Consider the following 54752-nt stretch of genomic DNA (forward strand, 5'->3'; position numbering starts at 1 on the left):
GTGCTCTCCAGCGACGGCATGTCCATCGAGATGCGCGACACCGACGAGGACGTCTTCCGCGCGGCGGAGGAACTCGGTATCGATCTGTCCCGGCGTGAGCCGAGCAGCGTGGAAGAAGTCTGAGGGGGAGATCGCACACAATGCTAGACGTCAACTTCTTCGACGAGCTCAGGATCGGTCTTGCGACCGCCGACGACATCCGTCAGTGGTCGCACGGCGAGGTCAAGAAGCCCGAGACCATCAACTACCGGACTCTCAAGCCGGAAAAGGACGGACTCTTCTGCGAGAAGATCTTCGGTCCGACCCGCGACTGGGAGTGCTACTGCGGCAAGTACAAGCGCGTCCGGTTCAAGGGCATCATCTGTGAGCGCTGCGGCGTCGAGGTGACCCGGGCCAAGGTGCGTCGTGAGCGGATGGGCCACATCGAGCTGGCCGCGCCCGTCACGCACATCTGGTACTTCAAGGGCGTGCCGTCGCGCCTCGGCTACCTGCTCGACCTGGCCCCGAAGGACCTGGAGAAGGTCATCTACTTCGCGGCCTACATGATCACGCATGTCGACACCGACATGCGTGAGCGTGACCTGCCCTCGCTGGAGGCGAAGATCTCCGTCGAGCGGCAGCACATCGAGCAGCGCCGTGACGCCGACGTCGAGTCCAGGCAGAAGAAGCTCGAGTCCGACCTGGCCGAGCTGGAGGCCGCCGGCGCCAAGGGCGACCAGCGGCGCAAGGTCCGCGAGGGCGCCGAGCGCGAGATGCGCCAGCTCCGCGACCGTGCCCAGCGCGAGCTGGACCGGCTCGACGAGGTCTGGAGCCGCTTCAAGAACCTCAAGGTCCAGGACCTTGAGGGCGACGAGCTGCTCTACCGCGAGATGCGCGACCGCTTCGGCCGCTACTTCAAGGGCGGCATGGGCGCGCAGGCGATCCAGGACCGCCTGATCAGCTTCGACCTCGACGCCGAGGCCGAGAACCTGCGCGAGACCATCCGCAGCGGCAAGGGCCAGAAGAAGGCCCGCGCCCTCAAGCGGCTCAAGGTCGTGTCGGCGTTCCTGAACACGACCAACTCGCCGCGCGGCATGGTGCTCGACTGCATCCCGGTCATCCCGCCGGACCTGCGCCCGATGGTGCAGCTCGACGGTGGCCGGTTCGCGACCTCCGACCTCAACGACCTGTACCGCCGGGTCATCAACCGGAACAACCGCCTCAAGCGTCTGCTCGACCTCGGCGCCCCCGAGATCATCGTGAACAACGAGAAGCGGATGCTCCAGGAGGCCGTCGACGCGCTGTTCGACAACGGCCGTCGCGGTCGTCCGGTGACCGGCCCCGGCAACCGGCCGCTGAAGTCCCTCAGCGACATGCTGAAGGGCAAGCAGGGTCGTTTCCGCCAGAACCTGCTGGGCAAGCGAGTCGACTACTCCGGCCGTTCGGTCATCGTCGTCGGCCCGCAGCTCAAGCTGCACCAGTGCGGTCTGCCCAAGCAGATGGCGCTGGAGCTGTTCAAGCCGTTCGTGATGAAGCGGCTCGTGGACCTCAACCACGCGCAGAACATCAAGTCGGCCAAGCGGATGGTCGAGCGCGCCCGCCCCGTCGTGTGGGACGTGCTCGAAGAGGTCATCACCGAGCACCCGGTGCTGCTCAACCGCGCTCCGACGCTCCACCGTCTGGGCATCCAGGCGTTCGAGCCGCAGCTGGTCGAGGGCAAGGCCATCCAGATCCACCCGCTCGTCTGCACCGCCTTCAACGCGGACTTCGACGGCGACCAGATGGCCGTGCACCTGCCGCTGTCGGCTGAGGCCCAGGCCGAGGCACGCATCCTGATGCTCTCGACCAACAACATCCTCAAGCCGGCCGACGGCAAGCCCGTGACGATGCCCACCCAGGACATGGTCATCGGCCTCTACTGGCTGACCACCCAGAAGGAAGGCGCGACCGGCGAGGGCCGCGTGTTCGGCTCGATCGCCGAGGCGCAGATGGCCTTCGACCGCCGCGAGCTGGAGATCCAGGCGAAGATCCAGATCCGGGTCAAGGACGTCCTGCCGCCGCGCGACTGGGTCGCTCCGGAGGGCTGGGAGCAGGGTGACCCGATCCGGCTGGAGACGACGTTCGGGCGGTGCCTGTTCAACCAGACGCTCCCCGAGAGCTACCCGTTCGTCAACTTCCAGGTGGGCAAGAAGCAGCTGTCCACGATCGTGAACGAGCTGGCCGACACCTACCCCAAGGTCGAGGTCGCCAACTCGCTCGACGCGCTCAAGGACGCGGGCTTCCGCTGGGCGACCCGCTCCGGCGTCACGATCTCGATCGAGGACGTCGTCGCGCCGCCGAACAAGACCGACATCATGGAGAACTACGAGCGCCGGGCCGACAAGGTCCAGCGCGAGTACGAGCGTGGTCTGATCACCGACGAGGAGCGCCGCCAGGAGCTCATCGAGATCTGGACCCACGCCACGGCCGACGTCGAGACCGACATGGTCAACGCCTTCCCGGCGACCAACCCGGTCTGGATGATGGTCAACTCGGGCGCCCGTGGTAACAAGATGCAGGTCCGGCAGATCGCCGGCATCCGTGGCCTGGTGTCCAACACCAAGGGCGAGACGATCCCGCGGCCGATCAAGGCCTCCTTCCGCGAGGGCCTGTCGGTGCTGGAGTACTTCATCTCCACCCACGGTCAGCGGAAGGGTCTTGCCGACACCGCCCTGCGTACCGCCGACTCGGGTTACCTGACCCGTCGTCTGGTGGACGTCGCCCAGGACGTCATCGTGCGGGAGATCGACTGCGGCACCGACCGCGCGGTCCCGCTGCACGTCGGCGAGCGCGACGCGTCGGGCAACCTGGTCAAGGCGGAGAACGCCGAGTCCAACGTGCACGGCCGCATCATGGCCGAGGACGTCGAGGTCGACGGCAAGGTCATCGTCCCGGCGGGTGTCGACATCAACGACATCCACGTGACGAAGCTGGTCGAGGCCGGCGTCGAGACCGTCCGTACCCGCAGCGCGCTCGTCTGCGAGGCCAAGATCGGTGTCTGCGCGACCTGCTACGGCCGCTCGCTGGCCACCGGCAAGCTCGTGGACGTCGGCGAGGCGGTCGGCATCATCGCCGCCCAGTCGATCGGTGAGCCCGGCACGCAGCTGACGATGCGTACGTTCCACACCGGTGGTGTGGCCGGCGCCGACATCACCCACGGTCTGCCCCGTGTCACGGAGCTGTTCGAGGCGCGCATCCCCAAGGGTGTCGCCCCGATCTCCGAGGCCGAGGGCCGGGCCAGGATCGACGAGACGGACAAGACCAGGAAGATCGTCATCACCCCCGACGACGGGTCGGAGGAGATCGCCTACCCGGTCTCGATGCGGTCGCGCCTGCTCGTCCAGGACGGTCAGCGCGTGACGGTCGGCCAGCAGCTGATCGCCGGTGCGGTCAACCCCAACGAGGTGCTGCGCATCCTCGGCCCGCGGGCCGTGCAGCTGCACCTGGTGGCCGAGGTCCAGCAGGTCTACCGGTCGCAGGGTGTGTCGATCCACGACAAGCACATCGAGATCATCGTGCGGCAGATGCTCAAGCGCGTGAACGTGCTGGAGTCCGGTGACACCGACCTGCTGCCCGGTGAGCTGGTGGAGCGTCCGCGCTTCGAGCAGATGAACCGCGAGACGGTGGCCGAGAGCGGCTCGCCGGCCGCGGGCCGTCCGGTGCTCATGGGCATCACGAAGGCGTCGCTGGCCACCGAGTCGTGGCTGTCGGCGGCCTCCTTCCAGGAGACGACCAGGGTCCTGACGGACGCGGCGATCCACGCCAAGTCCGACTCGCTGCTGGGCCTGAAGGAGAACGTCATCATCGGTAAGCTCATCCCGGCCGGTACGGGCATGCCCCAGTACCGCAACATCCGGGTCGAGCCGACCGAGGAGGCCAAGGCCGCCATGTACACCGTCGGCGGTTACGACGGTTCCGCGGCCGACTACACCTTCGGCACGGGCAGCGGCGAGGCCGTCCCGCTGGAGGAGTACGACTTCGGTCAGTACAACCGCTAGCAGTTCGCAGGCGCCGCGCCCGGGTCTCTCTCCGCAGAGGCCCGGGCGCGGCGCTTTTGCGGCCGTACGCGCTGCCGTAGACGGTCCCAGACGCCCTGTGGGGGCGGCACGGGCCCGGGGGGACGGTCCGCCGGCCTGACGGCCTGTGGGCCGGTTGCGGGGTTCCCCGGCGAATCGGCACACGTCGGTCCCCAGGCCAGGTATCATTGCCGCGGCGCTTCGGATGGGCTGGATGAGACAGGCCCCGGTGGCACGGAGCGGTGAGGCCGACAGGCGTTGCCGTGCCGTTTTGACGTGTCGGCTGGGCCTGGGTAGTCTTGAGCATCGTGCCCGTCTCTAGCGGGCTTTCGGCTGTGCGCTCATATCCATAGGGAGAGCGTCGGCTGGACTCTCAGGCTCGCAAGTCTCCGTGGCTGTGTCTGTGTGAATAGCGCGACACGCCCGACCGCGGGGGCACCGGGACGAGGAAAACCAGCAGGTCATGACACCGGCAGAACCTGCGAAATGCAAGACCCAATGACGTAACACCGGCCAAGGCACGAAACGGAGTGGCAGTGCCCACTATTCAGCAGTTGGTCCGCAAGGGCCGGCAGGACAAGGTCTCCAAGACCAAGACTCCTGCCCTCAAGGGGAGCCCGCAGCGGCGCGGCGTGTGCCAGCGCGTCTACACCACGACCCCGAAGAAGCCCAACTCGGCACTGCGCAAGGTGGCCCGCGTTCGGCTCACGAACGGCATCGAGGTCACGGCTTACATCCCCGGTGTGGGCCACAACCTGCAGGAGCACTCCATCGTGCTCGTGCGTGGCGGTCGTGTGAAGGACCTGCCTGGTGTTCGCTACAAGATCATCCGCGGTTCGCTCGACACCCAGGGTGTCCGCAACCGCAAGCAGGCCCGCAGCCGCTACGGCGCGAAGAAGGAGAAGAGCTAACAATGCCTCGTAAGGGTTCTCCTGGCCGTCGTCAGCTCATGTCTGACCCGGTTTACAGCTCGCCGCTGGTGACCGCCCTGATCAACAAGGTGCTCCTCGACGGCAAGCGTTCCATCGCGCAGTCGATCGTCTACGGCGCCCTCGAAGGCTGCAGGGAGAAGACGGGCAACGACCCGGTCGTCACCCTCAAGCGCGCGCTTGACAACGTCAAGCCCACCCTCGAGGTTCGCAGCCGCCGTGTCGGTGGCGCGACGTACCAGGTGCCGGTCGAGGTGCGCGCCGCGCGCAGCACCACCCTGGCCCTGCGCTGGCTGGTGCAGTACTCCCGCGCCCGCCGCGAGAAGACCATGACCGAGCGCCTCATGAACGAGCTCCTCGACGCCAGCAACGGCCTCGGGGCGAGTGTCAAGAAGCGCGAGGACACCCACAAGATGGCCGAGTCCAACAAGGCCTTCGCCCACTACCGCTGGTAACCCGGCGGGTTCGACGAGACGACGAGGACGCGAGTTAAAGTGGCCGCTACGACCGCTCTTGACCTGGCCAAGGTCCGCAACATCGGGATCATGGCCCACATCGACGCGGGCAAGACCACCACGACCGAGCGCATCCTGTTCTACACCGGCATCAACTACAAGATCGGTGAAGTCCATGAGGGCGCTGCCACCATGGACTGGATGGAGCAGGAGCAGGAGCGCGGCATCACGATCACGTCTGCCGCGACGACCTGTGAGTGGATCGGTCACACCATCAACATCATCGACACTCCGGGTCACGTCGACTTCACCATCGAAGTGGAGCGCTCGCTCCGCGTCCTCGACGGTGCCGTCGCCGTGTTCGACGGTGTCGCCGGTGTCGAGCCGCAGTCGGAGACGGTGTGGCGGCAGGCTGACCGGTACGAGGTCCCGCGCATCTGCTTCGTGAACAAGATGGACCGTGTCGGCGCGGAGTTCCACCGCTGCGTCGAGATGATGGTCAGCCGCCTGGGCGCGACCCCCGCTGTGATCCAGCTTCCGTGGGGTGTCGAGGCCGACTTCAAGGGCGTCATCGACCTCATCAAGATGAAGGGGCTCATCTGGAGCGCCGACGCGGCCAAGGGCGAGATGTACGACACCGTCGACATCCCGGCCGACCACGCCGACGCCGCCCGCGAGTGGCGTGACCGCCTCATCGAGACGGTCGCCGAGAACGACGACGAGCTGATGGAGCTCTTCCTGGAGGGCACCGAGCCCACCGAGGAGCAGCTGGTCGCGGCCATCCGCCGCGCCACGCTGAGCAGCGCCATCAACCCGGTGCTGTGCGGCACCGCGTTCAAGAACAAGGGCGTTCAGCCCCTGCTCGACGCGATCGTCGCCTACCTCCCCGCCCCGACCGACATCCCGGCGTTCAAGGGTTACGCGGTCGGCAACGAGGAGAAGGTGATCGAGCGTCACGCGGACCCGGCCGAGCCGTTCTCCGCGCTGGCCTTCAAGATCGCCAGCGACCCGCACCTGGGCAAGCTCACCTACATCCGCATCTACTCCGGCACCCTCGACACCGGTTCACAGGTCGTGAACTCGGTGAAGGGCAAGAAGGAGCGGATCGGCAAGATCTACCAGATGCACGCCAACAAGCGCGAAGAGCGCCCGCAGGCGATCGCCGGTCAGATCGTCGCCGTCATGGGTCTGAAGGACACCACGACCGGCGACACCCTTGCCGACCCGGCCAACCCGGTCGTGCTCGAGTCGATGACGTTCCCGGCTCCGGTCATCAACGTCGCCATCGAGCCCAAGACCAAGGGCGACCAGGAGAAGCTGTCCACCGCCATCCAGCGGCTGGCCGAGGAGGACCCGTCCTTCCAGGTCCGTCGTGACGAGGAGACCGGTCAGACGGTCATCTGGGGCATGGGCGAGCTTCACCTGGAGATCCTCGTCGACCGTATGCGTCGTGAGTTCAAGGTCGAGGCCAACGTGGGCCGCCCGCAGGTGGCCTACCGCGAGACCATCCGCCGCAAGGTGGAGAAGGTCGACTACACCCACAAGAAGCAGACCGGTGGTTCGGGTCAGTTCGCGCGGGTGATCATCGACCTGGAGCCGCTGGGCGAGGGCAACGACGGTTACGAGTTCCAGAACAAGGTCTCCGGTGGCCGCGTCCCGAGGGAGTACATCCCCTCGGTCGACGCCGGCGCGCAGGAGGCCGCCGAGTTCGGCGTGCTGGCCGGTTACCCGATGGTGGGCGTGAAGGTTACGCTGACCGACGGTGCCGCGCACGACGTCGACTCCTCGGAAATGGCGTTCAAGATCGCCGGCTCGATGGCCTTCAAGGAGGCCGCGCGCAAGGCGGACGCCGTTCTTCTCGAGCCGATGATGGCCGTCGAGGTCACCACGCCCGAGGACTACATGGGTGATGTCATCGGTGACCTCAACGGTCGCCGCGGGCAGATCCAGGCGATGGACGAGCGGGCCGGCGCCCGTGTCGTCCAGGCGCTCGTGCCGCTGTCTGAGATGTTCGGCTACGTGGGTGACCTGCGGAGCAAGACGCAGGGGCGCGCGAGCTACAGCATGCAGTTCGACTCCTACGCGGAGGTGCCCCCGGGCATCGCCAAGGAGATCGTCGCGAAGGCCCGGGGCGAATAGTTCCGGTCCCTGGTGGGGTGGTGCGAGCCACCCCACCGCCTAGGGGTCTGGGATCTCCCGGGCCCGAGTGTGTAGACGAAAGTCAGTCAGATTCTCAAGGAGAGAACCAGTGGGCAAGGCCAAGTTCGAGCGGACTAAGCCGCACATGAACATCGGCACCATTGGACACATCGACCACGGCAAGACCACGCTGACCGCGGCGATCACCAAGGTGCTTCACGACCGTTTCCCCGAGCTCAACAAGGCGACCCCGTTCGACAAGATCGACAAGGCGCCCGAGGAGAAGGCTCGCGGTATTACGATCTCCATCGCGCACGTCGAGTACCAGACCGAGAAGCGTCACTACGCTCACGTTGACTGCCCCGGTCACGCCGACTACGTGAAGAACATGATCACCGGTGCCGCTCAGATGGACGGCGCGATCCTCGTGGTCGCCGCCACCGACGGCCCGATGCCGCAGACGAAGGAGCACGTCCTCCTGGCCCGCCAGGTCGGCGTCCCCTACATCGTCGTGGCGCTGAACAAGGCCGACATGGTCGACGACGAGGAGATCCTCGAGCTCGTCGAGCTGGAGGTCCGTGAGCTCCTGTCCGCGCAGGAGTTCCCCGGCGACGACCTGCCCGTCGTCCGCGTCTCCGCCCTCAAGGCTCTCGAGGGTGACGAGAAGTGGGCCGACAGCATCATCGAGCTGATGAACGCGGTGGACGAGAACGTCCCCGAGCCTCCCCGTGACACGGAGAAGCCGTTCCTCATGCCCGTCGAGGACGTCTTCTCGATCACCGGTCGCGGCACCGTCGTCACCGGTCGTATCGAGCGCGGCATCGTCAAGGTCAACGAGCAGGTCGACATCATCGGCATCAAGCCGGAGAAGACGACGACCACCGTCACCAGCATCGAGATGTTCAACAAGATGCTCGACGAGGGTCACGCGGGCGACAACGCCGCTCTGCTGCTCCGCGGCATCAAGCGCGACGACGTCGAGCGCGGCCAGTGCATCATCAAGCCGGGCACGACGACCCCGCACACCGAGTTCACCGGCCAGGTCTACATCCTGTCCAAGGACGAGGGCGGCCGCCACACGCCGTTCTTCAACAACTACCGCCCGCAGTTCTACTTCCGTACGACTGACGTGACCGGTGTTGTGAACCTCCCCGAGGGCACCGAGATGGTCATGCCGGGCGACAACACCGAGATGCGCGTTGAGCTGATCCAGCCCATCGCCATGGAGGAAGGCCTCAAGTTCGCGATCCGTGAGGGTGGCCGCACCGTCGGCGCCGGCCGGGTCGTGAAGATCATCAAGTAGCTCGACCGTCGGGGCGGCGGTCGGCCCCACATTCAGGGCCGACCGCCGTACCGCGTCAAGGGCCTCGCGTAAAGCGCCGTGATCCAGCAGTCGCTTCGGCCATAGTGACCGAAGTAACTGCCGGATCACGGAAGAAAAGACAGATCAACAGTGTCTGTCTCGTGGGGTCACGCAGGGTCAGACCTGCACCAGCACAGCGGCACAAGGCCGCACGATACTTTTTCAGACGACAGCGAAGGACACCGAGGCCACTATGGCGGGACAGAAGATCCGCATCCGGCTTAAGGCCTATGACCACGAGGTCATCGACAGCTCGGCCAAGAAGATCGTCGAGACGGTGACGCGGACTGGCGCGAAGGTCGCGGGCCCGGTGCCGCTGCCGACCGAGAAGAACGTGTACTGCGTCATCCGCTCGCCGCACAAGTACAAGGACAGCCGCGAGCACTTCGAGATGCGCACGCACAAGCGGCTGATTGACATCATCGACCCGACCCCCAAGACGGTTGACTCGCTCATGCGGCTCGACCTCCCCGCGGGTGTCGACATTTCGATCAAGCTCTGAGGGAACGCACTGACATGGCTAAGACGATCAAGGGCGTCCTGGGCAAGAAGCTCGGCATGACCCAGGTCTTCGACGCGGACAACCGGATGGTTCCGGTGACCGTGGTCGAGGCCGGTCCGTGCGTGGTGACCCGGGTCCGCACCGCAGAGAAGGACGGCTACTCCGCCGTTCAGCTCGGCTTCGGGCAGGTCGACCCCCGGAAGGTCAACAAGCCGCTCGGCGACTACCTGCGTAAGCACGACATCACCCCGCGCCGTTACTTCGCGGAGATCCGCACCGACGACGCGAGCGACTACACCCTGGGCCAGGAGCTGCTGGCCGACACCTTCGAGGCCGGCCAGTTCGTCGACGTGACGGGCAAGAGCAAGGGCAAGGGCTTCGCCGGTGTCATGAAGCGGCACGGCTTCGGTGGTCTGGGCGCGTCGCACGGTACGCAGCGCAAGCACCGCTCGCCGGGTTCCATCGGTGGCTGCGCCACCCCGGGCCGCGTATTCAAGGGCCTGCGCATGGCCGGTCGGATGGGTAACGTCCGCACCACTGTGCAGAGCCTCAAGGTTCACTCCGTCGACGCCGAGAACGGTCTCATCCTGATCAAGGGTGCGATCCCCGGCGCGAACGGCAGCCTGGTCCTCGTCCGCACCGCTGCCAAGAAGGGGGCTGCCAAGTGAGCACCACTATTGACGTCCTCGACGCCAGCGGCGCCAAGGCCGGCACCGTCGAACTGCCCGAAGACGTCTTCGGCACGACGGTCAACGTTCCGCTGATCCACCAGGTGGTCGTGGCCCAGCTCGCCGCTCGCCGGCAGGGCACCCACAAGGCCAAGACCCGTGGCGAGGTCAGCGGTGGCGGCAAGAAGCCGTACCGCCAGAAGGGCACCGGCCGCGCCCGTCAGGGCTCGACCCGCGCGCCGCAGTTCACCGGCGGTGGCACCGTCCACGGGCCCGTGCCGCGTGACTACTCGCAGCGCACGCCCAAGAAGATGAAGGCCGCCGCGCTCCGCGGCGCCCTGTCCGACAGGGCCGGCGGCGGTCGCGTCCACGTGGTCAGCACGCTGGTGACGGGGGAGACCCCCAAGACCAAGGCTGCCCTGGAGGCCCTGCGCAAGATCACTCAGGCTCCCCGCGTGCTCGTCGTCGTCGACGAGGCCGACGAGCTGACCTGGATGAGCCTGCGTAACGCTCCCGAGGTCCACCTGCTGGACGCCGGGCAGCTCAACACCTACGACGTGCTCGTGCACGACGACGTGGTCTTCACCCAGGAGGCGTACGACCAGGTCGTCGCGCGGCTGAGCCAGGGCGGGAAGGAAGACGCCTGATGGAGAAGATCGCCGACCCGCGCGACATCATCATCAAGCCGGTCGTCTCTGAGAAGAGCTACGGCCTGATCGATGAGAACAACAAGTACACGTTCCTGGTGAAGAAGACCGCGAACAAGACCCAGGTCAAGATCGCCGTTGAGCAGATCTTCGGGGTCAAGGTCACCAGCGTGAACACCATCAACCGGACGGGCAAGCGCAAGCGCACCCGCACCGGTTTCGGCAAGCGTCCCGATACCAAGCGCGCGATCGTGAGCCTGGTCGAGGGCGATCGGATCGACATCTTCGGTCAGATCGGCTAGCAGCGCCATAGATAGGAAGCGGGCCGAAAGGTCTGCGAGGGACGAGACCGTCGTGCTTCGGTGCGGCGGGCTCGCCCATGTAACCGACGAAGGATGAACGAAAAAGATGGGCATCCGTAAGTACAAGCCGACGACTCCGGGTCGCCGCGGGTCGAGTGTCTCGGACTTCTCCGAGATCACCCGCAGCACTCCCGAGAAGTCGCTGCTTGCGCCCCTTCACAGCAAGGGCGGCCGGAACGTACACGGCCGGGTGACCGCGCGCCACCAGGGCGGCGGACACAAGCGCGCCTACCGGATCATCGACTTCCGTAGGCATGACAAGGACGGCATCCCGGCGAAGGTCGCTCACATCGAGTACGACCCCAACCGCACCGCCAACATCGCTCTGCTCCACTACGCCGACGGTGAGAAGCGCTACATCATCGCGCCGACCGGCCTCAAGCAGGGCGACCGAATCGAGAACGGCCCCGCTGCCGACATCAAGCCGGGCAACTGCCTGCCGCTGCGCAACATCCCGACCGGTACCTTCATCCACGCGGTGGAGCTCCGTCCGGGCGGCGGCGCGAAGCTCGGTCGTTCCGCGGGCGCCCAGATCCAGCTGCTCGCCAAGGAAGGCCAGTACGCCACCCTGCGTATGCCGTCCGGTGAAATGCGCATGGTCGACGTGCGCTGCCGGGCGTCGGTCGGCCAGGTCGGCAACGCCGAGCAGGCCAACATCAACTGGGGCAAGGCCGGCCGTATGCGGTGGAAGGGCAAGCGCCCGACCGTCCGCGGTGTCGCCATGAACCCCGTTGACCACCCGCACGGTGGTGGTGAGGGCAAGACGTCCGGCGGTCGCCACCCGGTGAACCCCAAGGGCAAGCCCGAGGGCCGCACCCGCCAGGCCAACAAGTCCAGCGACCGGCTGATCATCCGTCGTCGGAGCAAGAGGAAGAAGCGGTAGGAGCAGCCGAAATGCCACGTAGCCTTAAGAAGGGTCCCTTCGTGGACGACCACCTTCAGAAGAAGGTGGACGCCCAGAACGAGAAGGGCACCAAGAACGTCATCAAGACGTGGTCGCGGCGCTCCATGATCGTTCCCGACATGCTCGGGCACACGATCGCCGTGCACGACGGCCGCAAGCACGTCCCGGTGTTCGTCACCGAGTCGATGATCGGCCACAAGCTCGGAGAGTTCGCCCCCACGCGGACGTTCCGCAGCCACGTCAAGGAAGACCGGCGCAGCCGGCGATAGACGCCTTCAGAAGCATTTAGAGGAGTAAGCGATGGAAGCCAGGGCTCAGGCGCGGTTCGTCCGTGTCACGCCCCTCAAGGCCCGCCGCGTGGTGGACCTTATTCGCGGGCTGCCCGCTTCGGAGGCGCAGGCCGTGCTGCAGTTCGCTCCCCAGTCGGCGAGCGAGCCGATCTACAAGGTGCTCAGCAGCGCCATGGCGAATGCCGAGCACAACTTCAACCTCGACCCCAGCACGCTCGTCGTGAGCCGCGCCTGGGTCGACGAGGGCCCGACGCTGAAGCGGTTCCGCCCGCGTGCACAGGGTCGCGCCTATCGGATCAACAAGCGGACGAGCCACATCACCGTGATCGTGGAATCCCGCGAGCCGAAGGGAAGGACCCGATAGTGGGCCAGAAGGTTAACCCGCACGGGTTCCGCCTCGGCATCACGACCGACTTCAAGAGCCGGTGGTACGCCGACAAGCTGTACAAGTCGTACGTCGCCGAGGACGTGGCGATCCGCCGCATGCTGCAGAAGGGCATGGAGCGGGCCGGCATCTCCAAGGTCGAGATCGAGCGCACCACGGACCGAGTGCAGGTGGACATCCACACCGCGCGTCCGGGCATCGTGATCGGCCGCCGCGGCGCCGAGGCGGACCGTATCCGCGGCGACCTCGAGAAGCTGACCAAGAAGCAGGTCCAGCTCAACATCCTCGAGGTCAAGAACCCGGAGATCGACGCTCAGCTCGTCGCTCAGGGCGTCGCCGAGCAGCTGTCCAGCCGTGTCTCGTTCCGCCGCGCCATGCGCAAGGCGATGCAGTCGGCCATGAAGTCCGGCGCCAAGGGCATCCGTGTCCAGTGCGCGGGTCGTCTGGGCGGCGCCGAGATGTCGCGGTCGGAGTTCTACCGTGAGGGTCGCGTGCCGCTGCACACCCTTCGCGCGGACATCGACTACGGCTTCTACGAGGCCCGTACCACCTTCGGCCGCATCGGCGTGAAGGTCTGGATCTACAAGGGTGAGGCTCCGACCAGCCGCGCCGAGCGTGAGGCGGCTGCCGCCGGCGCTCGTGCCGGTCAGCGTCGCGAGCGTGACGACCGTCGTGGTGGCGGCGGCGACCGTCCGCGTCGTGGCGGCGGTGACCGTCCGCGTCGTGGCGGCGGCCGTGGCGACCGCGCCCCCCGTACCGAATCGGCCGCGCCCGCGGGCGCTGCCCCCGAGACCGGCCCGGCTGCGCAGCCGGGTGCTGAAGGGAGCTGACCATGCTGATCCCGCGCAGGGTCAAGCACCGCAAGCAGCACCGGCCTGACCGCAGCGGAGCCGCCAAGGGCGGCACCAGGGTCGTGTTCGGCGAGTTCGGCATTCAGGCTGTTGAGCACTCCTACGTGACCAACCGCCAGATCGAGTCCGCTCGTATCGCCATGACCCGTCACATCCGCCGTGGCGGCAAGGTGTGGATCAACATCTACCCCGACCGTCCGCTCACCAAGAAGCCGGCCGAGACCCGCATGGGTTCCGGTAAGGGTTCGCCGGAGTGGTGGATCGCCAACGTCAAGCCCGGACGCGTGATGTTCGAGCTGTCCGGCGTGGCGGAGTCGGTCGCGCGTGAGGCCCTCACCAGGGCGATCCACAAGCTGCCGATGAAGTGCAAGATCGTTAAGCGTGAAGTGGGTGAGGCGTGATGGCTAAGGGCCTGACCGCCGGCGAGCTGCGAGTGGAGGACCAGGACACCCTGGTGCAGAAGCTCAAGGAAGCCAAGGAGGAGCTGTTCAACCTCCGCTTCCAGGCAGCGACCGGTCAGTTGGAGAGCCACGGGCGGCTGCGCGCCGTCCGCCGCGAGATCGCCCGCATCTACACCGTGATGCGCGAGCGTGAGCTCGGCATCGTCACGGTCGAGAAGGAGTCGAGCGATGGCTGAGACCGAGACCACCGAAACCACCGAGGCGAACGACGCGCGGAACTTCCGCAAGGTCCGTGAGGGCCTGGTCGTCAGCGACAAGATGGACAAGACCGTCGTCGTCGCCGTCGAGGACCGCGTCAAGCACCGTCTGTACGGCAAGGTCATCCGCCGTACGACCAAGTACAAGGCACACGACGAGGCCAACGCCTGCGGCGTCGGCGACCGCGTGCTGCTCATGGAGACCCGCCCCCTCTCCGCCACCAAGCGGTGGAGGGTCGTGGAGATCCTCGAGAAGGCCAAGTAAGGCCCTCTCGGATATACCGCGCCTCGTGGGGGCCTCAGGGCCCCCATGACGGCGTCCAAGGACGCGAGGTCCTCCCGGACCTCGCGTCGCCTGCGGTGCGGCCCCTTCGCGGACTGTGGCCGTGGGAACAAGACAACGACAGGTTCCGCCAGGCTCAGCGATGAGAACCGGCGCGACTAACAGGAGTTCAAGTGATCCAGCAGGAGTCGCGGCTCAAGGTCGCCGACAACACTGGTGCGAAGGAGATCCTTTGCATCCGTGTTCTCGGTGGCTCGGGCCGACGCTACGCCGGTATCGGCGACATCATCGTCGCCACTGTCAAGGACGCGCTGCCGGGCAGCACGGGCGTCAAGAAGGGCGACGTGGTCAAGGCCGTCGTCGTCCGCACGGTCAAGGAGCGCCGCCGGCCCGACGGCTCCTACATCCGCTTCGACGAGAACGCCGCCGTCATCATCAAGGACAGCGGTGACCCTCGTGGCACTCGTATCTTCGGCCCGGTCGGCCGCGAGCTGCGCGACAAGAAGTTCATGCGCATCATCTCGCTCGCCCCGGAGGTGCTGTAATGCCGAAGCTGCATGTGAAGAAGGGTGACCTGGTTCAGGTCATCGCCGGCAAGGACAAGGGTGCCAAGGGTCACGTCATCGCCACGTACCCGCGCGAGGACCGCGTGGTGATCGAGGGCGTCAACATGATCAAGAAGCACACCAAGGAGTCTCTCCAGGGTCCGCGTGGCGCCAAGACCGGCGGCGTGCAGACGATGGAGGGCCCCATCCACGTGTCCAACGTGAAGAAGCTCAAGGACGAGAAGCCCGCCGACAAGAAGGCCGACAAGGCCGAGGAGACGGGTGAGGACAGCTGATGACCGCCACGACCACTGAGACCGAGCGCCCGACGCCGCGACTCAAGACGAAGTACCGCGAGGAGATCGCGGCCCAGCTTCGCGAGCAGTTCGGCATCGAGAACGTCATGCAGATCCCGGCCCTGACCAAGATCAAGGTCAACATGGGTGTCGGTGAGGCGGCTCGCGACTCCAAGCTCATCGAAGGCGCCGTACGCGACCTCACCGCGATCACCGGCCAGAAGCCGGCCGTCGTCCGGGCGCGCAAGTCCATCGCGCAGTTCAAGCTGCGTGAGGGCATGCCGATCGGCGCGCACGTCACGCTGCGCGGCGACCGCATGTGGGAGTTCCTCGACCGCCTGCTGGCGCTGGCGCTGCCCCGTATCCGGGACTTCCGCGGCCTGTCGCCGAAGCAGTTCGACGGCAACGGCAACTACACGTTCGGTCTGACCGAGCAGGTCATGTTCCACGAGGTCGACCAGGACAAGGTCGACCGCCCGCGGGGCATGGACATCACGGTCGTGACCACCGCGACGAACGACGACCAGGGCCGGGCGCTGCTGAAGCTCCTCGGCTTCCCGTTCAAGGAGGCCTGATCCAATGGCGAAGAAGTCGCTGATCGCCAAGGCGGGGCGCAAGCAGAAGTTCGAGGTCCGGGCCTACACCCGGTGCTCGCGTTGCGGTCGTCCGCGCGCGGTGTACCGCAAGTTCGGCCTGTGCCGCGTGTGCTTCCGCGAGATGGCGCACCGGGGCGAGCTGCCCGGCATCACCAAGTCGAGCTGGTAGATACTCTGGGGGGCGGCTCCGCGTCGTCCCCCGGGGTCCATGTTCAGAAGAAGACAGGACGCTTTGCGTCCATGACCGCGCCGAAGGTCCACCGGCAGAGCGCTGCTTGGCCGACTGGAAACCGCGGCGAGGAAGGCCACTGGCCATGACGATGACCGACCCGATCGCAGACATGCTGACGCGTCTGCGCAACGCGAACTCGGCGTACCACGAGAGCGTGTCGATGCCGTATTCGAAGATCAAGGCGCACATCGCCGAGATCCTCCAGCAGGAGGGTTACATCCAGTCCTGGGCCGTCGAAGACGCCAAGGTCGGAAAGAACCTCGTGGTGGAGCTCAAGTTCGGGCCTACCCGTGAGCGTTCGCTCGCGGGCCTGCGCCGGGTTTCCAAGCCCGGTCTGCGGGTTTATGCGAAGAAGGACAACCTGCCTCGAGTTCTGGGCGGGCTGGGCGTCGCGATCATCTCGACGTCCGCCGGACTCATGACCGACAAGCAGGCCGGCAAGCGTGGCGTGGGCGGCGAAGTCCTCGCCTACGTCTGGTAGAGGGGAGGAACACAGCATGTCGAGAATCGGACGGCTGCCCATCCCTGTGCCCAGTGGCGTAGACATCACGATCACCGGCCAGGATGTCCAGGTCAAGGGCCCGAAGGGCACGCTTTCTCACACGGTCGCGGACCCGATTACGGTCGGTCGTGACGACGACGGCGCCATCGCCGTCTCCCGGCCCAACGACGAGAACAAGGTCCGTGCGCTGCACGGCCTGTCCCGGACGCTGATCGCCAACATGGTGCAGGGCGTCACCCAGGGCTACACCAAGTCCCTGGAGATCGTCGGCGTCGGTTACCGCGTCCAGGCCAAGGGCCCGACGCAGCTGGAGTTCTCGCTGGGCTTCAGCCACCCGGTCATCGTCGACGCCCCCGAGGGTGTCTCCTTCCGCGTCGAGAAGCCGACCCTGTTCCACGTGGACGGCATCGACAAGCAGAAGGTCGGCGAGGTCGCGGCCAACATCCGCAAGTTGCGCAAGCCTGACCCGTACAAGGGCAAGGGCGTGCGTTACCAGGGCGAACAGATCCGCCGCAAGGTCGGAAAGGCTGGTAAGTAGGCATGGCTCCGAAGACTGCGTTCAGCAAGCACACGGCTGCCCGCACCGTCTCGCGGGCTCGCCGTCACCGCCGCGTCCGCAAGTTCGTCGTCGGTACGGCCGAGCGTCCGCGCCTGGTCGTCAACCGCTCGACCCGTCACATGTTCGTCCAGATCGTGGACGACTCCGTCGGCCACACGCTGGTGAGCGCCTCCACCATGGACGCCTCGCTGCGCACGCTCGAGGCCGACAAGACGGAGAAGGCCAAGAAGGTCGGCGAGCTCCTCGCTCAGCGGGCCAAGGAAGCCGGGATCACCAAGGTCGTCTTCGACCGCGGTGGCAACCGCTACGCCGGTCGCATCGCGGCCCTGGCGGACAGCGCCCGCGAAGGCGGGCTGGAATTCTGATGGCAACTGAGAAGAGGAACCACTGATGGCTGCAGCTCCGCGTCGCGGTGGCGGCACCGGTGGCGAGCGGCGGGACCGTCGTGACGATCGCCGCGGTGGCGCCGCCGACAAGGGCGTCTCGTACATCGAGCGCGTAGTGAAGATCAACCGAGTGGCCAAGGTCGTGAAGGGTGGTCGTCGCTTCAGCTTCACCGCCCTCGTCGTCGTCGGTGACGGCAACGGCCTGGTCGGCGTCGGTTACGGCAAGGCCAAGGAAGTCCCCGCGGCCATCGCCAAGGGCGTCGAAGAGGCCAAGAAGCACTTCTTCAAGGTGCCCCGCATCCAGGGCACCATCCCGCACACCGTGCAGGGCGAGGAGGCGGCCGGTGTCGTCTTCCTGCGTCCGGCGTCGGCCGGTACCGGCGTCATCGCCGGTGGCCCGGTGCGCGCGGTCCTGGAGTGCGCCGGCATCCATGACGTGCTGTCCAAGTCGCTCGGCTCGGACAACCCGATCAACATCGTGCACGCCACCGTGGCGGCTCTGAAGGGCCTTTCCCGCCCCGAGGAGATCGCCGCCCGCCGTGGCCTGCCGATCGAGGACGTGGCTCCGGCCCGCATGCTCAAGGCTCAGCGCGAGGGCATCGCCGAGGCCGCGGCCGCGAAGGCGGTGAGCTAGTCATGGCACGCCTGAAGATCACTCAGGTTCGCTCGAAGATCGGTGGCAAGCAGAACCAGCGTGACTCGCTGCGTTCGCTTGGCCTGAAGCGAATCGGCGATGTCGTCGTCAAGGAGGACCGTCCCGAGATTCGCGGGATGGTGTCCGTGGTGACGCACCTCGTCGAGGTGGAAGAGGTCGACTAGTCATGACTGACAAGGCTCCGCTCAAGATTCACGACCTGCGTCCTGCCCCGGGTGCCAACAAGTCCAAGATCCGCAAGGGTCGCGGCGAGGCGTCCAAGGGCAAGACGGCCGGTCGCGGCACCAAGGGCAGCCACGCCCGTACCACGGTTCCCCTCGGCTTCGAGGGTGGCCAGGTGCCGCTGCAGAGGCGTCTGCCGAAGCTCAAGGGCTTCTCCAACGCCCTGTTCAAGACGACCTACCAGGTCGTCAACCTGGACAGGCTCGGCGAGCTGTTCCCCGAGGGTGGCGACGTCACCGTCGAGGCCCTGGTGGCCAAGGGCGCCGTTCGCAAGAACCAGCTCGTGAAGGTGCTCGGCACCGGCGAGATCTCCGTCGCTGTGAACGTTACGGCTCACGCCTTCTCGTCCGCCGCGAAGGAGAAGATCGCCGCCGCCGGTGGTTCCGTTACCGAGCTGTAGCTCCGCTATGACGAGGCGTGGGGGTTCCGACAATGGGCCCCCACGCCCTTAGTGCGTTAGAGTTCGGCGAGACGGCAGGATTCTGTCCGGCTCGTTTGACTTGAGACTTGACATGGCAGATCCCCGCACCACCGCATACTCACATCGCCATAAAGGCGCGCAGGAGGGACCGTGCTGACCGCGTTTACCCGGGCGTTCCGGACACCGGACCTGCGCAAGAAGTTGCTCTTCACCCTGGGCATCATCGCGCTGTTCCGTCTCGGCTCGGTTCTTCCGACTCCGGGAGTTCACGTCCAGAACCTCGCGGCCTGTTTCGACCAGGCCCGTAACGGAGCCACCGGCAACATCTACGGGATGGTGCAGCTGTTCAGTGGTGGTGCGCTCCTGAAGCTGTCGGTGTTCGCGCTGGGCATTATGCCGTATATCACCGCGAGCATCATTCTCCAGCTGCTCGTCGTGGTGATTCCACGTCTTGAGGCTCTCAAGAAGGAGGGCCAGGCGGGTCAGGCCAAGATCACGCAGTATACGCGTTATCTGACCATCGGCCTCGGCGTCCTCCAGTCGACCGCCTTCATCGCGCTCGCGCGGTCCGGCCAGCTGTTCCCCAACTGCCAGCAGGACGTCCTGCTCGACCCCGACAACATCTTCGGCATCGTCACGATGGTCATCATCATGACGGCCGGCACGTCGGTGATCATGTGGCTCGGTGAGCTCATCACCGACCGCGGCGTCGGCAACGGCATGTCCATCCTGATCTTCACCCAGGTCGTCGCGGTCTTCCCGTCCGAGCTGACCAACATCTTCCAGGCGAACAAGTTCACCTTCGCGGTCGTCATGGTCGTCGGTGTCTTCATGATCGCGGCCGTGGTCTTCGTCGAGCAGGCGCAGCGCCGCATCCCGGTCCAGTACGCCAAGCGCATGGTGGGCCGCAGGATGTACGGCGGCACCTCGACGTACATCCCGCTGAAGGTCAACCAGGCCGGCATCATCCCGGTCATCTTCGCCTCGTCGCTGCTCTACCTGCCGCAGCTGCTGACCTCGCTCTTCCCGACGTCGAACAACGCGGTCGTGCAGTGGATCTCCCAGTACCTGGTCAGGGGTGACCACCCGGTCTACATGATCACGTTCTTCGTGCTGATCGTCTTCTTCACGTACTTCTACGTGTCGATTACGTTCAACCCCGCTGAAGTCGCCGACAACATGAAGAAGTACGGTGGGTTCATTCCGGGCATCCGTCCCGGCCGTCCGACGGCTGAATACCTGAACTTCGTGCTCACCCGTCTGACCGCGCCCGGCGCGCTCTATCTGGGTCTGATCTCCATGATCCCGATCGTCGCGCTGGCGGTGGCCGGGGCTAGCCAGAACTTCCCGTTCGGAGGGACGAGCATTCTGATCATGGTTGGTGTCGGCCTGGACACGGTGAAGCAGATCGAGAGCCAGCTCCAGCAGCGTAACTACGAAGGTTTCCTGCGGTAGTGCGTCTCGTTCTCGTCGGGCCCCCCGGAGCGGGTAAGGGGACACAGGCCCAGTACATCGCATCGAACCTGTCCATCCCGAAGATCTCGACAGGTGACATCTTCCGTGCCAACGTCTCGGGCGGCACGGACCTCGGCAAGCTGGCCAAAACCTACATGGACCGTGGCGATCTCGTGCCCGACGAGGTCACCATCGCCATGGTCCGCGACCGACTGTCCGAGGACGACGCGCAGGACGGCTTCCTGCTCGACGGCTTCCCGAGGAACGTCGCGCAGGCGGAGATCCTGCGCGACATGCTCAAGGACTGGGGTCTGGAGCTCGACCTGGTGCTGGAGCTGGTCGTGGACGACGACGAGGTCGTCCGGCGGCTGGCGGGGCGGCGCACGTGCAGTCAGTGCGGCCGTATCTGGCACGTGGAGTTCGACGACAAGAAGGACGACAAGTGCGACGCCTGCGGCGGCGCGCTGTTCCAGCGGGACGACGACAAGGAAGAGACCGTCAGGCACCGCCTGGAGGTCTACCAGGAGCAGACCGCGCCGCTGGTCTCGTACTACGTCGACGAGGGCATCCTCGTGGGCGTCGACGCGACCGGGCCGGTCGAAGAGGTGACGCAGCGGGCCATGGAGGCGATCCGCCCGTACCTGGGATGACGCCGGACACGATCTCCTGCGAAGGTGGCACGGATATCCGTGCCACCTTGCTTTTTTGTGTGCGGCTATTGTGGGGGAATTAGGGCTCCCACGAGGCCCGTCAGAAACCCCGGGGGGTGCCGAACAATGTTCAAGAGAAACCGACACGGAATCCAGATCAAGTCGCCCGAGCAGCTGGAGAAGATGCGGGCCGCCGGCCTGGTGGTCGGGCGCACGCTCGATCTGCTGAGGCGCTCCGTCGAGCCCGGCATGACGCCGCTCGACCTCGACTCCATCGCCGAGAAGGCGATCAGGGACGAGGGCGCGATCCCGTCGTTCAAGGGCTACCAGGGCTTCCCCGCGACGATCTGCGCGTCCGTCAACGACGAGGTGGTCCACGGCATCCCCACGGACGCCCGCAAGCTGCGCGAGGGCGACGTCATCTCCATCGACTGCGGCGCGATCCTGGAGGGCTGGCACGGCGACTCCGCCGTCACGGTGCCGGTCGGCGAGGTCGACCCGAAGCTGACCGAGCTGATGCGGGTCACCGAGGAGGCCATGTGGCGCGGCATCGCCGCGCTGAAGGTCGGCCGCCACCTGTCCGACATCGGCTACGAGATCGAGCGCTACGTCAAGTCCCAGGGCCGCTTCGGCATCCCCCAGGAGTACGGCGGCCACGGCATCGGCACCGAGATGCACATGGACCCGTGGATCGCCAACCACGGCAAGCCGGGCCGGGGCCCGCTGCTGGAGGAGGGCATGTGCCTGGCCATCGAGCCCATGGTGAACCTCGGCACCGAGCGCACCCGCGTGCTGTCCGACGACTGGACGGTCGTGACGATCGACGGGAAGGCCTCTGCGCACTTCGAACACAGCGTCGCGGTGACACATAATGGACCTTGGGTGCTTACCGCCCTGGACGGTGGCGAAGAGCGCCTGAGTCACCTTCAGCCCTGACCCCCGGGAGTGGTGGAATGGCGAACAGCCCCGAGATGCGTGCCTCGGACGTCGACCGCGACCGGGTCGCCGCCATCCTCCGGGAGCACACCGCGCAGGGCCGCATCACGATGGACGAGTTCAACGAGCGGCTCGAGGAGCTCTACAAGAGCAAGACCTACGGTGACCTGGCCAAGCTGACGGCCGACCTGCCCGACGTCGACCTGCGCCACCGGCCGGCCAAGCCCGAGGCGGTGCCCGCGACGCGCGGCAACCTGCATCCGGGCATGCGGGCGGCCTGGGGCGCCTGGGCCGCGGCCAGCGCCGTCAACTGGGTGATCTGGCTGATCGTGAGCGTCTCGTCCGGCCACATGATCTATCCGTGGCCGCTGTGGGTCATGGGGCCCTGGGGCGCGATCCTGCTGATGAGCACCATCTTCGGGAACGGGCCGAAGCGCAGTTAGCCCGGAGCCTTATGTGGCGTAATGCACTGTGTGTATTCCTCCGCAGTGCGTGACGGCGCCGGTTCCTAGCGTGTGCCGTGTCAGGAACACGACTCACGGAGGAATCAGATGCGCAAGGTCCTCGCAGCCGCCGCCCTCGCCGGCTCGATCGCCGTCACCGGTCTCGCCGTCGCCCCGGCCGCCCAGGCGGCCTCGTCCGGAGGGTGGGGCACGTTCTACTCGGGCAACCACAAGGCGTCCACGCACGGGAGCACGTACCGGTCGCACGGCAAGGTCTACACCCACTGGTACGGCAAGGAGTCCACGCCGAGGTTGGGCTACGTGTGGTTCCGGTACCACGCGAACGGAAGCTGGCACCAGTTCTCCACGAAGTGGGACGGGAGCCACGACGAGACCTGGTCCGGCCGGGGGATCAAGAAGATCTACACCTGGACGTGCTGGGGCGGCCCGGCTACGTACTGCGGTGACCGGCACCGCGTCTACTAGCGGCACCCCGCGAAGGGCTCGCCGGTCCGCCCGGCGGGCTCTTCGGCGTGTGGACGAAGGAGTGCGGGCCGTGGGGTAGACTCTTACATGGTTGTGTCAGGACACCTGGCACGCGTTTCGCGTTTTGGGCTCAGGTGTCGTACACTCCTTAGTCGGCTCACTATGACTTACACGCGTCGGCGGTCTTTGCCGATCGCCGCTCTCTTCGAAGCGTGAGGTCGCGGCTGCTTAGTGAACCGGAGCCTCAGACGACCGATCAGTGAAACGCGAGGGATTTTGGCCAAGAAAGACGGCGCCATCGAGATCGAGGGCACTGTGGTTGAGTCGCTCCCGAACGCCATGTTCCGGGTGCAGCTCGACAACGGCCATAAGGTCCTGGCCCACATCAGCGGACGGATGCGGATGCACTACATCCGAATTCTGCCGGACGACAGGGTAGTCGTTGAACTGAGCCCCTACGACCTGAGTCGCGGGCGGATCGTCTACCGATACAAGTAAGACGTCTGAGGAACACGAAGGACAATGAAGGTAAAGCCGAGCGTCAAGAAGATCTGCGACAAGTGCAAGGTGATTCGCCGGCACGGTCGCGTCATGGTGATCTGCGACAACCTGCGCCACAAGCAGCGTCAGGGTTAGTCGTACGCAAGGTTTCTCCGAGTCCGCCCCGAATTAGGGAGCGGGCTCGACGCATGAGGAGCCCGCGACAGTAATCGCGTCTCACACCTGGGCAGGCGGAGCGATCCGGACCACTCAGGAGACCCCCGGTCGGAGGCCGGGGCCCTCACCCCGGGCATGGGGAGGGGTAGTGCGGCGCAAGACCTCCGCCCAAAAGAAGGAGAATGCCCGACCATGGCTCGCCTGGTTGGCGTCGACCTCCCCCGCGAGAAGCGGCTGGAGATCGCTCTCACCTACATCTACGGAATCGGCCGCACCCGCGCCCAGGAGATCCTCCAGGCGACCGGTGTCAGCGGCGACCTCCGCGTGCACCAGCTCTCCGACACCGAGCTCGTCCCGATGCGTGACTACATCGAGGCGAACTTCAAGATCGAGGGTGACCTGCGCCGCGAGGTCCAGGCCGACATCCGTCGCAAGATCGAAATCGGTTGCTACCAGGGCATCCGGCACCGCAAGGGCCTTCCGGTCCACGGTCAGCGCACGCAGACCAACGCGCGTACCCGTAAGGGCAAGAAGAAGACCGTCGCCGGTAAGAAGAAGCCCGGTAAGAAGTAGTCCACAGCCGCGGACCGAAGATCTCAGGAGTAATGGCAAACAATGCCTCCTAAGAGCCGTCAGGGTGCCCCGAAGAAGGTGCGCCGCAAGGAAAAGAAGAACGTCGCTCACGGGCACGCCCACATCAAGAGCACGTTCAACAACACGATCGTCTCGATCACCGACCCCAACGGGAACGTGATCTCCTGGGCCAGCGCCGGCCACGTGGGTTTCAAGGGCTCCCGTAAGTCCACCCCGTTCGCCGCTCAGATGGCCGCCGAGAACGCCGCCCGCCGCGCCATGGAGCACGGCATGCGCAAGGTCGACGTGTTCGTCAAGGGTCCCGGCTCCGGCCGTGAGACCGCGATCCGCTCCCTCCAGGCCACCGGCCTCGAGGTGGGTTCGATCCAGGACGTCACGCCGGTTCCGCACAACGGCTGCCGTCCGCCGAAGCGCCGCCGCGTCTGAATTTCCCCAGGAGATATTGAGAAATGGCTCGTTACACGGGCGCGGACTGCAAGCTCTGCCGTCGCGAGAAGACCAAGCTCTTCCTCAAGGGCAGCAAGTGCGAGTCCGCCAAGTGCCCCATCGAGATCCGTCCTTACCCGCCGGGTGAGCACGGCCGCGGACGCCCCAAGGAGTCCGAGTACCAGCTTCAGCTTCGCGAGAAGCAGAAGACCCGTCGCATCTACGGCGTCCTCGAGAAGCAGTTCCGCAACTACTACGAAGAGGCCGCGGGCAAGAGCGGCAAGTCGGGTGAGGTGCTGCTCCAGATCCTGGAGAGCCGTCTCGACAACGTCGTCTACCGCGCCGGCTTCGCCCAGTCGCGTGACGCCGCCCGCCAGCAGGTGCGCCACGGCCACATCCTGGTGAACGGCAAGAAGGTCGACATCCCGTCGTACCGCGTTCGCGAGCACGACATCATCGAGGTCCGCGAGAACAAGCGCAACCTGCTGCCCTACGAGGTCGCTCGGGCGACCGCGGGCGAGCGCACCGTTCCCGCGTGGCTCGGCGTCGTGCCGGAGAAGCTCCGCGTCCTGGTCCACCAGCTGCCGGTTCGCCAGCAGATCGACACCCAGGTCCAAGAGCAGCTCATCGTCGAGTACTACTCCAAGTAGTCACTGACGTCCTAGTTCGGGCACGGAAGACTGCTATACGCGGTTTTCCGTGCCCGAACTAGACTGTTTATCGGAGTGGCGTCATATAGCGGGCGTCACACGACAAGGGGAGAACCCACACCATGCTGATCGCTCAGCGCCCGACTCTTCTCGAAGAGTCGATCGACGAGACCCGGTCGCGGTTCGTCATCGAGCCGCTGGAGCCGGGCTTCGGCTACACCATCGGCAACTCGCTGCGTCGCACGCTGCTGTCGTCCATTCCGGGCGCGGCCGTGACGAGCATCCGCATCGAGGGCGTGCTGCACGAGTTCTCGACCGTTCCCGGGGTCAAGGAAGACGTCACCGACATCATCCTGAACCTCAAGGAGCTGGTCGTCTCCTCCGAGCACGACGAGCCGGTCGTGATGTACCTGCGCAAGCAGGGCCCGGGTGAGGTCACCGCCGCCGACATCGCGCCTCCGGCCGGTGTCGAGGTGCACAACCCCGAGCTGCGCATCGCCACGCTCAACGGCAAGGCGAAGCTGGAGATGGAGCTGACCGTCGAGCGCGGTCGCGGCTACGTCTCCGCCGCCCAGAACAAGCAGCCGGGCCAGGAGATCGGTCGCATCCCGATCGACTCGATCTACTCCCCGGTGCTCAAGGTCACCTACAAGGTCGAGGCGACCCGAGTCGAGCAGCGCACCGACTTCGACCGTCTCATCCTCGACGTCGAGACCAAGCCCGCCATGAAGCCCCGCGACGCGGTGGCCTCGGCCGGCAAGACCCTCGTCGAGCTCTTCGGCCTGGCCCGTGAGCTCAACGTCGAGGCCGAGGGCATCGACATCGGCCCGTCGCCGACCGACGCCGCCTTGGCCGCCGACCTGGCGCTGCCGATCGAGGAGCTGAACCTGACCGTTCGCTCCTACAACTGCCTCAAGCGCGAGGGCATCCACACCGTGGGTGAGCTCGTCGCCCGCAGCGAGCAGGACCTTCTCGACATAAGGAACTTCGGGGCCAAGTCGATCGAAGAGGTCAAGCAGAAGCTGCACGAGATGTCGCTGGCGCTCAAGGACTCCCCGCCCGGGTTCGACCCGAGCGCGGTGGCCGGCGGCGGCTACGACGACGACGACAGCGCGTACGTCGAGACCGAGCAGTACTGAGCCTCGTGCGGAGACCCGTCTCCGCACGTGCCCCGCACGCGCCGAGTGGCCCAGCCGCTCGGCGCGTGACGAACGTAACGGCCCAGTCGTGGTGACTGCGGCCGGCCCGACTCCGGTACCTGGTACGGCCGGGGCGGGTTAACCCAAGAGGAGAAAGCAATGCCCAAGCCCACCAAGGGTGCACGTCTTGGCGGCAGCCCGGCGCACGAGCGGCTGATCCTGGCGAACCTCGCCACGGACCTGTTCCGCCACGGCAAGATCCGTACGACGGTTGCCAAGGCCAAGCGCCTTCGCCCGCTGGCGGAGCGCCTGATCACCAAGGCGAAGAAGGGCGACATCCACAACCGTCGCCAGGTCCTGACCGTGGTCAAGGACAAGGGCGTGGTTCACCACCTGTTCACCGAGATCGCGGTGACGTTCGCCGAGCGTCCGGGTGGTTACACCCGGATCACCAAGGTCGGCGCGCGTAAGGGCGACAACGCTCCGATGGCCGTCATCGAGCTGGTGTCCGAGCCGCTGAACGGTGTCACCACCCGCCGTACCGAGGCTCCGGCCGCCGCTGCCGCTCCGGCTCCGGCCGCCGAGGAGACCGAGGCCGCCGAGACCGAGGCGCCCGAGGCCCCCGAGGCCGCCGCCGAGGAGACCCCGGCTGCCGCCGAGGAGGCTCCGGCCGCCGAGGCCGAGGCGAAGAAGGACGAGGCCTGATCTCTCAGGCTGGTTGAATCGGGCCCGGATCCCCTTCGCGGGGGTCCGGGCCCTTTTCCGTGAACGCGAAAGGGACGATCGTGCTACGGCTCCGCCTGGATCTGGCATACGACGGGACCGACTTCTCCGGATGGGCCAGGCAGCCCGGTCGCCGTACGGTCCAGGGTGAGATCGAACTGGCGCTCACCAGGATCCTGCGCCTGGGCGAGCCGGCCGCGCTGACCGTGGCCGGGCGTACGGACGCGGGCGTGCACGCGCGCGGCCAGGTGGCGCACGTGGACGTGCCGGCCGGATCCCTCGCCGAGCTCGACGGCAACCGCGGGCCCCTGGACGTCGATGAGCGGCTCTCTGCGCTCGTCCGGCGGCTGGGTGGGCTCCTGCCCCTGGATGTACGCGTTCATCGGGTCTCGGTGGCTTCTGAGGGCTTTGACGCCCGATTCTCCGCGATGTTCCGGCGGTACGCGTACCGGGTGTGCGACATAGCGGGCGGGGTCGATCCGCTGCGGCGGCACGAGGTGGTCTGGCACAGCCGTCCGCTGGACCTCGACGCCATGAACGAGGCGGCCCGGCGGCTGGTGGGCGAGCACGACTTCGCGGCGTTCTGCAAGAAGCGCGAGGGCGCCACGACGATCAGGGAGCTGCAGCGCCTGGAGTGGACGCGCGAGGCGGACGGCGTGCTGGTGGCCGCCGTCGTGGCCGACGCGTTCTGCCACTCGATGGTCCGGGCGCTGGTGGGCTCGCTGCTGGCCGCGGGCGACGGGCGACGGCCGGTGGAGTGGCCCGGCCAGGTGCTGACGCGGGCCGTACGGGACTCCGGGGTGCACGTCGCGCCCGCGCACGGGCTTTGCCTGGAGGAGGTCGGCTACCCGGCGGCGGACGAACTCGCCGCGCGGGCGGCCGCCACCCGGCGGGTCCGCACGCTCTCAGCCCTTGGTGACGCGGCGCTCCAGGACGAGTGAGGTCTGGTCCCTGAACGCCCCGCTGACCTTGGCCAGCGTCTTGTCGCCGGCGTCCGGGGTGTGGCCGTCGGCGTGGGTGGCGTAGCTGAACACGATGTACCTGCCCCACACCAGCCCGGCCGCGTAGCCGCCGGCGATGGACACCCGCTCGCCCCCGCTTCCCTTCGCACCTGGCAGCGCGCGGAACCAGACGTTGCGCGGCAGGTTCTTGGCCTGGTCGGTCTGGACGGCGTCCTCCTTGGTCGGCAGCACCGCGATGCCGGTGGTCACGGCGTAGCGGCGCTTGCTGTCGACGAAGGTGGCCCGGATGATCCGGCTGCACTTCCGCTCGCGCAGCGCGTCGGCGAACGCGCCGGTCGCCGCCTTGTCGCAGCTCGTCTCGGTGTCGGTCTTGACCCTGGTGAACGTCGTGCCGGCGGCGGAGACCTTCTTCTTCGGGAACGCCTCCGTCAGGGACATCTTCTTCGGGTCGGTCTCCTCCGAATTGAGCATCGACGCGCCCGGGACGTCGGCGGACGGGCTGGTGGTCAGCTCCGAGGTGGGCAGCAGCGTGGACGGGGCGGGGGTGGCGCCCGCGGTCGTGGCGGCCGGCGGGGCGGTGCTCAGCGCCCGGTAGGCGAAGAAGCCGCCGGTCGCGACCCCTGCCAGGGCCAGTGCGCCGAGGGTCACGAGCAGGGCTCGCTTGCTCTTGCCGCGGGCCGGGGGTGGCGGGGGTGGGATCTGGAACGGGGGCTGCCTGAAGGCGCCGGGTGGGAAGGTGGGCGTGCCGTGGGGCGGGGTGGGGAGGTCCAGGGCGGTGCCGGGCCGCTTCGTCCACAGGTCCTGGTTGAAGGGCAGGTCGGGGAGTTTCTCCTGGGTGGGGGACGGGTCCTGATGCGGCTCTGGTGAAGGCCGGGGTTCGGCCTGCTTGTCGTCCGGGTCCCGTTCCGTTGGGCGGGCGTTCTGGGCAGGCGCGTCGGGAGAGTGGCCGGTCGCGCGTTGCGTCGCCTCGTCGGGCCTGGCGTCCGGGTGCCTGTCCTCCGGGCGCTTCTCCTCTGGGCGCTTGTCCTCGGCCGGGGGCATGGGGGGCCATACGGGGACGTCGCCCGGCTCCGGGGGGCGGCCCGTCGGGTTGGTGGGGTGGGGCTCGACGTGGTGGGCCGTCCGCATGGGGCCGGTGGGCTCCTCGCGGGGGTCGGACGCGCGCATGCCCTGAGGCGGGGTGTCCAGGGCTGCCGGGTCGTGCTCCTCGTGCTCCTCGTGCTCGTCGCGGGGAGGGGCCGGGGTGGCGTGCTGCTGGACGGTGGCGGCGGCGTCGCGCTTGGCGGCCTCGGGGTCGAAGTAGTGGGCCGCCTTGGGGATGCCGCCCGGACGGGTGGCATCGGGGTCGTACGAAACGGCCTCGGGGGTGAAGCTTGCGGCCTCGGGGCTGAACCGCCCGGGCTCGGAACCGAACCGTACGGGGGCGGGGGCGTCGTGCGGCGCGGCGTCCGGGGTGTCGAGGGCGTCACCGGGGTACGGCGGGTGGCCGGGGTCGTACGGGGCCTCTTGGTCGTACGGCGCGTTCTGGTCGTACGGCGCGTCTTGGTCGTACGGCGCGGCGGGGTTGTACGGCGCGGCGGGGTCGTGAGGGAACGCCGGTGCTGTGGCGTTCGGGTCGGCGGGCACGCCGGTGGCGGCGGTACCGGCTGAGGCGGTGCCGGCCGCGGCGGTGGACGGGGTTCCCGGCGACGCTGTGGGCCGACCGGTCGTCGGGCCGGTCGGTGGCTCTGTGGGGCGGCCGGTCGACGGGCCCGTCGGCGGCTCTGCGGGCCGACCGGCCTTCGGGCTGGTCGGTGGATTCGCGGAGTGGCCGGTGGGCGTGCCGGGCGGTGGCTCTGCGGGGTGGCCGGTCGGCGTGCCGGGCGGTGCTGTCGGGTGGGTGGCCGGTGCGCCGGTGGGCGTGGTGGAGCGGCCGATCGGGGCGTCGGTCGGCTGGGTGGGGAACGGGGTGGGCCGGCGGTCGGCGGCTGCCGGGGGCGCGGGGTGACCGGCCTGAGTGGTGGGGAACCGGGCGGTGGGGTCGCCGAGCGCCCGGTCGCCAAAGGCCCGGTCGCCAAGAGCCCGGTCACCAGAGGCCCGGTCGCCGAGGGCCGGGTCGTCGGTGTCCGGCTCGGCTACGAGTTCCCCCGTGGCGGCTGGCCACGGGGGCATGGCGTGCGGGTCGGCGACCGGGGCGGGCCACACCTGAAGGCCCGCGGCGGCGGCCGTGAACGCCGGCGGCGGCTCCCACGGCGGCGCGCCCGGCACGACCGGCCCTGGCTGCTCCCACGGCGGCGTGCCCGGTACGGCTGACTGGCCCGGCCAGGCGGGAGGGTCTTCCTCCGGGACGGCGGCCCACTGGCCGGGGGCAGGGGTCCAGGAGGCGTCGTCCTCCGGCTGCGCGCCCCGCGTGGGGTTCTCCCCGGACTGCGGACCCCGACTGGCGTCGTTCTGGGGGTGCCGACTCCAGGGGGCGCCACCCTCCGGTTGCGGGCCCTGGGGGGCGTCGTTGTGGGGGTGCCGATTCCAGGAGGCGTCGTTCTCTGGCCGTGGGCCCATGGCGGGGTTGCCCCCTGGCCGCGGGCCCCAGTCGCCGTCGTTCTGGGGTTGTGGGCCCCAGGTGGCTTCGGTGGCGTTTCTGGGGGTCCAGGCTGCTTGGTCGGGGGGTTGGGGGGCCCAGGCGGGTGTGTCGGCGGCGCCTGTGCCGGGCCCGGTCTCGCTGATCGGCCTGGGGCCCCATCCGGCTTCCGTGGGGGTGCCGAGGGGGCGTCCGGGGTCGGGGACGGCCCTGGGCGGCGAGGCGGCTTGATCGGGAGCCTGGGGGGCCCAGGCGGGCTGGGCGGACGCGGACGAACGGGACGGCTCGCCGGCTGCGTCGGAAATCTGGGGGGCCCAGGCGGGCCTCGTCGGGGCGTCGACAGCCCACTCGGGGGCATCGGAAACCCCTGCGGGGTCGGAAGCCGAGACGGGCGTTCCGGGCATAGGGGACGCGGAGGCGGGTGCTCCGGAGGGGCCAGGGCCGGGGGCGGAGGTCCCGAAAGCGGAGGCGTCAGGGGTACCGGGGGTGCCGGGGGCGCCGGATCCGAAGGCCGGAGGGGTGGCGGCCGAGGTCGGGGTGGAGGGAGCGCCGGCGGGGGTGTTCGGCGCGCGGGTCGGCCAAGGGCCGGTGTTTCCGCGGGGGGCCCGGGAGGTCGCGACGGTGTCTTCGCCGACTCTCGGGCCCTGGGAGGCGTCGCCCCCGGGAGGCGCGAAGGGGGCGCCGGTGGCGGGTACGGGCGCCCCGAAGGCGGTGGGAGGCCCAGGGACGGCGAAGGGACCGGAGGCTTCGGAGGAGCCGCCCGCACGGGGGCCGGAGGTCCCGGGAAGGCCACCGAGCCCAGAAGACGCGCCTGGCGCGCCGGGTCCGGAGGACACGCCTGCAGGCCGGGGCCCAGAGGAGTCGCCTGGGGCACTGAGCCCAGAGGAGGCGCTTGGGGTGCCCGGTCCGGAGGACGTGGCTGGGGTGGCGAAGGGAGTGCTGATGGTGGGCGTGGAGGAGGTTGGGGGTGGGGGAGCGGTGGGGTCGGGGGTGTCGTCGGCGAACCAGTCGTAGGGGGCCGAGTCGTCGCCGGCCACCTCCCACGGCTGTACGCCGGCGGACGCCTCCGCCGGCTCCGGTGGAGTGCCACCTGGAACCCGCGTCTCGTCGCCGGTCGGTTCACCTGACGGAGAGAACGCCGACGGGACGCCGCTGCCGATGCGGCCGAAACTCGGCGGTGGCATCGGTGATGCGGTCGTACGGTCGGCTTCCCTGCGATCGTGCTCGGACCCGGGTTCCTGGCCACGCATAGGGCGAGCCTAGCGAGAGTAGCGAGATCGTTATGTCGGTATGGGGGTTCCTCGCGGGATCCGCCGCCCTCTTTGGGGGGTTATCGGGTGGGATGCCGGTTCAGCTGAGGGCGCTGCCCGTCATCGAACGGTTGTCCAGAGCCTTGAAGACGGTCGCGTCGCTGAGGTCCTTGATGGCTTCGAGGATGCGCTTGGATTCCTTCTTGTCCGGCTTGCTGCCGTCCTTGTTCTGGAACCACACCATGATCGCGTAGTGGCCGTGCGTCGAGATCTTGGCGCCGCCGCTGCCCGAGCCGAGCATCTTGGTGACGCTGTCCTTGCCGGCCAGCGGCTTGACGTAGTTGCTCGCGTCGCCGACCTTGGCCACCTTGCTGGCGGTGCCGCTCGTCTTGAGGTTGGCCACGCCGATCGTGCCGATCACCTTGCCGGACTTGTCGCGGAAGCTGGCCCGGAGGAGCTGGGTGCACTTGCCCGACTTGAGCGCCTTCTGGAGCTTGTCGCCCAGCGCGCCGTCGGTGCACTTCTTGTCCTTGCTGGTGACCGTCATCTCGTACGCGCGTCCCGAGACGTTGATCTTCTTGGTCGAGCCGAAGATCTCCTTGACCGTGATCGGGTCGGGGTCGGTCTTGCGCTCGGCCGCGAAGCCGTACTTGCCGGGCGGGGCCGAGGGGAGCGGCGCGGAGGTCCTGGTGGGGGCGCCGGCCGCGGCGGTGCTGGGACCGTCCGCGTTCCACATCAGCGCCAGGCCGCCGCCGAGCAGGCCCAGCAGCAGGACGCCGCCGATCGCGAACCACAGCGGGGCGCGCGAGCGCTTGCCCTCGTCGTAGGGGCTCCAGCCGACCCGGCTCTGCTGCGGCTGCGGCGACTGCTCGGACTGACCCGCCTGCCCTGACTGCCCCGGTTGTCCTGGCTGTCCCGGCTGCGCCGACTGCTCGGACTGCGACGAATAGGGCGGCTGACCGAACGCCCCCGACTGGCCGAACGATCCGGACTGGCCGAACGATCCGGACTGGCCGGGCTGCTCCGGCGGCAGGAACTGGCCGGTGCGGGCGGACGGCGGCGGCTGCGAAGGCCCGGGGAACGGAGACTGCGAAGACGGTGGCTGCGGGAACGGAGACTGCTGAGTGGTCTCGCTCTCGGCGGCGCGCTCCCTGCGCGAACGGCGGGGACCGCTGTCCATGCCACGTTCCTCATTGCCGTTGGAAACCATGCGGAGACATTACCGTGATGTGCGTCATTGAGTTCCGAAGTCCTGGGTCCACCATGGGCCGTCCGGTCCGGCGGCGACGCCGACGCCGATGGCCTTGAGGGTGCAGTCCAGGATGTTCCTGCGGTGGTCGCGGCTGTCCAGCCAGCCGCGTACGGCCTGCTCGGGCGTGCTGTAGCCGTTGCCGATGTTCTCGGCGGCGCCCCAGTGGTAGCCGGCGCGGTCCATGCGGTCCCAGGGGGAGGCGCCGTCGGGGGAGTTGTGGGCGAGCTGCCCGGTTCGGGCCATCTCCAGCGAGTGCTCGCGCGCCGAGCGTCCCAGCCTGCCGTCCACCCGCAGCGGCCCGCAGCCGTGCTCGGCGCGGGCGGCGTTGGTGAGCGTGACGACCTGGGCGGCCATGCCGGGGATCACCTTGGCCTGGTCGCCGCCGCCGGTGAACACCTGGGTCGGGTCGTCCGGGGCGTCGAAGCCGGCGATCTGCCCTTCGGGGGTCTTGGCGGGCCTGGGGGTGGACCTGCCGCGCGGCGTCCTGACCGTGCTGGCCTGCCGCGGGATGCGGTCCAGCTCGGGCTGGGCCTTCTGCCCGGCGGTGGGCGCGGGACGCGCGGTGGCCGCGGCCGGCGGGGCGGTCTCGTTGAGGTAGATGTGGGCGGTGGGCTCGACGTCGTCGGACAGCCGGCCGAGCAGCACGCCGGTGAACAGCGCGGCCATCAGGCAGGCCAGCACGCCCAGGCTGTTCCGGCGCCGCGCGCCCCGCTGGGTTTGCCGGGTGTGAGAGTTCCGCCACATACCGCAGCTAACGATAGAGATGTCGGGTACTGGGAAAGAAGGGATCCCAGGGAAACGAAATGGAACCGTTCTGCTGTCGGGTAGACTCGTGCAGGGTTACCGGTCTTTTGACCTGCGCGCCGATAGGCGGGTAACCTAATCGTTCGTTGTGTGCATAGGTCCAGCGTGACCGATGCGCGGCGCGTCCGGCGTCATCTCCCATCATCAAGCCCATCGGGCTCGGGAGACGGAAGGTCCGGGCTGCCGTGTGCCCGCACCGACCGACCCATGTAGCTGTCGCATCCGACAGCGCCGAAGACGCGAGCAAAAGAAGGCTACGACCGTGCGCACGTACTCACCGAAGCCCGCCGACGTCCAGCGTCAGTGGTACGTCATCGACGCGACCGATGTCGTGCTGGGCCGGCTGGCCAGCCACGTCGCGAACCTGCTCCGCGGCAAGCACAAGCCGATCTTCGCCAACCACGTCGACACCGGTGACTTCGTCATCGTCATCAACGCCGACAAGATTGCGCTGAGCGGTAACAAGCGTGAGCAGAAGAAGGCCTACCGTCACTCGGGCTACCCGGGCGGTCTGCGTTCCGTCACCTATGGCGAGCTCATGGACAAGCGGCCGGAGAAGGCCGTCGAGAAGGCCGTCAAGGGCATGCTGCCGAAGAACTCCCTCGGCCGGAAGATGGCCAAGAAGCTGAAGGTCTACGCGGGTTCCGACCACCCGCACCAGGCTCAGCAGCCGGTGCAGTTCCAGATCACCCAGATCGCCCAGTAGTAGTTCGAAAGAGTTAGAGGAGAACCGTGGCTGAGCCCACCGGTGTCGAGACGGTCGTCGAGACCGAGCTGGAGGAATTCTCCGGCGAGGACTTCCCGTCCGAGTACACCACCGAGTCCGCTGCCAGCGCTGACGCGCCCGTGCGCAAGCCCGTCACCACGGGTAACTCGTACGGCACCGGCCGCCGCAAGGAGGCGATCGCCCGCGTGCGCATCGTCCCCGGCACCGGCAAGTGGACGATCAACGGTCGTTCGCTGGACGTCTACTTCCCGAACAAGGTCCACCAGCAGATCGTCAACGAGCCCTTCGTGGTCCTCGGCGCCGAAGAGGCGTTCGACGTCATCGCGCGCATCGACGGGGGCGGCGTCACCGGCCAGGCCGGCGCGCTGCGCATGGGCCTGTCCCGCGCCCTGGCGATCCTGGACGTCGACGTCAACCGCCCGCCGCTGAAGAAGGCCGGCTTCCTCACCCGTGACGCCCGCGCCACGGAGCGGAAGAAGTACGGCCTCAAGAAGGCCCGCAAGGCTCCGCAGTACAGCAAGCGCTAAATTGGCGCGCCTTTTCGGCACCGACGGGGTACGTGGGGTCGCTGGTCGCGACCTCACGGCCGAGCTCGCCATGGACCTGTCCGTGGCGGCCGCCCATGTACTCGGTGATGCGGGCGCGTTCGCGGCCACGGGACGTCGTCCCGTGGCCGTCGTGGGCCGGGACCCGCGAGCCTCCGGGGAGTTCCTGGAGGCCGCAGTGGTCGCCGGCCTCGCGGCGTCCGGAGTGGATGTGCTGCGCCTCGGCGTGCTGCCCACCCCGGCCGTCGCCCATCTCACCGCCGCGCTCGGCGCCGACCTCGGCGTCATGCTGTCCGCCTCGCACAACGCGGCGCCGGACAACGGGATCAAGTTCCTGGCCAGGGGCGGCTTCAAGCTGTCCGACGCGGTCGAGGACGAGATCGAGCGCCGGCTCGGTGAGAGCTGGTCCTTCCCCGTCGGTTCGGGGGTCGGCCGCGTGCGCGACGCGTACGGCGAGGCCGACCGCTACATCTCGCACGTCCTGACCACGATGACCGCCGCGCTCGACGGCCTGCACGTCGTGGTCGACTGCGCGCACGGCGCCGCCCACATGGTCGCGCCCGAGGCGCTGGTGCGTGCGGGCGCCCGGGTCGAGGCCATCGGCGCCAGGCCCGACGGGCTCAACATCAACGCCGGGCACGGCTCCACCCACCTGGACAAGCTCCAGCAGGTGGTCGTGTCCAGGGGCGCCGATCTGGGCGTGGCCTACGACGGCGACGCCGACCGCTGCCTGGCGGTCGACCACACCGGCACGGTCGTCGACGGCGACCAGATCATGGCGGTGCTCGCCGCCGCCATGCACGGCGACGGCCTGCTGTCCAAGGACACCGTGGTCGCGACCGTCATGTCCAACCTGGGCTTCAAGCTGGCGATGCGCGAGACCGGCATCACCGTGATCGAGACGGCGGTCGGCGACCGTTACGTGCTCGAACGCATGAAGTCCGACGGGTTCAACCTGGGCGGCGAGCAGTCCGGTCACGTCATCCTGCTCGACCACGCCACCACGGGCGACGGCCTGCTCACCTCGCTCCACCTGCTGGGCGTTGTGGCCAAGTCGGGCGTCCCGCTGAAGGAGCTGGCCTCGGTGATGACCCCGCTGCCGCAGATCCTGATCAACGTCAAGGACGTCGACAAGGGCAAGGCGTCGGTGCCCGAGCTCATCGCCGCCGTGGCCGAGGCCGAGGCGGAGCTGGGCGAGACCGGCCGGGTGCTGATCCGGCCGAGCGGCACCGAGCCCATGATCCGGGTGATGGTGGAGGCCGCCTCCGAGGAGCACGCCAACCAGGTGGCGGGCCGCCTGGCCGACGTGGTCCGTACGGCCTGCGCCTCCTGACGCGCCTGGGCGGGTACGGCCGCGTGCCGTACCCGCCGGGCCGCTACTCGTCGCCGGTGAGGGCGAACACCCGCAGCCTGCGACCGGCCCAGAAGACCGCGCCCACGGTCACGATCACCAGCGCCGGCACGGCGAAGCCCATCGTGACGTCCGACCTCAGGAACGGCGAGTCGGAGAGCTGGTCGGCGATGGTGTTGGCCCACGCCTGGATCGAGAACTTGCGGGCCCCGGCCATGATCCCCGCCACCGTGACCTCCCAGACGAGGGCGTAGATGACGCCGATCGTGACCGCGTGCTTGGTCACGACCCCGAGGAGCAGGAACAGCGCGGCGTAGGCGACGCCGGCGACCAGGGCGCCGAGGGCGAAGCCGGTCGCGATGCCGTCCTCGCCGCCCACCAGGATCCAGGCCGCCACGTACGTCGGCAGAGCCCCGAACAGGGCCATGAGCGAGGCCGCCACCACGAACTTGGTCAGGGCGATCACGGGCCTGGAGATGGGCTTGGACATCAGGTGGATGACGGTGCCGTCGTCGATCTCCGGCGCGATGACGCCGGTGCCCGCGATGACCCCCAGCAGCGGCAGCATCGCCGCGATCGCGAACTTCTGCATCAGGTCCACGGCCAGCTTCTGGTCGGCGCCGGTCGCCACGCGCAGCAGCACGGCCAGGGCGATCAGGGCCAGCGGGAGCAGCAGGAGCAGGATGATGCGGCGACGCCCGAGCAGTGAGCGGTACGTGATGCCGGCGACCACGGTGTTCATTCAGGTGCTCCTGTTGATCAGGTAGGAGAAGACGCTCTCCAGGTCCTCGTCGGCGGGGGAGACCTGGTGCAGGCGCACGCCCTCGTCGCGGGCGACGCGGGGGAGCAGCCGGGCGAAGCGCCGCAACTCGGTCGCCTGCACCTCCAGGCCGTCCGGGCGGAGCGTGATGCCGCCGGCCGACTCGTCGCGGATCAGGGCCGCGGCGAGCTTGCGGTCGTCGCTGGAGCGGATGACGAACAGGTGGGGCCTGTCGGTCATCAGGCGCCTGATCTCGCGGAAGTTGCCCGAGGCGGCGTGCCGGCCCGACACCAGGACCTCGATGTGCTGGGCGACCCGCTCGACCTCCTCCAGGATGTGCGAGCTGAACAGGATCGTCTTGCCCGCCGTGCCCATGGCGCGGATGAGGTCCATCAGGTGGAGGCGCTGGCGCGGGTCCATGCCGTTGAACGGCTCGTCGAGCAGCAGCACGGCCGGGTCGTGGACGAGGGCGGCGGCCACCTTGACCCGCTGGCGCATGCCTTTGGAGTACGTCTCCACCCGGCGGTCCTTCGGCTCCTCCATCTCGACCGTGGCCAGGGCCTTGCGGGCGGCCTCGACGGGGTCGGGGAGGCCGTGGAGGCGGGCGGCGGACAGGACGAACTGCCAGCCGGTGAGGAAGCCGTACACGCCCTCACGTTCCGGGACCAGACCGATATTTCGATAGATGTGGTGGTTTTTCCAGACCTGGGTGCCGTCCAGCGTGACCGAGCCGCCGGACGGCGCCAGGAACCCGGCCATCATGTGCAGCAACGTCGACTTGCCCGCGCCGTTGGGGCCGAGCAGGCCGGTGACGCCGGGGCCGATCGTCATGGTCACGTCGTTGACCGCCACCACGTTGCCGTACCAGCGGGACACCTGGGAGAGCTCGATCTTCATCGCGAGGCCGCCTTCCTGTAGCGCAGCGCGAGAGCGGCCAGGCCGACGGCGATCAGCACCACCAGGATCGCCGCCGAGGCGGGACCGCTCGGGTACGCGCTGTCGGCGTGGGACGGGGTGCCGAACAGCCACGACTGCACGGAGTCGACCAGCCAGAACGGGTTCATCAACCAGGCCCAGGGAGCCGACGACTCGTTCCCGGTGCTGAGCATCGTGCCGTAGAGCAGCGGCACCGACGCCGAGGACAGCAGGTAGACCGTCATCACCGAGGCCACCCCGAGCCCGCGCCGCGGCGTGAAGGAGGCGAGGGCCAGCCCGAACGCCGACAGCAGCAGCGCCAGCACCAGCGCCATGAGCAGTGCGCCGAGGAACTCGCCGGTGGCCGGCGGCCCCGGCAGGTCCACGACCAGCTCGCCGACCCACAGCAGCGTCAGCGGCCCGCCGATCAGCAGGAACAGCGCGGCGGTCATCGCGATCACCTTGGCGGCCACGTACTGGAAGACCGAGATCGGCCGCGACAGGTACAGGGGCAGCACGCGGTGGCGCAGGTCGGGGGCGACGACCGTGGGGGCCTGCGAGGCCAGGAAGATGGCCACCACGGCCTGCATGACCACCGCGAACCCGCTGTAGGGGATGAGCCGCTGCTTGGCCAGCGCCATGGACGCGATCGACACCACCATGGGCATCAGCATGATGACGACCAGCGCGAACGGCACGATCTTGCTGCGCGCCGGACGGCCGAGCCCGAAGACGCCGCGCAGGCTGTGGACGGTGAGCGCGCGGGTGGCGTACGCGCCGCCCATGCGGGGGCCGTCGTAGTGCCGGTAGCCGATGTCGTAGATCTCAGACATGGGCCGCCTCCTCCCTGAAGACGTCCTCGATGCGGTGGCGTCCCTGTTCGAGGCGGATCAGGCACAGGTCGAGGTCGACGGCGGCGTCGCGGACGGCGTCGTAGGTCTCGGGCCCGAGCACCTTGACCACCAGCAGGCGGCCCTGCTGGGAGACGGTCTGGCCGGTCTCGGTCAGCCGCCGGGCCAGCGGCTCAAGGCCGTCCTCGACCTCGACCGTGACCGTCTGGGTGGCCTGGGTGAACTCCGAGATCGCCGACGAGCGCAGCAGGCGGCCGCCGTCGATGACGATCACGTGGTCGCAGATGCGTTCCAGCTCGCCCAGCAGGTGGGAGGTGACCAGCACGCTGATGCCGAACTCGGTGCCGATGCGCCTGATCAGCGTCAGCATCTCGTCGCGGCCGCGCGGGTCGAGCCCGTTGGTCGGCTCGTCGAGGAAGACGAGCTTGGGGTCGTGCACGAGAGCCTGGGCCAGCTTGACCCGCTGCTTCATGCCGGTGGAGTAGCCGCCGATCGGGCGGTAACGCTCTTCGGCCAGGCCCACGTGGCGCAGCACGTCGGCGGCGCGCTCGCGGGCGGCCGTGCGCGGCAGCCCGGAGATCCTGGCGAGGTGGACGACCAGCTCGGTCGCGGAGACGTCGGGAGGGAGGCATTCGTGCTCGGGCATGTAGCCGACGAGCCGGCGGATCTCGGCGCCCTGCGCGGTCACGTCGAGGTCGAGCACCCGCGCGGCGCCCTGGCTGGGCGGCAGCAGGCCGAGCAGCATCTTGATCAGTGTCGACTTGCCCGCGCCGTTCGCCCCCACCAGCCCGGTGACGCCGGATCCCACGGTCACCGTGAGCCCGTCGACCGCGGTGACGGTGGGGAAGCGTTTGGTCAGCCCCTCGGTGGCGAGGATGTGCATGTGGCGGACCCTACCCGGCGCGGGGTGGGCCTGGCCTCGTTCACACGGATGAACGCTGTCCTACTTGAGGCCAGAATTTCCGCTGGACCACCAGCGTGGCGGTGCCCGAGATGACCATGCCGAGGATGTTCACCGCTAGCTGCGATACCGACCCGGAGACCTCCTTCCAGTCACCCAGAGCGAGTGCGACGGCGAGGTAACCGGCCGCCGGGACCGTGGTGACCGAGATGAACACGCCGATCAGGGCCGAGGACTTGCCCGCTGTCACCGACAGGACGCCCGCTGCCCCCGCCAGCAGGGCCACGATGAACGACCATTTGTCGGGAGTGACGATGAAGTGGACCTCGGATGTGGCGCCGAGGTTGTTCTCGGTGATCCAGCCGAGCCAGGTCGAGACCAGCGCGCAGGCGAAGGTGACGGCGATCGCCACTGTGAAGCCCACGACCAGAGTCCTGAATGAGCTGATGATCAGGCGCCAGCGCCTGTGCAGCAGGCCGAAGCAGATCGCGGCGATCGCGCCGAACTCCGGGCCGAGCACCATCGCGCCGACGATCAGGATGGGCGAGTTCTGCAGCACGCCGATGCCCGCGAGCTGCGTCGCGATGGCCAGGAAGGCCAGGTAGGCCCAGGTGATGCGGGACTCGCTGGAGACCTTGTGGGCCAGCTCCTCCCACACCACCGCGTCGTCGGGGTCGCCGGGCGCCTCCTCGACCGCCGCCGTGGCGGCCCTGGACAGCGACAGGTCCACCTGCTCGATGGCGATCGAGCCGACGTCCTCCACCCACTTGAGCCGGCTGATCACCTCGTTGGCCGCCTCGCGGGCGGCGTCGCAGAGGACGACGTCGCCCGCCGGCTCGCGGGCCGCCCCGGGCAGCACGATGACGTTGGTGACGCCCGTGCACTCCTGCAGCAGCGCGACGGCCTCGTCGGTGCGCTCGGCGGGGATGATCAGTCGGAGATGCAGCACCCCGCCATTGTTGTCCATCGGACATTGACGTCGCGTTGACCGTCGTACGCGAGGCTGCCTCACATGACACGCTTCAGATGCCACGATCACGGTGAGGACTGCTGGTTCGCCGACATCGACGACCAGGAGTGCGCGGGCCGGTTCGCCGCCTACGTCTTCCACGAGGTGTTCAGGTCCGGCGAAGCCGTACCCGCCTGACCGCGTGGTCGGCGCCCTTCTGCAGGACGAGGTCGGCGCGTCCCCGGGTGGGGGCGATGTTCTCGACCAGGTTGCGCTCGTTGATGTCGCGCCAGACGTTGACCGCGAAGTCCGTGGCCTGCTCGTAGGTGAGCTCGGCGATGTACTTGAAGTAGGACTTCGGGTCCTCGAAGGCCGTGCGGCGCAGCTTGTGGAAGCGTTCGACGTACCAGGTGCGGATGTCCTCGACCTTGGCGTCCACGTAGATGGAGAAGTCGAAGTAGTCGTTGACGGCCAGGGACGTGGGCGGGGCGGGCTGGAGCACGTTCAGCCCCTCGATGATCAAGATGTCTGGATTTTTCACGACCTGGCGGGCGCCGGGGACGATGTCGTACTCCAGATGGCTGTAGACGGGCGCGTACGCCTCGGGAGCGCCCGCCTTGACCTCCGCCACGAACCTGACCAGCGCGCGCCGGTCGTAGCTCTCCGGGAAGCCCTTGCGCTGCATGATGCCCTTGGCCTCCAGCACCGCGTTGGGGTAGAGGAAGCTGTCGGTGGTGATCAGCTCCACGTGCGGGTGCTCGGGCCAGCGGGCCAGCAGGGTGTGCAGCAGCCGCGCCGTGGTCGACTTGCCGACCGCGACGCTGCCGGCGATGCCCAGGATGTACGGCACGCGCGTCCCCGCGTCGCCGAGGAAGGCGCTCAGCACGCTGCTGCGCTGCTTGGACCCGGTGAAGTGCAGGTTGAGCAGCCGGGTCAGGGGGAGATAGATGTCGGTGACCTCGGTGAGGTCGATGGGGTCATCGACGCCGCGCAGGTCTTCCAGCTCGTCTGCGGTGAGAGTCAAGGGCGTGTTCTTGCGGAGCTCGCTCCACTGCTCCCTGCTCAGTTCCACGTAGCCGTTGTTCACCTAGGCAGCGTAGCGATGGGGGACAAATGCGATCATGGGCGGGTGCGGCGCGGCGGACATCCACAGCCTGTGGATAAAAACGTGGGATTACCAAAGCATGATTCCGGGAAGAAAGACCGGTCCTGACGATCCGGGCGTGCCGGAACCGGCGGGCGGCTACTGTTCCGGACGTAGCCTCCCGGGAGGTCCTGTGGATCGCCGTCGCTTCCTCGCCAACGTGCTGGCCGTGGCCGGGCCCTTCGCCGGGGTCGCCTGCGCCGGGGCCAGGGGCGGCGCGCGGCGCGCCGCCGGCTACGGGCCGCTGCGACCGGTCGCCGACCTGCGCGACGGCAAGGTGCGCCTGCACCTCCCCGACGGTTTCCGCTACCGCTCGTTCAGCGCCGCGGGCGAGAGGTTCACCGACGGCTCCACCGTCCCCGGCAGGCACGACGGCATGGCGGCCTTCAGCGGCCCCAAGGGCAGCACGATCCTCGTACGCAACCACGAGGTCACCGGCCCGGTCGGCGCGTTCGGCGACAAGGGCGCCGCCTACGACCCGGCGGCCGGCGGCGGCACCTCGACCCTGCACGTCACCCGCCACGGCGAGGTGATCAGCAGCGCCCCCTCGCTCAACGGCACCATGACCAACTGCTCCGGCGGCCCCATGCCCTGGCGGGCCTGGGTGAGCTGCGAGGAGACGGTCAACGGCCCCGACGTGGGCGACGACCCGTCCGGGAGCGACAACAGCAAGCTCAGGCGCAGGCACGGCTACCTGTTCGAGGTGCCGGTCGGCGGGGTCGCGAGCGCGCGCCCGATCAGGTCGGCCGGCCGCTTCCCGCACGAGTCGGCCGCCTTCGACCCCGCCACCGGAGCCGTCTACCTCACCGAGGACAACTTCTCCTTCCCCTCCGGCTTCTACCGCTACCTGCCGCCCAAGCACCCGATGCGGGAGGGCCGGCTGCTCGACGGCGGCCGGCTGCAGATGCTCGCCGTCGACGGCGAGCAGCGCGCCGACCTGTCGCGCGGGCAGCGGGCGGGGGCCTCCTACGCCACGCGCTGGGTGGACATCGACGAGCCCGACCCCCGCTTCACCGGCAGGCCGCCGTACGAGGAGGCCGTCCAGGCGGTGGGCCGGCAGGGGCGCGCGGGCGGCGCGGCGATCTTCGCCAGGCTGGAGGGCGCGGTCTTCCACCAGGGCGTGGTGTACTTCGTCTCCACCCAGGGCGGGGCCACCGCGCCGGGCGACCGGCCGCCTCCCGGGTTCGGCGACGGGCGGGGGCAGGTGTGGGCGTACGAGACGTGGAGCGGGCGGCTGCGGCTGGTCTACGAGTCGCCGCGCTCGTCGGCGCTCGACCTGCCCGACAACGTGACCGTCAGCCGGCGCGGCACGCTGGTGCTCTGCGAGGACGGCGACGGCGACAACTTCCTGCGCGGCCTCACCAGGACGGGCGAGATCTTCGACTTCTGCCGCCTCCAGCCGATCCCGGGCGATCCGGGCGCCGAGTTCGCCGGCTCGACGTTCGGGCCGGGCGGTCAGACGCTCTATGTCAACGTCCAGGCCGTCCGGGGGCGCTCGTTCGCCATCTGGGGGCCGTGGGAGCGCGGCCTGTTCTGAGTAGCCTGGGACGATGATCCTGGGTATCGGAGTGGACATCGTCGACATCGCCCGCTTCGAGGCGGCTCTCGAACGTACGCCGCAACTGCGCGAGCGGCTGTTCACCGACGTCGAACGGCCGCTGCCGGCGCACTCGCTGGCCGCCAGGTTCGCCGCCAAGGAGGCCGTGGCCAAGGCGCTCGGCGCGCCGAGAGGGCTCGGGCACCTGGAGGCCGAGGTGCGCTGCGACGAGCTGGGCAAGCCCGAGCTGCACGTGTCGGGCAAGGTCGCCGAGGTGGCCTACGGCCTCGGGGTCAAGCGCTGGCACCTGTCGCTCAGCCATGACGGGGGCGTCGCCGTGGCCTATGTGATCGCGGAGGGATAGTTTCGGATCATGCGCGCGAGGGGGTTCCGTCGCGCGCAGGGAGCGGCGCGAGCGCAACGACCGGAGCGGGGGAAGGCGGCGGCATATGGCGACCGAGCAGCCGAACGGAGTGAGGCCATGAAGACCGCCTACACCGCCGACCAGATCCGGGACGCCGAGCGCACGCTGATGGCGCGCCTGCCCGAGGGCGCCCTCATGCAGCGGGCCGCCCACGGTCTCGCCGCCGCCTGCGCCGACCTGCTCGGCCGGGTGTACGGCGCCCGCGTCGTGCTGCTGGTCGGCAGCGGCGACAACGGCGGCGACGCCCTCTACGCCGGCGAGCGCCTGGCCCGCCGGGGAGCCAGGGTCGAGGCGGTCCTGGCCGGCGCGAAGACGCACGAGGGCGGCCTGCGCGCCTTCCGCGACGCCGGAGGCCGCGTGGCCGGCCCGTCAGCCGTGCGGGACGCCGACCTGATCGTGGACGGGCTGGTGGGCATCGGGGCCGCGGGCGCGCTGCGCGAGCCGTACGCCCGGCTGGCGCGGGAGGCGAACCAGGCCCACGGCACGATCGTCGCGGTCGACGTGCCGAGCGGCGTCGAGGCGAGCACCGGGCGGGTCGCGGGCGTGGCGGTGCGGGCGCGGGTGACCGTGACGATGGGGGCGTACAAGACGGGGCTGCTGGTCGATCCGGGCGCCGCGCACACGGGCCGGGTCGAGCTGGTCGACATCGGGCTCGGCCCCTTCCTGCCCGACCCCGACGTCGCGGCGCTGACCCGCGCGGACGTGGAGGACCTGCTGCCCAGACCCGGCAACGAGTCCGACAAATACCGCAGGGGCGTGCTCGGGGTGGCCGCGGGCAGCGACCTGTACACCGGCGCGGCCGTGCTGGCCGTGGGCGGCGCGCTGCGGGCGGGCGCGGGCCTGGTCCGCTACGCGGGCACCCACGAGCCGGTCCAGCAGGTGCGCGCCCACTGGCCGGAAGCGGTGATCACGCCGCTCGACCGGCCGTCCGTCGAGGACGTGGGACGCGTCCAGGCGTGGCTGCTCGGCCCGGGGCTCGGCACCGGCGACTGGGCGCACGAGCTGGCCGCCCGCGTGCTGGCCTCGGACGTCCCGGTGCTGATCGACGCCGACGGGCTCACGCTGGTGGCCCGCGACCGGTCGTTGCTGCGCAGGCGGGCGCCCGTGCTGATCACGCCGCACGCGGGCGAGCTGTCGCGGCTGATCGGCGTGAGCCGCGACGACATCGAGGCCGCCCGGCTGGAGCACGCCCGCCGGGCCGCGGCCGAGCTGGGCGTGACCGTGCTGCTCAAGGGCTCGACCACGGTGGTGGCCGAGGAGGCCAGACCGGTCCGGGTCAACGAGACCGGCACGTCGTGGCTGGCCACCGGGGGCACCGGCGACGTGCTGTCGGGCGTGGCGGGCGCGCTGCTGGCCCAGGGGCTGTGCTGTTACGACGCGGGCTCGGTCGGCGCGTACGTCCACGGGCTGGCCGGCCGGCTGGCCGCCCGCGGGGCGCCGCTCACCTCGGCCGGGGTGGCGTCGGCCGTCCCGGAGGCCATCCGCTCCGTCCACGGCGAACCCCGTCCTTGAGGCCATCCGCTCCGTCCACGGCGAACCCCGGCCCTGAGCGGCGCGAACCGCGCTCGACCACCCGTCTGAGCTGCCACACTGGAGAGATGTACTCCTCGATGGCCACCCCCGCCGAGGCGCGGGTCGATCTGTCCGCGATCCGGCACAACGTGGCCCTGCTGAAGGAGCGGGCGGGCGGCGCCGAGCTGATGGGGGCCGTCAAGGCCGACGCCTACGGCCACGGGCTGGTGCCCTCGGCCAGGGCCGTCCTTGAGGGCGGCGCGTCCAGGCTGGGCACGGCCTTCGTCGCCGAGGCGCTGGCGCTGCGCGAGGGCGGCGTCACCGCACCCGTCCTGGCCTGGCTGATCACCCCCGGCGAGCCCCTCGACCGGGCCGTGGCACACGACATCGAGCTGTCGGCCGCCCACGAGGGCCTGCTCGACGAGATCGCGGCCGCCGCGCGCCGCGTGGGGCGTCCGGCCAAGCTGCACCTGGAGGCTGACACCGGCATGAGCAGGGGCGGCGCGCCGCTGGCCGCCTGGCCGGGGCTGCTGAGCAGGGCGCTCGCGCTGCGGGCGGAGGGCGTCGTCGAGATCGTCGGCCTGTGGTCCCACTTCGCCTGCGCCGACCTGCCCGGCCATCCCTCGGTCGAGCAGCAGCTGGAGGCGTTCGAGAGCGCGCTGAAGCAGGCCGAGCAGGCGGGCGCCGCCGGGTCGTCGGTGATCAGGCACCTGGCCAACTCGGCCGCCGTCATGACGCTGCCGGCCGCCCGCTTCGACCTGGTCAGGCCGGGCATCGCCATGTACGGCCTGAGCCCCGTCCCCGAGCTGGGCGACTTCGGGCTGCGTCCGGCCATGACCCTGACGGCCAGGATCGCGCTCGTCAAGCGGGTCCCGCAGGAGTCAGGGGTCTCCTACGGCCACCTCTACGTCACCGACCACGAGACCACCCTCGGGCTCGTGCCGCTCGGCTACGCCGACGGCATACTCCGGCACGCGTCGGGAAGAGCCGAGGTGCTGGCGGGCGGGCGCCGCCGGAAAGTGGCGGGCCGGGTGTGCATGGACCAGTTCGTGATCGACGTCGGCGACGACCCCTTGTCGCCGGGCGACGAGGTGGTGCTGTTCGGTCCCGGCGACGGGGGCGAGCCGACTGCCCAGGAATGGGCGGATACCCTCGGCACGATCACGCATGAGATCGTGACCAGGATCGGTTCCCGGGTGCCACGGGTCCACCAGCATGTGACGGCGGGCACTCCGGAGCGGCCATGAGCGGAGAAGGATCGGGGACATGACGACGACAACACGGCGGCGCAGGGTCGGAATCGCCGGCGCGATCGTCGGAGCGGCGTCGGCCGGTGTCGCGGCGGCGGCTCTGGCCAAGCGCTACGCGGTCGGCCGGATCAGGCTGCGGCACGACGAGGAGGCCAGCGAGCCGTTCGGCGAGCTGCGCGGCAGGGAGCGCACGCTCGTCACCTCCGACGGGGTGGCGCTCCACGTCGAGATCGACGGCCCCGAGGACGCGCCGCTGACGATCGTGATGTGCCACGGCTACTGCCTCAACCTCGAATCGTGGCACTACCAGCGCAAGGACCTGCGCGAGAACTACCGCCTGGTGCTGTGGGACATCCGCTCCCACGGCCGCTCGCAGCGCGTGACGGCCGACGACAGCACCATCGACCGGCTGGGCCAGGACCTCGCCGAGGTGATCGAGGAGTTCGTGCCCGGCCCGTGCGTGGTGGTCGGCCACTCGATGGGCGGCATGACGATCATGGCGCTCGCCGACAGCCACCCTGAGCTGTTCGGCAAGAAGATCCGGGCGGTCGCCCTCATCGCGACCTCGGCGGGCAAGCTGGCCGAGCTGACGCTGGGGCTGCCCGCGATGGTGTCCAAGGCCGTGCACAAGGTCGCGCCGTCCACGGTGTCGCTGCTGGGCAGGAAGGGCGCGCTGATCGACAAGACCCGGCACGCGGGCAGCGACATCGCGTTCCTGATCACCCGCTACATGGGCTTCGGCGACTCGGCGAACGTGAGCCCGACCGTGGTCGACTTCGCCGAGTCGATGATCAGGCAGACCCCCACCGAGGTGTTCGCCGCCTTCTACCCGGCCCTGATGAACCACGACAAGCTGTCCGCGCTGCACGTCCTCGACCCGGTCCCGACCGCCATCGTCTACGGCGAGCGCGACTGGCTGACCCCGCCCGACCACAGCAGGGCCATCGCGGCGGCGCTGCCCAAGGCGCAGGTCACCGAGATCCCCGACACCTCCCACCTGATCCAGCTGGAGCGCCCGGGGATCGTCAACGACGCGCTGCGCGACCTGATCAAGCGAGTGGAGTTGTAGTGCGACTGGCGACAGCGGAGGACATGCGGGCCTACGGCGCCCGCCTGGCGGCCCACCTGCGGCCCGGCGACCTGATCGTGCTGTCGGGCCCGCTCGGCGCGGGCAAGACCACGCTCGTCCAGGGGATCGCCGAAGGTCTCAAGGTACGCGGGCCGATCACCTCGCCGACCTTCGTGATCGCCCGGGTGCACCCGTCGCTGCGGCAGGGCCCGCCGCTGGTGCACGTGGACGCCTACCGCCTCGGCGGCGACCTGGAGGTCGACGACCTCGACCTCGACGCCTCGCTGGAGGAGTCGGTCACCGTGGTCGAGTGGGGCGAGGGCCTGGTCGAGGGGCTGGCCGAAGACCGGCTGGAGATCCACATCGACCGGGAGACCGGCGACGACGCCCGCCTGGTGACCCTGCGCGGGGTGGGCGACCGGTGGGCCGACACGCCGTCTGATCCGGCCTAAGGCTAAAACCTCCGTCAATATCCGGCAAAGCTGTCACCCTTGACGTACCTGACCGAAGACATAAATCATGATCGTTGGTCAGGGATTTGCCCAGAATTTCTGGGTATCAGGAGGGGCGACATCCGCTTTTTTGGTGGATGCTGGGTGCAAGACGGCAAAGTGGGGTGCGGCGGTGCTCAGGGTCAGGCGAGTCGCGTACGCGGGTGCCATCATGGTGGTCGGGCTGACCGGGTGTGCGGCCTCGGCCGAGACCACACCGACAGGCACACCGACGGCCACAGCCACGACGTCCACCACCGCCACCACGACGGCCACGACCACGGCCACGACCACCGCGACCGCCCCGCCGCCCACCAAGAGGCCGAGCATCGCGGTCCAGGTCAACCCCGACCGGGTCACCGCGGGGGAGACGTCCAAGGTCTGGATCCTGGCCAACTGCCCGCTGCCGTCCGGCGGGCCGGCCCACACCGGCACCGCGACCTCGCGGGCGTTCCTCAACGGCGTCCCGCTCAACCCCGTGCCGGCCGGGTCGGCCTCGCCGACCGCGACCAGCAGCCCGGCGAACGGCTCGCCCTGGGTCCGGGGCGAGGCGACGGTCTCCGGCACGGTCAAGCGCGGCTCGTACACCGTCGACGTCAAGTGCGACGGCACCAACGACGTCGGCAAGGCCACGCTCAAGGTGGCCAGGGCCGAGGCCGACCCGACCGGCGTGCCCACCAAGGCGCCCAAGGCGGGCGGCGGCGGCACCTTCGGCCGGGACGTCGACGACGAGTCCTCGATCCCGCTGGGCCCGGCCGGCGCGCTGGTGGCCCTGGTCCTCGTCGGCGGCGCGGTCGTGATGGTCAAGCGGCGCAGCCGGGCTTGACCGATGGCACGTCCAGGACGGGTGGTGCTCGCGGGCGCCGTCACGGGCCTGCTGCTGGTCGCCTTCGGCAAGAGCATGCAGAACTCCTCCACCCCGGCGGCGGGCGTGGTGCCCAAGAGCATCGACATCCCCTCGCTCGACCTTGAGGCCCCGCTGATGAAGCTCGGGCTGAGCAAGGACGGCGAGGTCGAGCTGCCGCCGTACGAGAAGCCCAAGATGGCCGGCTGGTACAGCGGCAGCGCGGTGCCCGGCGAGAAGGGCGCCTCGGTGATCATCGGCCACGTCGACACCAAGACCGCCCCCGCCGTGTTCTACAAGCTCAGGCAGTTGCGCAAGGGCGAGACCGTCAAGGTGGAACGCAGCGACGGCAAGGTCGTCAGCTTCAAGGTGGACGCCATCGAACAGGTCTCCAAGGACCACTTCCCCGCCCGGCGGGTGTACGTCGACGACGGGCTCAAACTCGTCACCTGCGGCGGCAAGTTCGACTACGCCAGAGGCGAATATGTCGACAACATCATCGTCTACGCGTCCCGAGCCTGATCATGGAACGATGAGCACTGACCACAACCCGCCGGCGTCCGGGGCCCGCGTGCCCTGGCAGGAGGTCCACCCGCTGGTGCGCGAGGCGGTCGAGGGCTTCCTCGGCGGCCGCGTCGTGGAGGCCGTCACCCAGGAGGGCGGCTTCTCCCCGGCGGCCGCGGTGCGCCTGCGGACCGACGGCGGCCGGCGCGCGTTCGTCAAGGCCGTCGGCCCCGAGCCCAACCCCGACAGCGTGCGCATCTACCGCTCCGAGGTCAGGAACGCCGCCGCGCTCCCCGAGTCGGTCCCCGCGCCGAAGCTGCTGACGGCCTTCGAGCTGGAGGGCTGGGTCGCCCTGGTCTTCGAGGACGTCGAGGCCGTCCACCCCGCGATGCCGTGGCGGCGCGACGAGCTCGACCGGGTGATCACGGCATTGAAGGAGATGTCCGCCGCGCTCACCCCGTCGCCGATCGAGGCTCGCACGGTCGGCGAGGTCATGGGCGACTCCTTCCAGGGCTGGCGCAGACTGCTCGACGAGGACACCGCAGGGCTCGACCCGTGGGCGCTGCGCCACCTGCCCGAGCTGGCCGAGCTGGAGTCCGGCTGGGCGACGGCGGCGGCCGGCGACACCCTCGTCCACGCCGACCTGAGGGCCGACAACGTCCTGCTCACGCACGACCGCGTCTACGTGGTCGACTGGCCCTGGGCCTGCCTGGCCGCGCCCTGGTACGACCAGGTGGCCATGCTGCCGTCGGTCGGCATGCAGGGCGGTCCGGCGCCGCACGAGCTGTTCGACGATCCCGACCCGGCGGTCACCGCGGTCGTCGCGGCCCTGACCGGCTACTTCGTCCGGCACGGCCGGCTGCCGGATCCGCCCGGCCTGCCCACGCTCAGGGCGTTCCAGCGGGCGCAGGGAGTGGTCGCGCTGGAGTGGCTGAAACGGCGTACCGGCTGGGTGTGACCCGTCCGGCGGGTAGGCTAAACAGTCGTGCTGGTCCTGGCCTTTGATACCGCGACGCCCGCCGTCACCGCCGCGCTCCACGACGGCGAGCGGGTGCTCGCCGAGTCCACGACGATCGACGCCCGCCGCCACGGCGAGCTGCTCGTCCCCACCATCGAACGCGTGCTGACCGAGTCGGGCGCCGCGCTGCGCGACGTGACGGCCGTCGTCGCGGGCAGCGGCCCCGGGCCCTACACGGGCCTGCGCGTCGGGCTGATGACCGCCCAGGGGCTCGCGACGACGCTCGCCGTGCCCGCGTACGGCATCTGCACCCTCGACGCGGTCGCCTACGGCAGCGGGCTCGGCGAGCCGTTCCTGGTCGCCACCGACGCCCGGCGCAAGGAGGTGTTCTGGGCGCGCTACCAGGACATGCGCACCCGCGCCGACGGCCCGTTCGTCGACCGGCCCGCCGACGTGCCCGTCGATGGCCTGCCGGTCGTGGGCGCCGGCGCGGGGCTCTACCCCGACGTGCTGGGCGGCCACGACGCCCCGCCGTACCCCTACGCGGGCGCGCTGGCCGCGCTGGCCGCCGAGCGGCTGGCCGCGGGCGTCCCGCTCGACCCACCGCGGCCGATCTACCTGCGCAGGCCCGACGCCGTGGTGCCGGGCGCGCCCAAGAAGGTGACGGCGTGAGACTGCGGCCGATGACCGAGGCCGACCTGCCCGCGGTCATGGCGATCGAGCGGGCCACGTTCCCGCTCGACGCGTGGAGCGAGGGCATGATGCGCGGCGAGCTGGCCGACATGCCGCGTTCGCGCCACTACGTGGTGGCCCTGGCCGACGACGAGATCGTCGCCTACGCCGGCATCGCGGTCGCCTCCGACCAGGCCGACGTGCAGACCATCGCCGTGCTGGAGCAGCACCAGGGCACCGGCTTCGCCAGCGCGATGCTGACCGAGCTGCTGGCCGAGGCGCGGCGCAGGGGCGCGCGCGAGATCTTCCTGGAGGTACGCGCCGACAATCCGCGCGCCCAGGCGGTCTACCGGCATTTCGAGTTCGAGGAGATCGGCACCCGCCGCCGCTACTACGACGACGGCACCGACGCGATCATGATGAGAAGGAAGCTGGATGGCTGACGCACCCCTGGTCCTGGGCATCGAGACGTCGTGCGACGAGACCGGCATCGGCATCGTCAGAGGCCACACGCTCCTCGCCAACACCATTGCCTCCAGCATGGACGAGCACGCCAGATACGGCGGCGTGGTGCCCGAGGTCGCCTCCCGCGCCCACCTGGAGGCCATGACGCCCACGGTAGAGGCGGCGCTGGCCGAGGCGGGGCTCAAGTTCTCCGACATCGACGCCATCGCCGTCACCGCCGGGCCCGGCCTGGCCGGGGCGCTGCTGGTGGGCGTGGCCGCCGCAAAGTCGTACGCGCTGGGCCTCGGCGTGCCGCTCTACGGCGTCAACCACCTGGCCGCCCACGTGGCCGTCGACCAGCTCGAACACGGGCCGCTGCCCAAGCCGTGCATCGCCATGCTGGTCTCCGGCGGCCACTCCTCGCTGCTGCTGGTGCCCGACGTGGCTCAAGACGTCATCTCGCTCGGCTCGACCGTCGACGACGCGGCCGGCGAGGCGTTCGACAAGGTGGCCCGGGTGCTCGGGCTGCCCTTCCCCGGCGGCCCGCACATCGACCGGGCCGCCCGCGAGGGCTCCGGCACGGCCGTCACCTTCCCCCGGGGCAAGATCGACGACGGCACGCTCGACTTCTCCTTCTCCGGGCTCAAGACCGCCGTGGCCCGCTGGGTCGAGGCGCGCGAGGCGTCCGGGCAGTCGATCCACGTGCCCGACGTGGCCGCCTCCTTCCAGGAGGCCGTGGTCGACGTGCTGACCCGCAAGGCGTTGCAGGCGTGCAAGAAGTACGACGTGCACGACCTGCTGATCGGCGGCGGCGTGGCGGCCAACTCGCGGCTGCGGGCGCTGGCCCAGGAGCGCTGCGACGCGGCGGGCGTGCGGCTGCGGGTGCCCCGGCCGGGGTTGTGCACCGACAACGGGGCCATGGTCGCCGCCCTGGGCTCCGACCTGGTGGCGGCGGGCATCACGCCCTCGACCCTGGAGATCCCGGCGGACTCGTCGCTGCCCATCACGACGGTTCACGTCTGAGCCCCGGCGGGGCCTGAGGCCGGCGGTGAGGCGCGGGACGTGCCCCACCGCCGGGCGGGTCAGTCTTTGGTCCTGGTGGGCCGGAGCAGGGCCTCGGCCAGCGCCAGCATGGTCTCCTCCAGCGCGGCCAGCCGCTTGGTGAGGTCGTCGGTGGCCGGCTGCACGATGCCGCTGACCGTCTCGCTCAGCTCGTCGCGGTCGGGGCGGGAGCGCACCAGCTCGGTCAGCGCGTCGGCGGCGGCCGACAGGCGGTCGGCCTGCGCGCCGGCCTGCGACTGGATGAGCTCGCCGACCCGCTCGGGGATGGCCAGGGCGGCCGGGAGCTGGCTGACGTGCTGGTTCATGGCCTCGATGCGGTCGTCGACCGACTCCAGGTGCTCGCCGGCCTGATCGGCGCGCGCGGCCAGGCCGTTGAGGTGCGTGTCGAGGCCGTTGAAGCGGCTGTCGAGCCCGCTGAACTGGCCGTCGAGGGTGTCGAACCGGGTGATCAGGTGCTCCTCCGCCTCGACCAGCCGCTCGTCGATCGACTCCATCTGGTTGTCGAGCTTGTTGAAGCGGCCCTCGCTGCGGACGGCGGTCTCGGCCAGGCGCTGGTCGGTGGCCGAGGCGCGGTCGTCGAGCGCGCTGAGGCGGCCGTCGAGGGCGTCGAAGCGGTCGTCGTGGCGGACGAGGTGGCCGTCGATGGCGCCCATACGCTTGCCGAGGCCGCCGAGCTGGCCGTCGACCGAGGTGAGGCGCTTGTCGACGCCGCTGATGCGGCCGTCGACGCCGTCGAGCCTGGTGTCGATGTCGGCCAGGCACTCGTCGGCCGACTCCAGCCTGCCGTCGAAGCCGGTGAGCCGGGTGTCGAGCCCCATGAGCCGGCCCTCGACCCGGTCGAGCCGGGAGTCGACGCCGTCGAGCCGCCCGCTGAGCCGCAGCTCGCTCTCCCCGAGCTGGACGGCCAGGTGCTGGTCGGCCTCGTCGAGGCGGGCGGTGAGCCGCTGCTCGACGTCGGCCAGCCGGACCGTGAGCCGCTGGTCGCCCTCGTCGAGCTTGGCGGCCAGGCGCTCGTCGGCGCGGTCGAGCCGCTCGTTCAGGCGCTGGGTCAGCCGCTCGTCGGTCTCGTCGAGGCGGCCGGCCAGGCGTTTGTCGGCCTCGTCGAGGCGGGCGGCGATGTGCAGGTCGGTGTCGTCGAGGCGGCCGGTCAGGCGCTGCTCGGCCGCGTCGATCTTGACGGCGACCTGCTGCGACGTGGCCGCGACGCTCTCGGCCAGCTCGCCGACCACGCTCTCGACCCGTTCGGCGCGGCCCGACAGGTCGGCCACCGACTTGTCGAGCCGGGTGAAGCGGCTGGCCGCGGCCTCCATGCTGGAGTTGAGCTGCGTCAGCTTGGTGGCGAAGTCGGACATGTTCTGGGTGATGCCGTCGGTGGTGTCGAGCACCGACTGCAGGCGTTTGAGCGCCTCGTCGACCGCCTCGCCCACGGTGCCCAGGTCGGCCCACAGGCTCGGCAGCTCGGCCACCGGCGCGACCCGGGCGTCGACGTGGCCGATCTTCTCCCCGACGGCGTCGACGTGGTCGCGCACGGCCTCGACGTGCTGGGCCAGGCCCTCCGCCCACATCGGCGGCTTGGCGGTGATGTCGTCGAGCCGCCCGCTCACCGCCTCCAGCGTGCCGCTCAGGCCCCCGAGCTCGCGTTCGCGCACCTCGCGCAGCAGCCACTCCATGCCTTCAAGACGCTGGCGGATCTCGTCGAGCACGGCTCCCTGGGTGCGCTGCTCGTAGACATGGTCCTGGGCGGCGCGCGCGAGGAGGTCTCGCATCCTCTCGGAGATGGCGGACTGGCCGCCTGCCTGAAGAAGGGTGGTGTGGTTGGAATGGTCCACCGAAAGGCTCCTTCGCTCGCCGACGGTCTGCCGCGCAGCGGTGGGATAGGTCCGGTTTGCAGATGAAAGGGCGAGTACGCGGGTTACCGCATAAGGGGGAGAACTCCCGCCCGTCCACCTTAGCCTTTCGATCAAGGTCAGGCGG

65 protein-coding genes are annotated in these 54752 nt (G+C 69.2%); 55 read left to right on the plus strand and 10 right to left on the minus strand.

Features of this window, described 5'->3' with window-relative positions:
- Positions 1-140: 140 nt before the first annotated feature.
- The 39 genes from ACIBQ8_RS45260 (at position 141) to truA (ending at position 27984) form a co-directional block, all read left to right on the plus strand.
- The gene (locus ACIBQ8_RS45260; RefSeq protein ID WP_357982792.1) at positions 141-4016 is read left to right on the plus strand and encodes a DNA-directed RNA polymerase subunit beta'; all 3876 of its coding nucleotides are present in this window, start codon (positions 141-143) and stop codon (positions 4014-4016) included.
- 554 nt (positions 4017-4570) lie between these two features.
- Entirely contained in the window at positions 4571-4945 is a 375-nt protein-coding gene (gene rpsL / locus ACIBQ8_RS45265; protein WP_020542315.1) for a 30S ribosomal protein S12, read from the plus strand.
- A 2-nt stretch (positions 4946-4947) separates the two neighbouring features.
- Positions 4948-5418 carry a 30S ribosomal protein S7 gene (rpsG, locus tag ACIBQ8_RS45270; protein WP_043623423.1) on the plus strand — a complete coding sequence of 157 codons (471 nt, stop codon included), beginning with the start codon at positions 4948-4950 and terminating at the stop codon, positions 5416-5418.
- A 90-nt stretch (positions 5419-5508) separates the two neighbouring features.
- The gene (gene fusA, locus ACIBQ8_RS45275) at positions 5509-7557 is read left to right on the plus strand and encodes an elongation factor G (protein WP_387669283.1); all 2049 of its coding nucleotides are present in this window, start codon (positions 5509-5511) and stop codon (positions 7555-7557) included.
- A gap of 109 nt (positions 7558-7666) precedes the next feature.
- On the plus strand, positions 7667-8860 hold the full coding sequence (tuf, locus tag ACIBQ8_RS45280) for an elongation factor Tu (RefSeq protein WP_352327252.1): 1194 nt from the start codon (positions 7667-7669) through the stop codon (positions 8858-8860).
- Positions 8861-9113: 253 nt separating this feature from the next.
- Positions 9114-9422: a 30S ribosomal protein S10 gene (rpsJ, locus tag ACIBQ8_RS45285; protein WP_012887830.1), complete on the plus strand. Its 309-nt coding sequence runs from the start codon at positions 9114-9116 to the stop codon at positions 9420-9422.
- A gap of 14 nt (positions 9423-9436) precedes the next feature.
- Positions 9437-10090, plus strand: a complete 654-nt coding sequence (gene rplC, locus ACIBQ8_RS45290; RefSeq protein ID WP_138694761.1) for a 50S ribosomal protein L3 — start codon at positions 9437-9439, stop codon at positions 10088-10090.
- Positions 10087-10737, plus strand: coding sequence for a 50S ribosomal protein L4 (rplD, locus tag ACIBQ8_RS45295; RefSeq protein ID WP_352327251.1), 651 nt, complete (start codon positions 10087-10089; stop codon positions 10735-10737). The genes rplC and rplD overlap by 4 nt, the downstream gene beginning before the upstream one ends.
- Positions 10737-11039 (plus strand): 50S ribosomal protein L23, encoded by a 303-nt coding sequence (gene rplW, locus ACIBQ8_RS45300; protein ID WP_352327250.1) that lies wholly within the window; start codon positions 10737-10739, stop codon positions 11037-11039. The genes rplD and rplW overlap by 1 nt, the downstream gene beginning before the upstream one ends.
- 106 nt (positions 11040-11145) lie before the next feature.
- Positions 11146-11982: a 50S ribosomal protein L2 gene (gene rplB, locus ACIBQ8_RS45305; protein ID WP_125644676.1), complete on the plus strand. Its 837-nt coding sequence runs from the start codon at positions 11146-11148 to the stop codon at positions 11980-11982.
- A gap of 11 nt (positions 11983-11993) precedes the next feature.
- A complete protein-coding gene (gene rpsS / locus ACIBQ8_RS45310; protein WP_030451498.1) occupies positions 11994-12272 on the plus strand; it encodes a 30S ribosomal protein S19 in 279 nt (92 codons plus the stop codon).
- A gap of 31 nt (positions 12273-12303) precedes the next feature.
- The gene (rplV, locus tag ACIBQ8_RS45315) at positions 12304-12657 is read left to right on the plus strand and encodes a 50S ribosomal protein L22 (protein ID WP_080043235.1); all 354 of its coding nucleotides are present in this window, start codon (positions 12304-12306) and stop codon (positions 12655-12657) included.
- The gene (gene rpsC / locus ACIBQ8_RS45320) at positions 12657-13508 is read left to right on the plus strand and encodes a 30S ribosomal protein S3 (protein WP_352327249.1); all 852 of its coding nucleotides are present in this window, start codon (positions 12657-12659) and stop codon (positions 13506-13508) included. Before rplV ends, rpsC begins: the two co-directional genes overlap by 1 nt.
- Positions 13509-13510: 2 nt before the next feature.
- Positions 13511-13930: a 50S ribosomal protein L16 gene (rplP, locus tag ACIBQ8_RS45325; protein ID WP_125644673.1), complete on the plus strand. Its 420-nt coding sequence runs from the start codon at positions 13511-13513 to the stop codon at positions 13928-13930.
- The gene (gene rpmC, locus ACIBQ8_RS45330; RefSeq protein ID WP_026214152.1) at positions 13930-14166 is read left to right on the plus strand and encodes a 50S ribosomal protein L29; all 237 of its coding nucleotides are present in this window, start codon (positions 13930-13932) and stop codon (positions 14164-14166) included. Before rplP ends, rpmC begins: the two co-directional genes overlap by 1 nt.
- Positions 14159-14452 (plus strand): 30S ribosomal protein S17, encoded by a 294-nt coding sequence (gene rpsQ / locus ACIBQ8_RS45335; protein WP_352327248.1) that lies wholly within the window; start codon positions 14159-14161, stop codon positions 14450-14452. Before rpmC ends, rpsQ begins: the two co-directional genes overlap by 8 nt.
- A gap of 191 nt (positions 14453-14643) precedes the next feature.
- On the plus strand, positions 14644-15015 hold the full coding sequence (gene rplN / locus ACIBQ8_RS45340; protein WP_090769698.1) for a 50S ribosomal protein L14: 372 nt from the start codon (positions 14644-14646) through the stop codon (positions 15013-15015).
- An 8-nt stretch (positions 15016-15023) separates the two neighbouring features.
- Positions 15024-15311 (plus strand): 50S ribosomal protein L24, encoded by a 288-nt coding sequence (rplX, locus tag ACIBQ8_RS45345; RefSeq protein ID WP_352327499.1) that lies wholly within the window; start codon positions 15024-15026, stop codon positions 15309-15311.
- A complete protein-coding gene (gene rplE, locus ACIBQ8_RS45350) occupies positions 15311-15886 on the plus strand; it encodes a 50S ribosomal protein L5 (protein WP_352327490.1) in 576 nt (191 codons plus the stop codon). The genes rplX and rplE overlap by 1 nt, the downstream gene beginning before the upstream one ends.
- 4 nt (positions 15887-15890) lie before the next feature.
- Positions 15891-16076, plus strand: a complete 186-nt coding sequence (locus tag ACIBQ8_RS45355; protein ID WP_020542298.1) for a type Z 30S ribosomal protein S14 — start codon at positions 15891-15893, stop codon at positions 16074-16076.
- 145 nt (positions 16077-16221) lie between these two features.
- Complete coding sequence (rpsH, locus tag ACIBQ8_RS45360) at positions 16222-16620, plus strand: 30S ribosomal protein S8 (RefSeq protein WP_125644666.1); 399 nt, start codon at positions 16222-16224, stop codon at positions 16618-16620.
- Between the two features lie 16 nt (positions 16621-16636).
- Positions 16637-17179, plus strand: coding sequence for a 50S ribosomal protein L6 (rplF, locus tag ACIBQ8_RS45365; RefSeq protein WP_352327491.1), 543 nt, complete (start codon positions 16637-16639; stop codon positions 17177-17179).
- A 2-nt stretch (positions 17180-17181) separates the two neighbouring features.
- Entirely contained in the window at positions 17182-17565 is a 384-nt protein-coding gene (gene rplR, locus ACIBQ8_RS45370) for a 50S ribosomal protein L18 (RefSeq protein ID WP_125644663.1), read from the plus strand.
- A gap of 25 nt (positions 17566-17590) precedes the next feature.
- Positions 17591-18220 carry a 30S ribosomal protein S5 gene (rpsE, locus tag ACIBQ8_RS45375; protein WP_049572667.1) on the plus strand — a complete coding sequence of 210 codons (630 nt, stop codon included), beginning with the start codon at positions 17591-17593 and terminating at the stop codon, positions 18218-18220.
- 2 nt (positions 18221-18222) lie between these two features.
- Positions 18223-18405 (plus strand): 50S ribosomal protein L30, encoded by a 183-nt coding sequence (gene rpmD / locus ACIBQ8_RS45380; protein WP_080043226.1) that lies wholly within the window; start codon positions 18223-18225, stop codon positions 18403-18405.
- 2 nt (positions 18406-18407) lie between these two features.
- Positions 18408-18863, plus strand: coding sequence for a 50S ribosomal protein L15 (rplO, locus tag ACIBQ8_RS45385; RefSeq protein WP_352327492.1), 456 nt, complete (start codon positions 18408-18410; stop codon positions 18861-18863).
- 171 nt (positions 18864-19034) lie between these two features.
- On the plus strand, positions 19035-20339 hold the full coding sequence (gene secY, locus ACIBQ8_RS45390) for a preprotein translocase subunit SecY (RefSeq protein WP_352327493.1): 1305 nt from the start codon (positions 19035-19037) through the stop codon (positions 20337-20339).
- Positions 20339-20989, plus strand: a complete 651-nt coding sequence (locus tag ACIBQ8_RS45395) for an adenylate kinase (protein WP_352327494.1) — start codon at positions 20339-20341, stop codon at positions 20987-20989. The genes secY and ACIBQ8_RS45395 overlap by 1 nt, the downstream gene beginning before the upstream one ends.
- Before the next feature lie 126 nt (positions 20990-21115).
- Positions 21116-21925 (plus strand): type I methionyl aminopeptidase, encoded by an 810-nt coding sequence (gene map, locus ACIBQ8_RS45400; protein ID WP_397170689.1) that lies wholly within the window; start codon positions 21116-21118, stop codon positions 21923-21925.
- A gap of 17 nt (positions 21926-21942) precedes the next feature.
- Positions 21943-22368: a DUF1707 domain-containing protein gene (locus ACIBQ8_RS45405; RefSeq protein ID WP_357982764.1), complete on the plus strand. Its 426-nt coding sequence runs from the start codon at positions 21943-21945 to the stop codon at positions 22366-22368.
- Positions 22369-22476: 108 nt separating this feature from the next.
- On the plus strand, positions 22477-22854 hold the full coding sequence (locus ACIBQ8_RS45410) for a hypothetical protein (protein ID WP_397170687.1): 378 nt from the start codon (positions 22477-22479) through the stop codon (positions 22852-22854).
- Positions 22855-23130: 276 nt separating this feature from the next.
- Positions 23131-23352, plus strand: a complete 222-nt coding sequence (gene infA / locus ACIBQ8_RS45415) for a translation initiation factor IF-1 (protein WP_012887858.1) — start codon at positions 23131-23133, stop codon at positions 23350-23352.
- A 24-nt stretch (positions 23353-23376) separates the two neighbouring features.
- The gene (gene rpmJ, locus ACIBQ8_RS45420; protein WP_003956441.1) at positions 23377-23490 is read left to right on the plus strand and encodes a 50S ribosomal protein L36; all 114 of its coding nucleotides are present in this window, start codon (positions 23377-23379) and stop codon (positions 23488-23490) included.
- A 213-nt stretch (positions 23491-23703) separates the two neighbouring features.
- Positions 23704-24084, plus strand: a complete 381-nt coding sequence (rpsM, locus tag ACIBQ8_RS45425) for a 30S ribosomal protein S13 (protein WP_125644650.1) — start codon at positions 23704-23706, stop codon at positions 24082-24084.
- A gap of 42 nt (positions 24085-24126) precedes the next feature.
- Complete coding sequence (gene rpsK, locus ACIBQ8_RS45430) at positions 24127-24531, plus strand: 30S ribosomal protein S11 (RefSeq protein WP_020542285.1); 405 nt, start codon at positions 24127-24129, stop codon at positions 24529-24531.
- 23 nt (positions 24532-24554) lie between these two features.
- On the plus strand, positions 24555-25181 hold the full coding sequence (rpsD, locus tag ACIBQ8_RS45435; RefSeq protein ID WP_189652100.1) for a 30S ribosomal protein S4: 627 nt from the start codon (positions 24555-24557) through the stop codon (positions 25179-25181).
- Positions 25182-25303: 122 nt separating this feature from the next.
- Positions 25304-26320 (plus strand): DNA-directed RNA polymerase subunit alpha, encoded by a 1017-nt coding sequence (locus ACIBQ8_RS45440; protein WP_043623495.1) that lies wholly within the window; start codon positions 25304-25306, stop codon positions 26318-26320.
- A gap of 159 nt (positions 26321-26479) precedes the next feature.
- A complete protein-coding gene (gene rplQ, locus ACIBQ8_RS45445) occupies positions 26480-27025 on the plus strand; it encodes a 50S ribosomal protein L17 (protein WP_364389332.1) in 546 nt (181 codons plus the stop codon).
- Positions 27026-27105: 80 nt separating this feature from the next.
- A complete protein-coding gene (gene truA / locus ACIBQ8_RS45450; protein WP_397170685.1) occupies positions 27106-27984 on the plus strand; it encodes a tRNA pseudouridine(38-40) synthase TruA in 879 nt (292 codons plus the stop codon).
- On the opposite strand, the gene ACIBQ8_RS45455 is transcribed toward truA, so the two are convergent.
- The 3 genes from ACIBQ8_RS45455 to ACIBQ8_RS45465 form a co-directional block, all read right to left on the minus strand.
- On the minus strand, positions 27949-30543 hold the full coding sequence (locus ACIBQ8_RS45455) for a hypothetical protein (protein WP_397195223.1): 2595 nt from the start codon (positions 30541-30543) through the stop codon (positions 27949-27951). The genes truA and ACIBQ8_RS45455 overlap by 36 nt on opposite strands.
- A gap of 1369 nt (positions 30544-31912) precedes the next feature.
- Positions 31913-32992 (minus strand): hypothetical protein, encoded by a 1080-nt coding sequence (locus tag ACIBQ8_RS45460; RefSeq protein WP_397195224.1) that lies wholly within the window; start codon positions 32990-32992, stop codon positions 31913-31915.
- A gap of 54 nt (positions 32993-33046) precedes the next feature.
- On the minus strand, positions 33047-33808 hold the full coding sequence (locus tag ACIBQ8_RS45465) for a CAP domain-containing protein (RefSeq protein ID WP_397170681.1): 762 nt from the start codon (positions 33806-33808) through the stop codon (positions 33047-33049).
- Between the two features lie 322 nt (positions 33809-34130).
- On the opposite strand from ACIBQ8_RS45465, the gene rplM reads away from it, so the two are divergent.
- Genes rplM through glmM form a run of 3 tightly spaced genes read left to right on the plus strand, consistent with a single transcriptional unit; the run spans position 34131 to position 36473 of the window.
- Positions 34131-34574, plus strand: a complete 444-nt coding sequence (gene rplM, locus ACIBQ8_RS45470; protein ID WP_352328322.1) for a 50S ribosomal protein L13 — start codon at positions 34131-34133, stop codon at positions 34572-34574.
- A 26-nt stretch (positions 34575-34600) separates the two neighbouring features.
- Positions 34601-35122: a 30S ribosomal protein S9 gene (gene rpsI, locus ACIBQ8_RS45475; protein WP_125644639.1), complete on the plus strand. Its 522-nt coding sequence runs from the start codon at positions 34601-34603 to the stop codon at positions 35120-35122.
- Between the two features lies 1 nt (position 35123).
- Positions 35124-36473, plus strand: coding sequence for a phosphoglucosamine mutase (gene glmM / locus ACIBQ8_RS45480; RefSeq protein ID WP_397170680.1), 1350 nt, complete (start codon positions 35124-35126; stop codon positions 36471-36473).
- 43 nt (positions 36474-36516) lie between these two features.
- Here glmM and ACIBQ8_RS45485 read toward each other — a convergent pair whose 3' ends face one another.
- From ACIBQ8_RS45485 to ACIBQ8_RS45505, 5 genes are read right to left on the minus strand one after another with little or no spacing between them, the layout of a single operon-like run.
- On the minus strand, positions 36517-37233 hold the full coding sequence (locus ACIBQ8_RS45485) for an ABC transporter permease subunit (RefSeq protein WP_397170678.1): 717 nt from the start codon (positions 37231-37233) through the stop codon (positions 36517-36519).
- A complete protein-coding gene (locus tag ACIBQ8_RS45490) occupies positions 37234-38148 on the minus strand; it encodes an ABC transporter ATP-binding protein (RefSeq protein WP_397170677.1) in 915 nt (304 codons plus the stop codon).
- Positions 38145-38999, minus strand: coding sequence for an ABC transporter permease (locus ACIBQ8_RS45495; RefSeq protein WP_397195225.1), 855 nt, complete (start codon positions 38997-38999; stop codon positions 38145-38147). The genes ACIBQ8_RS45490 and ACIBQ8_RS45495 overlap by 4 nt, the downstream gene beginning before the upstream one ends.
- Entirely contained in the window at positions 38992-39900 is a 909-nt protein-coding gene (locus ACIBQ8_RS45500; RefSeq protein ID WP_397170674.1) for an ABC transporter ATP-binding protein, read from the minus strand. The genes ACIBQ8_RS45495 and ACIBQ8_RS45500 overlap by 8 nt, the downstream gene beginning before the upstream one ends.
- Before the next feature lie 40 nt (positions 39901-39940).
- Positions 39941-40867, minus strand: a complete 927-nt coding sequence (locus tag ACIBQ8_RS45505) for a DUF389 domain-containing protein (RefSeq protein WP_397195226.1) — start codon at positions 40865-40867, stop codon at positions 39941-39943.
- Between the two features lie 63 nt (positions 40868-40930).
- Here ACIBQ8_RS45505 and ACIBQ8_RS45510 point away from each other — a divergent pair, with 63 nt between their 5' ends.
- Positions 40931-41065 carry a hypothetical protein gene (locus ACIBQ8_RS45510; protein WP_397195227.1) on the plus strand — a complete coding sequence of 45 codons (135 nt, stop codon included), beginning with the start codon at positions 40931-40933 and terminating at the stop codon, positions 41063-41065.
- Here the strand turns inward: ACIBQ8_RS45510 and coaA are convergent.
- Entirely contained in the window at positions 41037-41939 is a 903-nt protein-coding gene (coaA, locus tag ACIBQ8_RS45515) for a type I pantothenate kinase (protein ID WP_357982807.1), read from the minus strand. The genes ACIBQ8_RS45510 and coaA overlap by 29 nt on opposite strands.
- A 205-nt stretch (positions 41940-42144) precedes the next feature.
- Between coaA and ACIBQ8_RS45520 the strand changes: the two genes are divergently transcribed.
- The 12 genes from ACIBQ8_RS45520 (at position 42145) to tsaD (ending at position 52739) form a co-directional block, all read left to right on the plus strand.
- A complete protein-coding gene (locus tag ACIBQ8_RS45520) occupies positions 42145-43548 on the plus strand; it encodes an alkaline phosphatase PhoX (RefSeq protein WP_397195228.1) in 1404 nt (467 codons plus the stop codon).
- Positions 43549-43561: 13 nt separating this feature from the next.
- Positions 43562-43912 (plus strand): holo-ACP synthase, encoded by a 351-nt coding sequence (locus tag ACIBQ8_RS45525; protein WP_397170670.1) that lies wholly within the window; start codon positions 43562-43564, stop codon positions 43910-43912.
- A gap of 117 nt (positions 43913-44029) precedes the next feature.
- The gene (locus ACIBQ8_RS45530; RefSeq protein ID WP_397195229.1) at positions 44030-45484 is read left to right on the plus strand and encodes an NAD(P)H-hydrate dehydratase; all 1455 of its coding nucleotides are present in this window, start codon (positions 44030-44032) and stop codon (positions 45482-45484) included.
- A gap of 98 nt (positions 45485-45582) precedes the next feature.
- A complete protein-coding gene (gene alr, locus ACIBQ8_RS45535) occupies positions 45583-46731 on the plus strand; it encodes an alanine racemase (RefSeq protein WP_397195265.1) in 1149 nt (382 codons plus the stop codon).
- A gap of 19 nt (positions 46732-46750) precedes the next feature.
- The gene (locus ACIBQ8_RS45540; protein ID WP_397170667.1) at positions 46751-47803 is read left to right on the plus strand and encodes an alpha/beta fold hydrolase; all 1053 of its coding nucleotides are present in this window, start codon (positions 46751-46753) and stop codon (positions 47801-47803) included.
- The gene (gene tsaE, locus ACIBQ8_RS45545; protein WP_352318666.1) at positions 47803-48255 is read left to right on the plus strand and encodes a tRNA (adenosine(37)-N6)-threonylcarbamoyltransferase complex ATPase subunit type 1 TsaE; all 453 of its coding nucleotides are present in this window, start codon (positions 47803-47805) and stop codon (positions 48253-48255) included. Before ACIBQ8_RS45540 ends, tsaE begins: the two co-directional genes overlap by 1 nt.
- A gap of 211 nt (positions 48256-48466) precedes the next feature.
- Positions 48467-49120 carry a hypothetical protein gene (locus ACIBQ8_RS45550; protein WP_397195230.1) on the plus strand — a complete coding sequence of 218 codons (654 nt, stop codon included), beginning with the start codon at positions 48467-48469 and terminating at the stop codon, positions 49118-49120.
- A 3-nt stretch (positions 49121-49123) separates the two neighbouring features.
- Positions 49124-49660: a class F sortase gene (locus ACIBQ8_RS45555; protein ID WP_397170663.1), complete on the plus strand. Its 537-nt coding sequence runs from the start codon at positions 49124-49126 to the stop codon at positions 49658-49660.
- Between the two features lie 10 nt (positions 49661-49670).
- Positions 49671-50600, plus strand: a complete 930-nt coding sequence (locus ACIBQ8_RS45560; RefSeq protein ID WP_397195231.1) for a phosphotransferase family protein — start codon at positions 49671-49673, stop codon at positions 50598-50600.
- A 27-nt stretch (positions 50601-50627) separates the two neighbouring features.
- On the plus strand, positions 50628-51272 hold the full coding sequence (tsaB, locus tag ACIBQ8_RS45565; protein ID WP_397170660.1) for a tRNA (adenosine(37)-N6)-threonylcarbamoyltransferase complex dimerization subunit type 1 TsaB: 645 nt from the start codon (positions 50628-50630) through the stop codon (positions 51270-51272).
- Positions 51273-51283: 11 nt separating this feature from the next.
- Entirely contained in the window at positions 51284-51715 is a 432-nt protein-coding gene (rimI, locus tag ACIBQ8_RS45570) for a ribosomal protein S18-alanine N-acetyltransferase (RefSeq protein ID WP_397170735.1), read from the plus strand.
- Entirely contained in the window at positions 51708-52739 is a 1032-nt protein-coding gene (tsaD, locus tag ACIBQ8_RS45575; protein WP_357982706.1) for a tRNA (adenosine(37)-N6)-threonylcarbamoyltransferase complex transferase subunit TsaD, read from the plus strand. The genes rimI and tsaD overlap by 8 nt, the downstream gene beginning before the upstream one ends.
- Positions 52740-52798: 59 nt before the next feature.
- On the opposite strand, the gene ACIBQ8_RS45580 is transcribed toward tsaD, so the two are convergent.
- Positions 52799-54607: a hypothetical protein gene (locus tag ACIBQ8_RS45580; protein WP_397195232.1), complete on the minus strand. Its 1809-nt coding sequence runs from the start codon at positions 54605-54607 to the stop codon at positions 52799-52801.
- Positions 54608-54752 lie beyond the last annotated feature (145 nt).

Origin of the sequence: Nonomuraea sp. NPDC049646 (assembly GCF_044465525.1) — a bacterium.
GTDB lineage: Bacteria > Actinomycetota > Actinomycetes > Streptosporangiales > Streptosporangiaceae > Nonomuraea.

Bases quoted from the DNA above. Each gene is read 5' to 3' on its own strand.
- ACIBQ8_RS45260 (WP_357982792.1), top strand. From the start codon at position 141: ATGCTAGACGTCAACTTCTTCGACGAGCTCAGGATCGGTCTTGCGACC.
- rpsG (WP_043623423.1), top strand. From the start codon at position 4,948: ATGCCTCGTAAGGGTTCTCCTGGCCGTCGTCAGCTCATGTCTGACCCG.
- fusA (WP_387669283.1), top strand. From the start codon at position 5,509: ATGGCCCACATCGACGCGGGCAAGACCACCACGACCGAGCGCATCCTG.
- rpsJ (WP_012887830.1), top strand. From the start codon at position 9,114: ATGGCGGGACAGAAGATCCGCATCCGGCTTAAGGCCTATGACCACGAG.
- rplC (WP_138694761.1), top strand. From the start codon at position 9,437: ATGGCTAAGACGATCAAGGGCGTCCTGGGCAAGAAGCTCGGCATGACC.
- rplW (WP_352327250.1), top strand. From the start codon at position 10,737: ATGGAGAAGATCGCCGACCCGCGCGACATCATCATCAAGCCGGTCGTC.
- rplB (WP_125644676.1), top strand. From the start codon at position 11,146: ATGGGCATCCGTAAGTACAAGCCGACGACTCCGGGTCGCCGCGGGTCG.
- rpsS (WP_030451498.1), top strand. From the start codon at position 11,994: ATGCCACGTAGCCTTAAGAAGGGTCCCTTCGTGGACGACCACCTTCAG.
- rplV (WP_080043235.1), top strand. From the start codon at position 12,304: ATGGAAGCCAGGGCTCAGGCGCGGTTCGTCCGTGTCACGCCCCTCAAG.
- rplP (WP_125644673.1), top strand. From the start codon at position 13,511: ATGCTGATCCCGCGCAGGGTCAAGCACCGCAAGCAGCACCGGCCTGAC.
- rpmC (WP_026214152.1), top strand. From the start codon at position 13,930: ATGGCTAAGGGCCTGACCGCCGGCGAGCTGCGAGTGGAGGACCAGGAC.
- rpsQ (WP_352327248.1), top strand. From the start codon at position 14,159: ATGGCTGAGACCGAGACCACCGAAACCACCGAGGCGAACGACGCGCGG.
- rplE (WP_352327490.1), top strand. From the start codon at position 15,311: ATGACCGCCACGACCACTGAGACCGAGCGCCCGACGCCGCGACTCAAG.
- ACIBQ8_RS45355 (WP_020542298.1), top strand. From the start codon at position 15,891: ATGGCGAAGAAGTCGCTGATCGCCAAGGCGGGGCGCAAGCAGAAGTTC.
- rpsH (WP_125644666.1), top strand. From the start codon at position 16,222: ATGACGATGACCGACCCGATCGCAGACATGCTGACGCGTCTGCGCAAC.
- rplF (WP_352327491.1), top strand. From the start codon at position 16,637: ATGTCGAGAATCGGACGGCTGCCCATCCCTGTGCCCAGTGGCGTAGAC.
- rplR (WP_125644663.1), top strand. From the start codon at position 17,182: ATGGCTCCGAAGACTGCGTTCAGCAAGCACACGGCTGCCCGCACCGTC.
- rpsE (WP_049572667.1), top strand. From the start codon at position 17,591: ATGGCTGCAGCTCCGCGTCGCGGTGGCGGCACCGGTGGCGAGCGGCGG.
- rpmD (WP_080043226.1), top strand. From the start codon at position 18,223: ATGGCACGCCTGAAGATCACTCAGGTTCGCTCGAAGATCGGTGGCAAG.
- rplO (WP_352327492.1), top strand. From the start codon at position 18,408: ATGACTGACAAGGCTCCGCTCAAGATTCACGACCTGCGTCCTGCCCCG.
- map (WP_397170689.1), top strand. From the start codon at position 21,116: ATGTTCAAGAGAAACCGACACGGAATCCAGATCAAGTCGCCCGAGCAG.
- ACIBQ8_RS45405 (WP_357982764.1), top strand. From the start codon at position 21,943: ATGGCGAACAGCCCCGAGATGCGTGCCTCGGACGTCGACCGCGACCGG.
- ACIBQ8_RS45410 (WP_397170687.1), top strand. From the start codon at position 22,477: ATGCGCAAGGTCCTCGCAGCCGCCGCCCTCGCCGGCTCGATCGCCGTC.
- rpmJ (WP_003956441.1), top strand. From the start codon at position 23,377: ATGAAGGTAAAGCCGAGCGTCAAGAAGATCTGCGACAAGTGCAAGGTG.
- rpsM (WP_125644650.1), top strand. From the start codon at position 23,704: ATGGCTCGCCTGGTTGGCGTCGACCTCCCCCGCGAGAAGCGGCTGGAG.
- rpsK (WP_020542285.1), top strand. From the start codon at position 24,127: ATGCCTCCTAAGAGCCGTCAGGGTGCCCCGAAGAAGGTGCGCCGCAAG.
- rpsD (WP_189652100.1), top strand. From the start codon at position 24,555: ATGGCTCGTTACACGGGCGCGGACTGCAAGCTCTGCCGTCGCGAGAAG.
- ACIBQ8_RS45440 (WP_043623495.1), top strand. From the start codon at position 25,304: ATGCTGATCGCTCAGCGCCCGACTCTTCTCGAAGAGTCGATCGACGAG.
- rplQ (WP_364389332.1), top strand. From the start codon at position 26,480: ATGCCCAAGCCCACCAAGGGTGCACGTCTTGGCGGCAGCCCGGCGCAC.
- ACIBQ8_RS45455 (WP_397195223.1), bottom strand. From the start codon at position 30,543: ATGGGCCCACGGCCAGAGAACGACGCCTCCTGGAATCGGCACCCCCAC.
- ACIBQ8_RS45460 (WP_397195224.1), bottom strand. From the start codon at position 32,992: ATGGACAGCGGTCCCCGCCGTTCGCGCAGGGAGCGCGCCGCCGAGAGC.
- ACIBQ8_RS45465 (WP_397170681.1), bottom strand. From the start codon at position 33,808: ATGTGGCGGAACTCTCACACCCGGCAAACCCAGCGGGGCGCGCGGCGC.
- ACIBQ8_RS45485 (WP_397170678.1), bottom strand. From the start codon at position 37,233: ATGAACACCGTGGTCGCCGGCATCACGTACCGCTCACTGCTCGGGCGT.
- ACIBQ8_RS45490 (WP_397170677.1), bottom strand. From the start codon at position 38,148: ATGAAGATCGAGCTCTCCCAGGTGTCCCGCTGGTACGGCAACGTGGTG.
- ACIBQ8_RS45495 (WP_397195225.1), bottom strand. From the start codon at position 38,999: ATGTCTGAGATCTACGACATCGGCTACCGGCACTACGACGGCCCCCGC.
- ACIBQ8_RS45500 (WP_397170674.1), bottom strand. From the start codon at position 39,900: ATGCACATCCTCGCCACCGAGGGGCTGACCAAACGCTTCCCCACCGTC.
- ACIBQ8_RS45510 (WP_397195227.1), top strand. From the start codon at position 40,931: ATGACACGCTTCAGATGCCACGATCACGGTGAGGACTGCTGGTTCGCC.
- ACIBQ8_RS45525 (WP_397170670.1), top strand. From the start codon at position 43,562: ATGATCCTGGGTATCGGAGTGGACATCGTCGACATCGCCCGCTTCGAG.
- ACIBQ8_RS45530 (WP_397195229.1), top strand. From the start codon at position 44,030: ATGAAGACCGCCTACACCGCCGACCAGATCCGGGACGCCGAGCGCACG.
- alr (WP_397195265.1), top strand. From the start codon at position 45,583: ATGGCCACCCCCGCCGAGGCGCGGGTCGATCTGTCCGCGATCCGGCAC.
- ACIBQ8_RS45540 (WP_397170667.1), top strand. From the start codon at position 46,751: ATGACGACGACAACACGGCGGCGCAGGGTCGGAATCGCCGGCGCGATC.
- ACIBQ8_RS45550 (WP_397195230.1), top strand. From the start codon at position 48,467: ATGGTGGTCGGGCTGACCGGGTGTGCGGCCTCGGCCGAGACCACACCG.
- ACIBQ8_RS45555 (WP_397170663.1), top strand. From the start codon at position 49,124: ATGGCACGTCCAGGACGGGTGGTGCTCGCGGGCGCCGTCACGGGCCTG.
- ACIBQ8_RS45560 (WP_397195231.1), top strand. From the start codon at position 49,671: ATGAGCACTGACCACAACCCGCCGGCGTCCGGGGCCCGCGTGCCCTGG.
- rimI (WP_397170735.1), top strand. From the start codon at position 51,284: ATGACCGAGGCCGACCTGCCCGCGGTCATGGCGATCGAGCGGGCCACG.
- tsaD (WP_357982706.1), top strand. From the start codon at position 51,708: ATGGCTGACGCACCCCTGGTCCTGGGCATCGAGACGTCGTGCGACGAG.